Source organism: Halorubrum sodomense (assembly GCF_900111935.1).
Lineage (GTDB): Archaea > Halobacteriota > Halobacteria > Halobacteriales > Haloferacaceae > Halorubrum > Halorubrum sodomense.
Genome location: NZ_FOYN01000003.1, coordinates 305,800 through 362,648, shown reverse-complemented (window position 1 = coordinate 362,648; position 56,849 = coordinate 305,800). Strand labels below are relative to the sequence as shown.

52 protein-coding genes, 1 tRNA gene and 2 pseudogenes (1 of these 55 running past the window's edge) are annotated in these 56,849 nt (G+C 70.7%); 27 read left to right on the top strand and 28 right to left on the bottom strand.

Going from position 1 to position 56,849, the window contains the following annotated elements:
- Positions 1 to 1,127, bottom strand: the 5' portion of a protein-coding gene (locus tag BM286_RS11245; protein ID WP_092922171.1) for a geranylgeranyl reductase family protein. Its footprint begins 244 nt before the window's first position; only the first 1,127 of its 1,371 coding nucleotides appear in the window; its start codon is at positions 1,125 to 1,127; its stop codon lies beyond the left edge, outside the window.
- 158 nt (positions 1,128 to 1,285) lie between these two features.
- Between BM286_RS11245 and fer the strand changes: the two genes are divergently transcribed.
- A complete protein-coding gene (fer, locus tag BM286_RS15930; RefSeq protein WP_092922169.1) occupies positions 1,286 to 2,086 on the top strand; it encodes a ferredoxin Fer in 801 nt (266 codons plus the stop codon).
- 41 nt (positions 2,087 to 2,127) lie between these two features.
- On the opposite strand, the gene BM286_RS11235 is transcribed toward fer, so the two are convergent.
- The 5 genes from BM286_RS11235 to BM286_RS11215 all read right to left on the bottom strand — a co-directional run bounded on the left by BM286_RS11235 (position 2,128) and on the right by BM286_RS11215 (position 9,235).
- Positions 2,128 to 3,180, bottom strand: a complete 1,053-nt coding sequence (locus BM286_RS11235; RefSeq protein WP_092922167.1) for an ABC transporter permease — start codon at positions 3,178 to 3,180, stop codon at positions 2,128 to 2,130.
- The gene (locus BM286_RS11230) at positions 3,173 to 4,477 is read right to left on the bottom strand and encodes an ABC transporter permease (protein ID WP_092922165.1); all 1,305 of its coding nucleotides are present in this window, start codon (positions 4,475 to 4,477) and stop codon (positions 3,173 to 3,175) included. The genes BM286_RS11235 and BM286_RS11230 overlap by 8 nt, the downstream gene beginning before the upstream one ends.
- Positions 4,474 to 6,150, bottom strand: coding sequence for an ABC transporter ATP-binding protein (locus BM286_RS11225; RefSeq protein ID WP_092922163.1), 1,677 nt, complete (start codon positions 6,148 to 6,150; stop codon positions 4,474 to 4,476). The genes BM286_RS11230 and BM286_RS11225 overlap by 4 nt, the downstream gene beginning before the upstream one ends.
- 252 nt (positions 6,151 to 6,402) lie before the next feature.
- A complete protein-coding gene (locus tag BM286_RS11220) occupies positions 6,403 to 7,536 on the bottom strand; it encodes a BMP family lipoprotein (RefSeq protein ID WP_092922161.1) in 1,134 nt (377 codons plus the stop codon).
- A 211-nt stretch (positions 7,537 to 7,747) separates the two neighbouring features.
- Positions 7,748 to 9,235, bottom strand: coding sequence for a phosphohexomutase domain-containing protein (locus tag BM286_RS11215; RefSeq protein ID WP_092922159.1), 1,488 nt, complete (start codon positions 9,233 to 9,235; stop codon positions 7,748 to 7,750).
- A gap of 83 nt (positions 9,236 to 9,318) precedes the next feature.
- Between BM286_RS11215 and BM286_RS11210 the strand changes: the two genes are divergently transcribed.
- Positions 9,319 to 9,597, top strand: a complete 279-nt coding sequence (locus BM286_RS11210) for an acylphosphatase (protein WP_092922157.1) — start codon at positions 9,319 to 9,321, stop codon at positions 9,595 to 9,597.
- A gap of 10 nt (positions 9,598 to 9,607) precedes the next feature.
- Here the strand turns inward: BM286_RS11210 and BM286_RS11205 are convergent, their stop codons facing one another.
- Positions 9,608 to 10,093: a hypothetical protein gene (locus BM286_RS11205; protein ID WP_092922155.1), complete on the bottom strand. Its 486-nt coding sequence runs from the start codon at positions 10,091 to 10,093 to the stop codon at positions 9,608 to 9,610.
- A gap of 340 nt (positions 10,094 to 10,433) precedes the next feature.
- Entirely contained in the window at positions 10,434 to 10,814 is a 381-nt protein-coding gene (locus BM286_RS11200; RefSeq protein ID WP_092922152.1) for a winged helix-turn-helix transcriptional regulator, read from the bottom strand.
- A gap of 69 nt (positions 10,815 to 10,883) precedes the next feature.
- On the opposite strand from BM286_RS11200, the gene BM286_RS11195 reads away from it, so the two are divergent.
- On the top strand, positions 10,884 to 11,333 hold the full coding sequence (locus BM286_RS11195) for a DoxX family protein (RefSeq protein WP_092922149.1): 450 nt from the start codon (positions 10,884 to 10,886) through the stop codon (positions 11,331 to 11,333).
- Positions 11,334 to 11,506: 173 nt separating this feature from the next.
- Positions 11,507 to 11,989, top strand: coding sequence for a VOC family protein (locus BM286_RS11190; protein ID WP_092922146.1), 483 nt, complete (start codon positions 11,507 to 11,509; stop codon positions 11,987 to 11,989).
- Between the two features lie 37 nt (positions 11,990 to 12,026).
- Here the strand turns inward: BM286_RS11190 and BM286_RS11185 are convergent, their stop codons facing one another.
- Positions 12,027 to 12,485, bottom strand: coding sequence for an SRPBCC family protein (locus BM286_RS11185; protein ID WP_092922143.1), 459 nt, complete (start codon positions 12,483 to 12,485; stop codon positions 12,027 to 12,029).
- Between the two features lie 447 nt (positions 12,486 to 12,932).
- Here BM286_RS11185 and BM286_RS11180 point away from each other — a divergent pair, with 447 nt between their 5' ends.
- From BM286_RS11180 to BM286_RS11165, 4 genes are all read left to right on the top strand, one after another.
- Complete coding sequence (locus tag BM286_RS11180; protein ID WP_092922140.1) at positions 12,933 to 13,448, top strand: CNNM domain-containing protein; 516 nt, start codon at positions 12,933 to 12,935, stop codon at positions 13,446 to 13,448.
- Positions 13,449 to 13,575: 127 nt separating this feature from the next.
- On the top strand, positions 13,576 to 14,607 hold the full coding sequence (locus tag BM286_RS11175) for an ABC transporter ATP-binding protein (protein WP_092922137.1): 1,032 nt from the start codon (positions 13,576 to 13,578) through the stop codon (positions 14,605 to 14,607).
- On the top strand, positions 14,604 to 16,616 hold the full coding sequence (locus BM286_RS11170; RefSeq protein WP_092922134.1) for an ABC transporter permease family protein: 2,013 nt from the start codon (positions 14,604 to 14,606) through the stop codon (positions 16,614 to 16,616). The genes BM286_RS11175 and BM286_RS11170 overlap by 4 nt, the downstream gene beginning before the upstream one ends.
- A complete protein-coding gene (locus BM286_RS11165) occupies positions 16,609 to 17,655 on the top strand; it encodes an ABC transporter permease (protein ID WP_092922131.1) in 1,047 nt (348 codons plus the stop codon). The genes BM286_RS11170 and BM286_RS11165 overlap by 8 nt, the downstream gene beginning before the upstream one ends.
- A gap of 48 nt (positions 17,656 to 17,703) precedes the next feature.
- Here the strand turns inward: BM286_RS11165 and BM286_RS11160 are convergent, their stop codons facing one another.
- Together BM286_RS11160 and BM286_RS11155 are read right to left on the bottom strand one after the other, a co-directional pair.
- Positions 17,704 to 18,363, bottom strand: coding sequence for a trimeric intracellular cation channel family protein (locus BM286_RS11160; RefSeq protein WP_092922128.1), 660 nt, complete (start codon positions 18,361 to 18,363; stop codon positions 17,704 to 17,706).
- Entirely contained in the window at positions 18,360 to 19,187 is an 828-nt protein-coding gene (locus BM286_RS11155) for a DUF2797 domain-containing protein (RefSeq protein ID WP_174549006.1), read from the bottom strand. Before BM286_RS11155 ends, BM286_RS11160 begins: the two co-directional genes overlap by 4 nt.
- Positions 19,188 to 19,367: 180 nt before the next feature.
- On the opposite strand from BM286_RS11155, the gene BM286_RS11150 reads away from it, so the two are divergent.
- On the top strand, positions 19,368 to 19,817 hold the full coding sequence (locus tag BM286_RS11150; protein WP_092922125.1) for a hypothetical protein: 450 nt from the start codon (positions 19,368 to 19,370) through the stop codon (positions 19,815 to 19,817).
- Between the two features lie 26 nt (positions 19,818 to 19,843).
- Here the strand turns inward: BM286_RS11150 and menD are convergent, their stop codons facing one another.
- Entirely contained in the window at positions 19,844 to 21,772 is a 1,929-nt protein-coding gene (menD, locus tag BM286_RS11145) for a 2-succinyl-5-enolpyruvyl-6-hydroxy-3-cyclohexene-1-carboxylic-acid synthase (protein WP_092922122.1), read from the bottom strand.
- Between the two features lie 127 nt (positions 21,773 to 21,899).
- Entirely contained in the window at positions 21,900 to 22,292 is a 393-nt protein-coding gene (locus tag BM286_RS11140; RefSeq protein ID WP_092922119.1) for a DUF5830 family protein, read from the bottom strand.
- 124 nt (positions 22,293 to 22,416) lie between these two features.
- Here BM286_RS11140 and BM286_RS11135 point away from each other — a divergent pair, with 124 nt between their 5' ends.
- From BM286_RS11135 to BM286_RS11090, 10 genes are all read left to right on the top strand, one after another.
- Entirely contained in the window at positions 22,417 to 22,782 is a 366-nt protein-coding gene (locus BM286_RS11135; protein WP_092922116.1) for a hypothetical protein, read from the top strand.
- A gap of 86 nt (positions 22,783 to 22,868) precedes the next feature.
- On the top strand, positions 22,869 to 23,933 hold the full coding sequence (locus tag BM286_RS11130) for a VOC family protein (RefSeq protein ID WP_092922113.1): 1,065 nt from the start codon (positions 22,869 to 22,871) through the stop codon (positions 23,931 to 23,933).
- Positions 23,930 to 24,616: an alpha/beta hydrolase gene (locus BM286_RS11125; protein WP_092922110.1), complete on the top strand. Its 687-nt coding sequence runs from the start codon at positions 23,930 to 23,932 to the stop codon at positions 24,614 to 24,616. Before BM286_RS11130 ends, BM286_RS11125 begins: the two co-directional genes overlap by 4 nt.
- Positions 24,617 to 24,710: 94 nt before the next feature.
- Complete coding sequence (locus BM286_RS11120; RefSeq protein WP_092922107.1) at positions 24,711 to 25,253, top strand: DUF2249 domain-containing protein; 543 nt, start codon at positions 24,711 to 24,713, stop codon at positions 25,251 to 25,253.
- Between the two features lie 127 nt (positions 25,254 to 25,380).
- Positions 25,381 to 25,911, top strand: a complete 531-nt coding sequence (locus BM286_RS11115) for a halocyanin domain-containing protein (protein ID WP_092922104.1) — start codon at positions 25,381 to 25,383, stop codon at positions 25,909 to 25,911.
- Positions 25,912 to 26,177: 266 nt separating this feature from the next.
- Complete coding sequence (nosZ, locus tag BM286_RS11110) at positions 26,178 to 28,097, top strand: TAT-dependent nitrous-oxide reductase (protein WP_092922101.1); 1,920 nt, start codon at positions 26,178 to 26,180, stop codon at positions 28,095 to 28,097.
- Positions 28,098 to 28,101: 4 nt separating this feature from the next.
- The gene (locus BM286_RS11105) at positions 28,102 to 28,920 is read left to right on the top strand and encodes a hypothetical protein (RefSeq protein WP_092922098.1); all 819 of its coding nucleotides are present in this window, start codon (positions 28,102 to 28,104) and stop codon (positions 28,918 to 28,920) included.
- On the top strand, positions 28,910 to 30,418 hold the full coding sequence (gene nosD / locus BM286_RS11100) for a nitrous oxide reductase family maturation protein NosD (protein WP_092922095.1): 1,509 nt from the start codon (positions 28,910 to 28,912) through the stop codon (positions 30,416 to 30,418). The genes BM286_RS11105 and nosD overlap by 11 nt, the downstream gene beginning before the upstream one ends.
- Positions 30,415 to 31,230 (top strand): ABC transporter ATP-binding protein, encoded by an 816-nt coding sequence (locus BM286_RS11095; RefSeq protein WP_092922092.1) that lies wholly within the window; start codon positions 30,415 to 30,417, stop codon positions 31,228 to 31,230. The genes nosD and BM286_RS11095 overlap by 4 nt, the downstream gene beginning before the upstream one ends.
- Positions 31,227 to 32,219, top strand: a complete 993-nt coding sequence (locus BM286_RS11090; protein ID WP_092922089.1) for an ABC transporter permease — start codon at positions 31,227 to 31,229, stop codon at positions 32,217 to 32,219. The genes BM286_RS11095 and BM286_RS11090 overlap by 4 nt, the downstream gene beginning before the upstream one ends.
- A 41-nt stretch (positions 32,220 to 32,260) precedes the next feature.
- On the opposite strand, the gene BM286_RS11085 is transcribed toward BM286_RS11090, so the two are convergent.
- On the bottom strand, positions 32,261 to 33,001 hold the full coding sequence (locus tag BM286_RS11085) for a helix-turn-helix domain-containing protein (RefSeq protein ID WP_092922086.1): 741 nt from the start codon (positions 32,999 to 33,001) through the stop codon (positions 32,261 to 32,263).
- Here BM286_RS11085 and BM286_RS11080 point away from each other — a divergent pair.
- Together BM286_RS11080 and BM286_RS11075 are read left to right on the top strand one after the other, a co-directional pair.
- On the top strand, positions 33,000 to 33,428 hold the full coding sequence (locus BM286_RS11080) for a DUF2249 domain-containing protein (RefSeq protein ID WP_092922083.1): 429 nt from the start codon (positions 33,000 to 33,002) through the stop codon (positions 33,426 to 33,428). The genes BM286_RS11085 and BM286_RS11080 overlap by 2 nt on opposite strands.
- A 90-nt stretch (positions 33,429 to 33,518) precedes the next feature.
- Positions 33,519 to 34,628, top strand: a complete 1,110-nt coding sequence (locus tag BM286_RS11075) for a radical SAM protein (protein ID WP_092922080.1) — start codon at positions 33,519 to 33,521, stop codon at positions 34,626 to 34,628.
- 27 nt (positions 34,629 to 34,655) lie between these two features.
- Here the strand turns inward: BM286_RS11075 and BM286_RS11070 are convergent, their stop codons facing one another.
- From BM286_RS11070 to BM286_RS11050, 5 genes are all read right to left on the bottom strand, one after another.
- Entirely contained in the window at positions 34,656 to 36,020 is a 1,365-nt protein-coding gene (locus BM286_RS11070; RefSeq protein WP_092922077.1) for an MFS transporter, read from the bottom strand.
- A 126-nt stretch (positions 36,021 to 36,146) separates the two neighbouring features.
- Positions 36,147 to 39,038 (bottom strand): UvrD-helicase domain-containing protein, encoded by a 2,892-nt coding sequence (locus BM286_RS11065; RefSeq protein WP_092922074.1) that lies wholly within the window; start codon positions 39,036 to 39,038, stop codon positions 36,147 to 36,149.
- Positions 39,035 to 41,617: a PD-(D/E)XK nuclease family protein gene (locus BM286_RS11060; protein ID WP_092922071.1), complete on the bottom strand. Its 2,583-nt coding sequence runs from the start codon at positions 41,615 to 41,617 to the stop codon at positions 39,035 to 39,037. The genes BM286_RS11065 and BM286_RS11060 overlap by 4 nt, the downstream gene beginning before the upstream one ends.
- A 46-nt stretch (positions 41,618 to 41,663) precedes the next feature.
- Positions 41,664 to 42,905: a hypothetical protein gene (locus BM286_RS11055; protein WP_092922068.1), complete on the bottom strand. Its 1,242-nt coding sequence runs from the start codon at positions 42,903 to 42,905 to the stop codon at positions 41,664 to 41,666.
- A gap of 190 nt (positions 42,906 to 43,095) precedes the next feature.
- Positions 43,096 to 43,170: transfer RNA gene (locus tag BM286_RS11050), tRNA-Arg, on the bottom strand.
- A gap of 345 nt (positions 43,171 to 43,515) precedes the next feature.
- Between BM286_RS11050 and BM286_RS11045 the strand changes: the two genes are divergently transcribed.
- Together BM286_RS11045 and BM286_RS11040 are read left to right on the top strand one after the other, a co-directional pair.
- A complete protein-coding gene (locus tag BM286_RS11045; RefSeq protein ID WP_092922065.1) occupies positions 43,516 to 44,115 on the top strand; it encodes an RAD55 family ATPase in 600 nt (199 codons plus the stop codon).
- A gap of 82 nt (positions 44,116 to 44,197) precedes the next feature.
- Positions 44,198 to 44,620 (top strand): CoA-binding protein, encoded by a 423-nt coding sequence (locus BM286_RS11040; RefSeq protein WP_092922062.1) that lies wholly within the window; start codon positions 44,198 to 44,200, stop codon positions 44,618 to 44,620.
- A gap of 48 nt (positions 44,621 to 44,668) precedes the next feature.
- On the opposite strand, the gene BM286_RS11035 is transcribed toward BM286_RS11040, so the two are convergent.
- On the bottom strand, positions 44,669 to 45,649 hold the full coding sequence (locus BM286_RS11035) for a PLP-dependent cysteine synthase family protein (protein WP_092922059.1): 981 nt from the start codon (positions 45,647 to 45,649) through the stop codon (positions 44,669 to 44,671).
- Between the two features lie 187 nt (positions 45,650 to 45,836).
- Here BM286_RS11035 and thrS point away from each other — a divergent pair, with 187 nt between their 5' ends.
- Positions 45,837 to 47,813: a threonine--tRNA ligase gene (gene thrS / locus BM286_RS11030; protein ID WP_174549005.1), complete on the top strand. Its 1,977-nt coding sequence runs from the start codon at positions 45,837 to 45,839 to the stop codon at positions 47,811 to 47,813.
- Positions 47,814 to 47,855: 42 nt separating this feature from the next.
- Here the strand turns inward: thrS and BM286_RS11025 are convergent, their stop codons facing one another.
- Entirely contained in the window at positions 47,856 to 49,376 is a 1,521-nt protein-coding gene (locus BM286_RS11025) for a PAS domain-containing sensor histidine kinase (RefSeq protein ID WP_092922053.1), read from the bottom strand.
- Positions 49,377 to 49,551: 175 nt separating this feature from the next.
- Between BM286_RS11025 and BM286_RS11020 the strand changes: the two genes are divergently transcribed.
- Entirely contained in the window at positions 49,552 to 50,724 is a 1,173-nt protein-coding gene (locus BM286_RS11020; protein WP_092922050.1) for a pyridoxal-phosphate-dependent aminotransferase family protein, read from the top strand.
- Positions 50,725 to 50,879: 155 nt separating this feature from the next.
- Here the strand turns inward: BM286_RS11020 and BM286_RS11015 are convergent, their stop codons facing one another.
- The 6 genes and pseudogenes from BM286_RS11015 to BM286_RS10985 all read right to left on the bottom strand — a co-directional run bounded on the left by BM286_RS11015 (position 50,880) and on the right by BM286_RS10985 (position 54,792).
- The gene (locus tag BM286_RS11015) at positions 50,880 to 52,172 is read right to left on the bottom strand and encodes an MFS transporter (protein WP_092922047.1); all 1,293 of its coding nucleotides are present in this window, start codon (positions 52,170 to 52,172) and stop codon (positions 50,880 to 50,882) included.
- Between the two features lie 274 nt (positions 52,173 to 52,446).
- Positions 52,447 to 53,184 (bottom strand): annotated as a pseudogene (locus BM286_RS11005) (SDR family oxidoreductase).
- Between the two features lie 77 nt (positions 53,185 to 53,261).
- On the bottom strand, positions 53,262 to 53,648 hold the full coding sequence (locus BM286_RS11000) for a nuclear transport factor 2 family protein (protein ID WP_092922041.1): 387 nt from the start codon (positions 53,646 to 53,648) through the stop codon (positions 53,262 to 53,264).
- Positions 53,649 to 53,733: 85 nt separating this feature from the next.
- Complete coding sequence (locus tag BM286_RS10995; RefSeq protein ID WP_092922038.1) at positions 53,734 to 54,078, bottom strand: hypothetical protein; 345 nt, start codon at positions 54,076 to 54,078, stop codon at positions 53,734 to 53,736.
- 248 nt (positions 54,079 to 54,326) lie between these two features.
- Positions 54,327 to 54,563 (bottom strand): hypothetical protein, encoded by a 237-nt coding sequence (locus tag BM286_RS10990; protein ID WP_092922035.1) that lies wholly within the window; start codon positions 54,561 to 54,563, stop codon positions 54,327 to 54,329.
- Between the two features lie 46 nt (positions 54,564 to 54,609).
- Complete coding sequence (locus tag BM286_RS10985) at positions 54,610 to 54,792, bottom strand: hypothetical protein (protein WP_092922033.1); 183 nt, start codon at positions 54,790 to 54,792, stop codon at positions 54,610 to 54,612.
- Between the two features lie 257 nt (positions 54,793 to 55,049).
- Between BM286_RS10985 and BM286_RS10980 the strand changes: the two are divergent.
- Positions 55,050 to 55,987: pseudogene (locus BM286_RS10980) on the top strand (SDR family NAD(P)-dependent oxidoreductase).
- 37 nt (positions 55,988 to 56,024) lie between these two features.
- Here BM286_RS10980 and BM286_RS10975 read toward each other — a convergent pair.
- Positions 56,025 to 56,243 (bottom strand): YgaP family membrane protein, encoded by a 219-nt coding sequence (locus BM286_RS10975; RefSeq protein ID WP_092922030.1) that lies wholly within the window; start codon positions 56,241 to 56,243, stop codon positions 56,025 to 56,027.
- Between the two features lie 148 nt (positions 56,244 to 56,391).
- Between BM286_RS10975 and BM286_RS15650 the strand changes: the two genes are divergently transcribed.
- The gene (locus BM286_RS15650) at positions 56,392 to 56,532 is read left to right on the top strand and encodes a hypothetical protein (RefSeq protein WP_158293497.1); all 141 of its coding nucleotides are present in this window, start codon (positions 56,392 to 56,394) and stop codon (positions 56,530 to 56,532) included.
- Positions 56,533 to 56,849 lie beyond the last annotated feature (317 nt).

The following is a 56,849-nucleotide window of genomic DNA, read 5'->3' as shown; positions in this document are numbered from 1 at the left end:
GCGAGCTTCTCGCCCGGCAGCGACGCGAGCAGCCCCATCAGGTCGTCGACGTCGACCGCGGTCGAGAGGACGTTGTACACGTCGAGACCGGCGTAGCGCCCGCCGAAGTGGTCCATCACGCGGGTGTTGTACCGCCAGAGGTTCTCCTCTGTCACGTCGCCGTCGGAGACCGCCTTCACCGCCTGTTCGCCGGCGTACTTGCCCGCGTATGCGGCCCCCGCAATCCCGCCGCCCGTCGTCGGGTTCACGTGGCCGGCGGCGTCGCCGACCGCCATGTACCCCGGCGCGACCGCCGAGTCGTAGGGGCGACGCGTGGGGAGGGCGGCGCCGAGCTTGTCCGTGACCTCCGCGCCCTCGAACTCGGGCCGGTCCCGGAGGTCCTCCTTCAGCGACTCGACGAGCTGCATCGGCTCCTCGGTCATCTGGAAGCCGAGCCCGGCGTTGATCTCGGTGCTGGTCCGCGGGAAGTACCAGAGGTAGCCCGCGGCGCGGTCGGTCGCCTTGAACACCAAGGCGTCGTCCCACTCGACCGGCTCCGGCACCTCGACGATCTCGCGGTACGCCGAGCAGAACTGCGAGTACCGGACGTTCGTGTCGAAGGTGGTCCCCTCGAAGTCGGCCTTGTCCTGGAGCAGCGAGAGCGACCCGGCGCCGTCGATCACGACGTCCGCGGCGTAGGTCCGGGGGTCGCCCTTCCGCACCGCGTGAAGCCCCGTGACGCGGCCCGTCTCGTCTTGCGCCACGTCGTTGATGACGGTGTCGTAGTGGAAGTCGACGCCCGCGTCTTCGGCGCCGGCGATGATCTGTCGGCCGTACTCCCAGCGGTCGATGACGGCGAGTTCCCCGGGCACCGGGATCTCCAAGACCGTGTCCTCTTGGGGGATCTCGAACCGACCGTGGTCGACGCCGGTGTTCGTGAACGCGGGTTCGAGCCGGTCTTTCGGGATCGCCTCGGGGAAGGCGTCGGCCCCCTTCAGCGCGTCGCCGCAGGCGATGTGGCCGGCCTCCTGTTCGTCCTTCCGCTCGACGATGACGACGTCGAGCCCCTCGTTCGCGATCGTCGCGGCGGCGTAACAGCCGGCGGTCCCGGCGCCCGCCACGACGACGTCGTACTCGTCGATATCCATTACCGGACCGTGTCGTGCGCCCGGCAAAACTCTTTGCTCCCGTTTCGGTCGCGTCGGAGGCGACGGATTCCGGGGCGGACCGCGGTCCGACGGACGCGCCCGCGAGGCCTAACTGTTCAGGCTCACCGTTTAACGCCCCGGAGCCGCGTGGTACGGGTATGGGCCAACTCGATCAGACGGACGCCGATCGGATCCGGGCGTGGCTCCCGGAGGTCAGGTCGTCGGAGGCGACCGCGGCGCTGATGACCGCCGTCGCGTACGACCGGGGGATCGGCACGGCGGAACTCGCCTCGTGGTACGGTCGCTCCGAGGAGTGGGTCGAGGAGACGATAGCGACGCTCGACTCGTCGGGGTTCGTCTCGACCGTCGCCCGGCTCGAAGGGGTCGACATCGAGGCGGTCGCCGCCGAGTCGAACCTCGCGCCCGCGACGGTCCGTGACTGGTTCGACGGCCTCGCCGACGAACCGGTCCCGGAAGCGGCGGACGTGGTCCGGCGGTACGCCGAGGGGTCGGTCGAGCCGGTGCGTACCGGCACGCCGTCGACCGTCTACCACCTCGACCGCGACGTGATGGCCGAGCGCGGCTGGGCGGTCGACGACGACGACCTCTTCGAGAAGGCGGCCGAGGCCGACCTCGACCTGCCGGCGTACGGTCGGTTCCTCGTCGAGCCCGGCGAGTCGATCCTCGAGGCCGCGGAACGCGGCGGGCGCTCGTGGCCGTACGCCTGTCGCGGCGGCGCCTGCTCGAACTGCGCCGTGATCGTCGTCGAGGGCGACGTGGCGATGCCGGGCCAGTCGGTCCTCTCCGACGAGCAGATCCGCGAGGAGAACGCGCGCCTCTCCTGCGTCGGCGTCCCGATCACGGACGAGGTCAAGATCGTCACCGGCGTCGGCGACGCCGACGACTTCGCCGACCTGCGGCTGCCGTCGCCGGCCGACGACCCGAGCGCGTCGGACTGACCGCGGGGCGGCGTTCGCGGCGGCCGTTCCCCTCGCCGTCTCTACTCCTCGGTCTCGTAGTGTTCGCCCGCGGCCTCGGGGATCTGGGTCCGGCCGACCAGCGCGAGTACGACGATCACCATGACGTACGGGATGGTCTGGACCAGCGTGTCCGGAATCGCGTAGCCGAGCTGCTGGAGGCGGATCTGGGTCGCGTCGAGGCCGGCGAACAGCACGCCGGCGCCGAGCGTCCCGAGCGGGTTGTAGTTGCCGAACAGGTACGCGACGATGGCGATGAACCCCTTCCCCTGAACCATCGTCTCGCCGGAGCCGACGAACTGCCCGATCGACAGCGCCAGCGCCGAGCCGCCGACCCCGGAGAGGACGCCCGAAAGCAGGACGCCGGCGTACCGCACCTTCGAGACCGAGACGCCGACCGTGTCGAGCGCCTTCGGGTTCTCGCCGGCCGCCCGGAGGTGTTTCCCGAAGCCGGTCTGGTTCAACAGCCACCACGAGCCGACGGTCGCGACGATCACCATCGCGGTCGAGTACCGCCATCCGACGTTCGCGCCGAGGTTCGGCGTGTTGACGCCGCCGAAGAACACGGTCGACATGAACGGCGCGAGCCCTAACGCGATGAGCCAGACGGCCAGCCCGGCGATGATCTGGTCGGCCTTGAACTCGATGCAGACGACCGCGAACAGCGCCGACAGGAGCGTCGACGCGGCGATGCCGGCGAGGAACCCGACCGCGAGCGCCGGGACGCCGAGGACGGCGTTCCCGATGCCGACGACCGACGCGGCGTACACCGACACGAACGCCGAGATGATGAGCAGTCCCTCCAGCCCGATGTTGATGACGCCCGACTTTTCGGCGAAGATGCCGCCCAGCCCGGCGAGCACGATGGGCGCCGCGAGCCGCGCCGTCGACGTCGCGGTGCTCGTCGAGAAGACGATACCGGCGAGGTCGCCCGCGACCGAACCCGGGAACGCGAGCCCGAACGCGCCGAGCAGCGCGAGCAGCCCGGCGGTGCCGACGACCAGCGAGCGCACGTAGTCCGACTCGATCAGGTCGTCGAGGATCGGGATCGACGCGGCCGCGAGCGGGTTACGCATCGGTCTCACCCCGGTCACCGCCGGCGGTCTCGTCCGGCTCGGTCGTCCCCGGGACGCCGCCTGGGGGCCCGCCGACGCCGGTGTATCGCCCGATCATCCGGAAGAATTCCGGCATCGCGACGAACAGGATAATGAGCCCGCGCAACACCGCGACGAGCTCCGTGGGGACGTCCGTCCGGAAGCCGATCTCCAGGGCGCCGCCCTTCAGGACCCCGAAGAGGAACGCCGCCGGCAACACGCCGATCGGGTTGTTTCCGGCCAGGATCGAGACGGTGATGCCGTCGAAGCCGAGGTCGGGGACCGAGGCCATCCACCGCCCCTCGGACATCAGCACCCACACCGAGCCGCCGAGGCCGCCGAGGGCGCCGGACAGCGTCATCGCCCGCACGGTCGTCTGCTTCGCGTTCACGCCGCCGTACTCGGCGGCCGCCGCCTGGACGCCGCTCGTCCGGAGGTCGTACCCGAGCGACGTGTGCTCGACGAAGTAGTAGAGCGCCCCGATGAAGACGACACCGACGAGGAGCGCGATCAGCGCGAAGTCGCTGGACTGCGGGAACAGCCACGGGAGGAACTGGGCGTATTCGGGGACGTACCTGGTGGCGACCACTGAGGAGCCCTCGGCGCGGAACACCTCCAACACGAGCACGTACGCGACGTTCGCGGCGACGAAGTTGAGCATGATCGTCGTTATCACCTCGTTGGCGTCGGCGTACGCCTTGAGCGCCCCGGGTATCGCCCCCCAGAACCCGCCGGCTACGGCGCCGGCGGCGGCTCCGATGACGACCAGCACGACCCCAGCGATCCGACCGGCGGGGAGCAGGGGCGCGACCGCGAGGACCGAGAGCGCGGTCGCGAGCGCGCCGACGACGAGCTGCCCCTGCGTTCCGATGTTGAACAGGCCGGCGCGGAAGGCGACGGCGACCGACAGCCCCGTGAAGATCAGCAGCGTCGTCTCCGAAAGCGTCAGGCCGAACGAGAGGTTGAACGGGGTCCATTCGGGATTCAACAGGCCGGGGTCACCGACGGCGAACGGGTAGCCGAGCGCGCCGTTGAACAGCACGACGTACACCTCGACCGGGTCGTAACAGAACCCCAGTCCCGTGAGCGGCATCGTCCAGGCCGCGGTCGTACACTCGGCGATCCGGCCCGAGACGAGCACGATCGCGAAGCCGATGACGATCGAAAGCAGGATCGCGGCGACGCTTATCACGAGCCGCTCCGCGACGCTCCGGTCGACGAACGGCGCGACGAGGCGGGCGACGACGGACGGGCGCCCGTCCGCGTCCGATTCGCTCACGCGTCCACCCCCTCGTCGCCGGCGGTCGTGTCGTCGATCCCCTCGCCCGCCTTCTCGCCCTCGACCTCCTCGGTTGCCGCCCCCTCGCTTGCCGTCTCCTCGCCCCCCACCTCCTCGCTTGCCGCCTCGTGAAGCGCCGCCCCCTCGACGGAGTCGTCGTCGAGCGACTCGCCGGCCATCAGCAGACCGATCTCCTCCTCGGTCACGGTCGCGGGGTCGACGACCCCGGTGAACTCGCCCTCGTGCATCACCGCGAGCCGGTCGGAGAGCCCCTGTACCTCGTCGAGCTTCGATGACACCAGAAGCACGGCCTTCCCCTGCGAACGAAGGTCGAGCAGCCGATCGTGGAGGAACTCCGTCGATCCGATGTCGACGCCGCGGGTCGGGTGCGTCGCGACGACGAGGTCGGGGTCGCGCTCGAACTCGCGGCCGACGATGAACTTCTGCTGGTTACCGCCCGACAGCGACTCTGCCTCGGCGTCGGCGTCGGGCGGTCGCACGTCGTACTGCTCGATGACGGACTCGGCGTGGTCTCGGGACGCCCGCCAGTCGATCCGACCCCTCTCGGCGAACGGGGGGTCGTGTTGGCTTCCGAGAATGGCGTTTTCGGTGAGATCGTAGGACATCACGAGGCCCCGCTCCTGCCGGTCCTCGGGAATGAACGCCATCCCGCGGTCGATCCGGTCGCGGCGGGTCTTCCCCGCCATCGGCTCGCCGCGGTAGCGGACGTCTCCGGACGACGGTCTGCGGAGGCCCGTGATCGCCTCCACGAGCTGTAGCTGACCGTTTCCGTCGACGCCCGCGACGCCCATGATCTCGCCGGCGCGGAGCTCGAAGGAGAGGTCGGAGACCGCCTCCACGCCCCGGTCGTCGTCGACGCTGAGGTCGGTGACCTCCAACACCCGGTCGCCCGCCTCCTGGGGCGTCGTCGCGGGGTCCATCAGCACCTCCCGGCCGACCATCATCTTCGCGAGCTCCTCCCGCGTCACGTCCGACGTAGCGACGGTCCCGACGTTGACGCCGTCGCGCAGGACGCTTATCTCGTCGGCCGCGGAGAGCGCCTCGCCGAGCTTGTGCGAGATGAAGATGATCGTCTTGCCCTGGTCGGTGAGCTCCTCGAAGACGCCGTACAGCTCCTCGACCTCCTGCGGAGTCAACACCGCGGTCGGCTCGTCCATGATGAGCACGTCGGCGCCGCGGTACAGGGCCTTCAGGATCTCGACGCGCTGCTGTTCCCCGACCGAGATGTCCGCGATCGTCGCGTCCGGGTCGACGTCGAAGCCGTAGCGCTCGCTCAGTTCGACGACGGCCTCGCGAGCCGCCTCCCTGTCGACGCGCAGTCCGCCCCAGGTCGTCGGCTCGTTGCCCAAGACGACGTTCTCCCACACCGTCATCGGGTCGACGAGCATGAAGTGCTGGTGGATCATGCCGACGCCGGCGTCGATCGCGTCCCGCGGCGAGTCGAACGACTGCGGTTCGCCGTCGAGGCGGACGGTCCCGTCGGTCGGCCGGTAGAGGCCGTACAGCACGTTCATCAGCGTGGTCTTGCCGGCCCCGTTCTCCCCGAGCAGGGCGTGGACGCTCCCCCGCTCCACCGCGAGATCAACGTCGTCGTTCGCGACGACCCCGGGGAATCGCTTCGTGATACCGTCCAAGTGGACCGCCGGGTTCATTCACCCGTAACTCCGCGCCGGAGCCTAAAAACGCGCGGATTCCGAGCTGACGCACCCCGAGCGGTCGCCGAGCGACCGGCGGTCGAGAACGTCGCGTCCGCCGGGTCGGTCCGGACTCCGAGACCGGGGCAAGTCAGTCCGGACTCCGGGACCGGGGCAGGTCAGTCCGGACTCCGAGACCGGGGCGGGTCGGCTCGGACTCCGAGACCGGAAGCCGCCTCGGAGCGCGCTCGGGAGCCGGCGTTCCCGGGCTCAGTTGCTCGTCGTCTCCGGCACGTCGATGTTGCCGGCGATGATCTCGTCGCGCGCGTCCGCCACCGCGGTCTTGATGTCTTCCGGTACCTGACCGCCGATCTCCTGGCCGTAGACGCACTCGACGCCGTTCGATTCCAGGCCGAGCGCGATCGTGTTTCCGCCCTGATGGCTGCCGTCGATCACGTTCGAGATCGACTCGTACACCGCGGTGTCGACGCGCTTCACCATCGACGCGACGATCACGTCGGCGAACGACGGCTCAGAGACCGACTGGTCCTGGTCGACGCCGAACGCGAACCGACCCTCGGACTGGGCGGCCTGGAACACGCCGACGCCAGTCGCGCCCGCGGCGTGGTAGACGATGTCCGCGCCGCTCTGATACATCGACAGCGCCTGCTCCCGGCCGCCGGAGGGGTCGGCGTAGCTGCCGACGTAGCTCGTGATGACGTCGACGTCGTCGGACGCGTAGTCGACGCCCGCCTCGAAGCCGGCCTGGAACCGGCGGATGACGGGGCTGTCGACGCCGCCGACGAATCCGACGTTCGTCGAGTCGGGCGCCGTCGCCCCCGCGCCGGCGGAGAAGTCGGTCTCGGTCAGCCGGCCGGCGAGGACGCCCATCAGGAACGAGCCCTCGTGCTCGCGGAACAGGTAGTTCGCGACGTTCGGCTCGTCGACCGTCGTGTCGACGATCATGAAGTCCTGATCGGGGAACTGCGGCGCGGTCTCGGAGAGCGCGTCGCCCTGGTTGAACCCGATACAGGAGACGAGGTCGTAGTCCGGATCCGTCGAGCTCGCGTACAGCTGCTGGAACTGGCCGAACTCGCCGGCCCCGTCCGGCTCGGACTCGTCGTACGCGATGCCGAACTCCTCTTCGGCCTGGAGAATTCCCTGCTGTGCGGCGTCGTTGAACGAGTTGTCGCCGAGGCCGCCGTCGGAGTACACGATGCCGACCGTCGCCGGGGGCTCGTCCGACCCCTCGCCGCCGTCCGAACCCGAAGAGCCGTCGGACGCGTTCCCGCCGCCCGACCCGTCGCCGCTCCCGCTCGGGCCGCCGCTACACCCGGCGAGACCGATGAGGCCCGCTGCGCTTGCCGCCTTGATGAACCGCCGCCGCTCGAAGTCGGATGCCATCTCGTCTGTATCCCCGTCGGAACGCGGCATAAATTCGTCGTTCCCTCGGCACTGAGGAGACACGTTCGTGGAAAGAAGCGGCCGAATACCTGGGGAATCACCGGCGAATGTCGCGATTTTGATCCACAAATCCGGATTGATACCGGTCGTAAACGGAGCGGAGAACGACACGGATCAACACCGGGTCTCGCCGCTCGAACCGCCTGCCGCTCTACGCCGCCGCGACCGCGTCCTCGACGATCTCCTCGACCTCGGCCACGAGCGCGTCGACGTCGTCGCTCTCCGCGTACACGCGGACGTACGGCTCCGTGCCGGAGGGACGCACCAGCGCCCACGAGGCGTCGTCGAACTCCAGCCGGACGCCGTGGTCCGTGTCGACCGCCGCGTCGGGGAACGCCTCGGGGAGGGCCGTCTCCAGTCGGTCCATCGCCGTCGCCTTCGCGTCGTCGGGGCAGGCGACGCTCACCTTCCGGTACGGGCGTTCGGTGACCGGTTCTCGGAGCGCGTCCAGCCCCTCGTCAGCGACGAGACGGGCGATCACCGCCGCGGAGGTGACGCCGTCGATCCACCCGCCGAAGCCGACGTGGATGTGCTTCCACGGCTCGGCGGCGAAGACGACGCGGGTATCGTCGCCGGGGGCGCTCTCTCCGCGAACCGCGGCGATCCCCTCGTGAAGCGCGCCGAGTCGCACGCGCTCGACGCGGCCGCCGGCCTCGCGGACGCGCTCGTCGATGCGTCCGGAGGCGTTCGGCGTCGTCACGACGACCGGGTCCGCCGCGCCGCTCGTACGGGTGTATCGCTCCGCGAGCACCGCGAGCACCGTGTCCTCGTGGACGACCTCCCCGTCCGCGTCGACGATCACGATCCGGTCGGCGTCGCCGTCGTGGCCGATGGCGAACGCGAATCCCTCCGCGTCGCCGTCGCCTTCGGCGTCCGGCCTCGGGCGGCCGGGGTCGTCCACGCCCTCGTTGGCGTCGGCGACGAACGCGCGCAGGTCGGCCAGCGTCTCCGGGGTCGGCTTGCTCCCCCGGCCGGGGAAGTGGCCGTCGACGTTCCCGTTGAGCGTGACCACGCTGGCGCCGAGTTCGCGGAGGACGGTCGGCGTCGCGGGCGCGCTCATCCCGTTGCCGCAGTCGACCGCGACCCGGAGGCCGTCGAGGTCGGCGCCGAACCCCGCGGCGTACTCGCACACGTCGTCCAGGTAACCCTCCAGCGGGTCGGTCCGGGCGGCCCGGGTCCACTCGTCCCACGGGGCGACCGACTCCTCGGCGGCGACGCGCGATTCGACGGCGCGCTCCAGGTCGCGGTCGAACTCGGCGCCGTCCCGGAACAGCTTGATCCCGTTGTCCGTGGGGGGGTTGTGCGAGGCGGTGAGCATCACGCCGTAGCGGCCGCGCGAGGCGTGCGCGAGCGCCGGCGTCGGGAGTCGGCCGGCGCGGCGAACGGCGACGCCGCCGGCGGCCAAGCCGGCCTCCGTCGCGGCCGCGAGGGCCGGGCCCGTCACCCGACCGTCGCGGGCCAGGACGACGGTCGATTCGGGGCTCGACCCGGCGGCCGACTCGTCGGTCGATTCGGCGTCCGGCCCGGCGGTTCGCGATCGGATCTCGGCGCCCACCGCCCGCCCGACTGCGAGCGCGAGCGCCGGCGTGACGCGGTCCTCGACGCCGCCGCGGATCCCGGCGGTTCCGAACAGGTCCATGTCGCCCACCTCGGCGCCCGGGAGTTAGTAGGCGTCGGTTGCGGGCGGGTCGCTTAAACGGGTCGCGGTCCCAAGGTCGGCCGATGACCGACCGCGTTCGCGCGCACGTGTTCGTCTCGGGTCGCGTTCAAGGCGTCTACTACCGGGCGACGACCCGCGATACGGCCCGCGAGAAGGGCGTCGACGGCTGGGTGCGGAACCTCGACGACGGCCGGGTCGAGGCGGTCTTCGAGGGGTCCGAGGGCGACGTCCGCGACATGGTCGCGTGGTGCGAGACCGGAAGCGAGGCCGCCGAGGTCGAGGACGTGGACGTCGAGTACGGCGAGCCGGAGGGCGCAGAGGGGTTCGAGGTCAGGTGGTGAGGCGGTCGGCTCAGTCGTCGTCCGCGGCCGCCGTCGACCCGGTAGCGCCGCGGCCGGGCCCGTCTCGCACGCCGAGTTCCTCCAGCGCGCGCAGGACGACGACGGCTTCGACCACGTCGCGCTCCTCGGTGTAGGGGTCGTCGACCGCGTCGAGAGTCGCCTCGGCCTCGCTCGCGAGCCGCGCCTCCAGCTCGGTCTGGTCGGTCTCGTCCTTCGTCGCGGACAGCAGCGCCTCGTGGTCCTCGCGGAGGTCCAAGGAGACGTGGGCCGCGTTACATCGAGAGAGCGGATGGGTGTCCATCTCGACCGCGAGGTCGCTCACGAGGGCCCAGTCGTCGGCGCAGAAGCGGAGCGTCACCGTCCCGACCACGTCGCGCCACGCGATCGGCCCGCCGTTCTCCATCAGCCGGAGCGCCCGCGGCGGCACCGCGATCCGGGTGTGGGTGTCGTCCCGGCCGCACAGGCAACAGGGGGTGTTCTTCAGTCCGGCGTACACGCCGATCCGTACGCGCCCGAGAGGGGTGTGCGTTTCGCCGGCGGAACGCGATCGCGGCGGTACGGGTGATAAATAGACGATGCGGCGGCGCGTGCCTGCGAGCGGCCGCCGAAGGCGGTCGCGAGCCAGCACGCGCGAGGGACGCGGTGAGCGCTCGCAGAGCGCGAACCGCGAGGCTGGGGAGGCGTGAGGTGCCGTGCGGTGCGGTCGGGTGAGATTCAAAGGGCCAGCCGCGGGGCTTTAGAGGCGTTCGCGGTCGATCCGCGGTCAGCGACTCACGAGTGGGCCGAAACCGAACGACGATCCCCGTGAAAAATCGAAGATCCCCGCGATTCAGGTCTTACGCGTCGCACTCGGCCAGCCACTCGTGGGCCCAGTCGTCGATCTCCTCGAAGACGGGGGCGAGCGACTCGCCTTTATCAGTTAAACTGTAGTACGTCGCCACCGGCGAGTCCTCCTCCAACCGCCGATCCACGAAGCCGGTCTCCTGGAGGTCGTCGAGCACGCGCGAGAGGGTGCGGGCGTTCGCGTCCGTCTCCCGCTTCAGCTCGTTGAACCGCGCCTCGCCGTTCAACAGCTCGTGGAGGACGACGAGCCGCCACCGCGAACCGATCTGTTCGAGCGAGTCCACGACGGGACACGGCGTGTCGGGGGCGGCGTTCCGGGACTCTGCGTCGGTCGTCTCCGCCGGTTCGGAGCCGGCGAGTTCCTGCGATGACATCGGTGTTACCTGCTTACCCTATTGTCCGGGAAGCGATAAATAGGTTACGTGCGTATAGCAGGTTACACGATGTTAGCTGAAATCGCAGCGACACCGCTCCAGTTCGACACTCCCCTCGCGGGCGAACTCTTCCTGCTCGGCCGGATCGTCTTCGGCGCGACGCTCGCGTTCATGGGGCTCAACCACTTCATGGACCTCGAGACGATGGCGGGCTACGCCGAGTTCAAGGGCCTCCCCGCGCCGCAGTTCTCGGTGATCGCCTCCGGCGCCGTCCTCGTCTTGGGCGGCCTCGGCGTCGCGGCGGGCGCGTTCCCCGTCGTCGCCGCGGGCGGCCTCGCCCTCTTCCTCCTCGTCTCCGCCGTGACGATGCACGACTTCTGGTCGATGGACGACCCCGAGGAGAAGCAGAACGAGATGACGAGCTTCCTGAAGAACGTCTACGGCGCCGGCGCCGCGCTCGCGCTGCTCGCGGTCGGCGGCACCGCGTGGCCGTACGCGGTCGGCCTCGGCCTGTTCTAAGCCGCGATCGAACCGTTCGGCCGTTCTGAGCCGCGATCGAACCGTTTTCCGACTGACCGTTGTCGACGCGCGACCGACGCGCACAGGACGCATCCATTCTCGCGCCGCCGTCCGACTACCTCTCGAGCCGCCAGTACGACTAACTACCTTCCCGACAACCGTTCACGCAGATCATGACCGACGCGCCGCCGACGACCGGACTCCACCACGTCACGAACATCTGTACCGACATGGACGAGACGACCGCGTTCTACGAGGACGTCCTCGGCTGGCACACGGTCAAGCGGACCCAGAACTACGACGACCCCGGGACGCCGCACTACTACTTCTCGCCCACGCCGACGGGCGAACCGGGGGCCAACGTCACCTACTTCGAGTACCCGGACTCGCAGGGGACTCCGGGCCCGGGCGCGAGCCACCACTTCGCGTTCGGCGTCGAGGACGAGGAGACGCTCCGCGAGTGGCGAGACCACCTCGAATCCCACGACGTGGAGGTCTCGGAGGTGAAAGACCGAACCTACTTCAAGAGCGTCTACTTCACCGATCCGGACGGGCTCGTCTTCGAGCTGGCGACGCGGGGGCCCGGATTCACCCGCGACGAAGACGAGCCCGGCAGCGAGGTCATCGACCCGTTCGAGGAGGGCTACGAGGACTGAGGCGCCCGGGCGTCGCAACGGGAGGGCCTCGTCGCGGTCACTCCCCCTCGACGAGCGCCGCGAACCGGTCGAGCGCGCGCCGGCAGACCGGGACGTACGGGGCCGCGAGCAGGGGGACCTCGATCACCGCCCGACACCGCTCCGGCTCCCCCGAGTACCGGTCGACGCGGTGGCCGGTCGCGGGGACTCCGGCGACCCGCCAGTCCCACCGGAGCCGGGTCGCGCCCGTCACTCGGAAGGGGGCCCAGGCGCCGGCGACTCGGACGCGTCCCGTCGTCCCGGTCTCGACGTATCGGTCAGTGCTCTCGACGCCGCGGATCGACGGGCTCCAGTCGGGCCACCGCCGGGTGTCGCGGAGCGCCTTCGCGGTCGGCTCGGGCGGCGCGTCGACGTCGCGGCCGACCGCGAGCGTTGCCCCTTCGCGGACCACGGCGGCTCCGTCGTCGCGACCGGAATCTCCGGACACGCCGTGTCTTTCGGAGGCGGGACGCCTCATCGCTGCGGTCTCCCGCTCGAATACGGACGTTCGTCCGGTTTCGGAGGTCCGTATCGGTGCCAATTCGAAGTACGTCTATCGACCGAGTCGTCGCCGCATCGTTTCATATTAATACCTTATATGGTATGAGGACTCATTATCTCTTTCCACGAAGGGTTAATACGGGACTCCGAGGTAGCAGGAGTCAATATGGCAAGCGATCGCGACACCATGAAAGACGTCTCTCACACAGCGCCGAACGACACCTCGGCTGACGCCGTCTGGGAGCGAGGACGGGGGCCGGTCGAGGAAGCGGAAGAAGAGGAGTAACCCGACGGCTCGTCTCCCGAACACCGCCCGAGTCGCTGAGTGACGCCGGTTTACACGCCGACCGCGAGCGAGGCGCGAACGCATCGATACCCGGCGTCCGGCCGACACTCTCTTTGTCCTCGTTTTTAAATACGCCGTATGGTCGGAGTCACGATCGGAGTCGTCGGAGTCGCGACGGTCGCCGTGTTGCTGGCGGTCAGCGCGTTCTTCTCCAGTTCGGAGACCGCGATCTTCTCGCTGCCGGCGGCGTGGTTCGATCGACGGGCGGAGACGGGAGACCCGCGGGCGCTCGCGCTGAAGGAACTTCGCGACGATCCCCACAGGCTGCTGGTGACGCTGCTCGTCGGCAACAACGTCGTGAACATCGCGATCTCCAGTATCGTGACGCTCCTCGTCGCCAGCTATCTCCCCCCCGGCGCGGCGGTCGCGGTGACGACCGCGTGTACCAGCTTCCTCGTCCTCGTGTTCGGCGAGATCGTCCCCAAGGCGTTCGGGCTCGGAAACGCGGAGACGTGGTCGCTCCGGGTCGCGTCGCCGATCCGACTCGTCGAACGCGTTCTCTCGCCGGTCATAACGTTTTTCGACGGGATCACCCGTCGCATGAACGCGTACATCAGCGGCGACGCGAGCATCGAGAAGCCGTACACGGAGTGAATCGTGCCGACTCCCGACGGTTCGCAGCGCGCTCGCCTCGCGCGCCGCTCCCGTCTCGCCCGCCTGCGTTCTCGCCGCCGATAACCGCGGGCGTGGGTTTAACCCGGCCGCCGGCGGAATCGCACGCATGATCGAGGTGTCGGGGCTGCGGAAGACCTACGGCGACTTCGCGGCCGTCGTCGACAGCGATTTCGCCGTCGACGACGGCGAGGTGTTCGGGATCGTCGGCCCGAACGGAGCGGGGAAGACGACGACGCTCAAGGTGATCGCCGGCCTCGTCGAGCCCACCGACGGCGAGGTGACCGTCGCCGGGTTCGACGCCTCGGACCCCGAGATGCGCCGGCACCTCGGGTTCCTGCCGGAGGAGTCGCCGCTGTACGAGGAGATGACCGCGCTGTCGTACCTGCGCTTCTTCGCGGACCTCTACGACGTGCCCCGGGAGGTCGCCGACGAGCGGATCGAGGCCGCGCTCGACCGGCTCGAACTCGACCACCGCGAGCGCCGCCTCGGCGACGTCTCGAAGGGGATGAAACGGAAGGTCGCCATCGCGCGCTCGCTCGTCAACGACCCGGACGTGCTGGTGTACGACGAGCCGGCCTCCGGGCTCGACCCGGTGACGACGAACTCCGTGCTTGCGTTCACCCGCGAGCTCCGCGAGACGGGGAAGACGGTCGTCTTCTCCGCGCACAACCTCTACCACGTCGAGTCGGTCTGCGACCGCGTCGTGGTGATGAACGAGGGCCGGATCGTCGCCCGCGGGAGCGTCGACGGGATCCGCGAGCGACACGGCGAGACGACGTACCGCGTGTTCACCGACGTCGAGCCGACGGCGACGCCCGCCCTCGACGACCTCGACGCGACGACCGAGGAGGTGGGCGACCGCTTCCGAACGACCGTCCCGAGCATGGACGCGGTCGCTGCCGTCCGCGAGGCCGTCACCGACGCCGGCGGCGAGGTCGTCGACATCCGGAGCCGCGAGCCGAGCCTCGAAGACGTGTTCCTCGACATCGTCGGCCGGCCGATGCCCGGGCGGTACACCGGCGACTCCGGCGACCCCGGCGACTCCGGCGACTCCGGCGACCCCGGCGACTCCGCGGGCGACGGGGAGGCCGACGAGAACGGGGAGACGAGAGCGACGGCGACGGAGGCGACCGAGTGACCGATCGGCTGCGCCGCGTCGGCCGGCGGCTCGCGGTCGGCGTCCGTCGGGTTCTCCGAGTCGCGAGGTGGGAGTCCGCCCGCGCGTCGGGCGGCGTCGACCGCCGAACGCTCGCCGCCGGAGTCGCCCTGCTCGTCGTCGCCGGCGGCGTCGTCGGGGTCGGCGTGGCGACCGGCGTCGCCGGCCTCGACGTCGACGGCGACATCTACCGCGTCGGCGTCGACGACGGCTCGCCGTACGCGGACGCGATCGAGGACGCGCCGTCGCTGCGCCCGGTCCCGGGTGGGACGGCGTCGCTCGGCGACGCCGCCGACGCGGTCGTGGTGACGGTGGTACGACCCGGAGCCGGCGACGACGGCGCGATCGACTCCGGGGAGGTCGAGGAGGTGATCGTCCGCGCGAGCGACACGCGGAAGGGCGAAGCCGCGGCCGCGTCGGTCCGGGAGGCGGTCGAGGCGCACAACGAGCGACTGATGCGCGCCGAGCCGAACCGGACGGCGGCGTTCCCCGTCACCGTCACGCTCCGGTACGTCGGGCGAACGACCGGGATCGACGACGGCGCGACGCTCGGCGGGAGCGACGGCGGCTCGGCGGGCGGTTCGGACGGGGGGAGCGACGGCGGAGGCGAGACGGGAGGAGACGGTGGCGCGAGCGGCGACGGCGGCGGCGGTAGCGGGGCCGGAACGGACGCGAGTGATCCCGGTTCCACGGACGCCGGGACCGGGTCGAGCGGGGACGGCGGCTTCGCGGTGCCGTCGATCGGCGGCGGCGCCTTCGGCGCCGACACGGTGGGCTCGCCCGGGTCGATCACACCGCCGTTCCCGTTCACGTCGCTGCTCTTGGCGTTCGTTTTCCTCGTGCCGATGAACTTCCTGATCCAGGCGTACGGCTCCTCTATCCTCGACGAGCGCACGAACCGGCGGGGAGAACCCCTGCTCGTCACGCCGCTGTCGGCGGCGGAGATCGTCGCCGGCAAGACGCTGCCGTACGCCGCGGCCGCAGCGGTCGTCACGACCCTCATCGCGCTCCTCGTCGGCGGCGGAGCGCTCTCGGTGGTCGCCGTGGCGCCGATCGCGGCCGCGTTCCTCGGAGCCACGTTCGTCGGCGCGATGTTCGCGCGGTCGTTCAAGGAGCTCACCTTCGTCACGGTGGGCGTGAGCGTCCTGTTGACCACCTACGCGTTCGTGCCGGCGGTCTTCACGAACGTGACGCCCGTGGCGCTCGTCTCGCCGCTGACGCTCGTCGTCTTCGACCTCCAGGGCGAGGCGGTCTCGGCGGGCGAAGTCCTCTTCTCGACCGCCCCGATGGCGGTCGGCGCGGCGCTGCTGTTCGGTCTCGGGCTCGGCGTCTACCGCGAGGAGGACATGTTCTCGCAAAAGCCCGTGACGCGGAAGTTCCTCGACGCGCTCGCGGTGCGGTTGTCTCCCGTGCCCGCGGGGGGCGGGATCCTCTCGCGCGACCGCCGCCGGGCGCTCGGGTCGGTCGCGCTCCTCACCGCCTGTACGATCCCCTTCGTGTTCGTCGCGGAGCTGCTGGCCGTCGCGGTGCTCTTTGCGCTGCCGATCACGGTATCGATTCCGGTGCTTCTGGTGACCATCGCGTTCATCGAGGAGGTCGCGAAAAGCGTCGGGCTGTACGCCGGGTTCGAGCGCGGCGTCTTCGAGCGGAGCGACGGTGACGGCGGGGGGACGCTCCGCGTCGCGCTCGCGGTCGGCCTCGCCTCCGGAACCGGATTCTTCCTCGCGGAGAAGGTCACGGCGGTCGTTCAGGCGGTCGGGCTCACCGACCTGTTCCTCGGCCGCGCCGCCTTCGGGGACGTGACCGGGCTCTCCGGGCTGCCCCCGGTCGCGCTGGCGGCGCTCTTTTTCGCGCCGCTCGTCCTCCACGTCGTCACGACGGGCGCGGCCGGCGTCGGCGCGAGCCGCGGCCGGACCGCCTACGCGCTGGCGCTGACGGCGGCGACGCTCGGGCACGCCGCCTACAACGTCGGGGTGGTGAGCCTTGGATAGCCGCCTGACGATCGCCGGACGGGAGCTCGCGGGGCTTCGCGCCGAGAAGACGATCCTGCTGGCGATCGCGATCCAGCTGTTCATCGCGGCGTTCTCGTCGTTCCTCGTCGTCGGGCTCGTCTCGATGTACGACCCCGGCGCGCTCGACGGCGCCGAGATCGAGGTCGCGGCCGCGGGCGACGCGGTCGAGGGCTTAGAGCGGGCCGCCGCCGAGGTGCCCGGCGCCTCCGTCACGCCGTACGCCGACGCGGACGCCGCCCGGAGGGCGTTCGAGCGGAACGCGGCCGACGCGGTGGTGGTCGCCACGCACACGGAGCGCGGGCGGGTGTCGACCGTCGTCACCGCCCCGGACGCGACCGTCCAGACGACGGTGATCGTGGTGCAGCTGCGCGAGCTGTTGCGGACCTACGAGCTGAACGAGCGCGACCGGCGATCCGCGTTCCTCGAGGAGTCGCCGCTCCCGCTCCCCGAGCGGAGCGACACCAGCCCGTACTTCTCGTTCACCTACACCGTGTTGATCCCGGTTTTAGTCTTCCTCCCGGTGTTCATCTCCGGATCGCTCATCGTCGACTCGATCACCGAGGAGCTGGATCGGGGGACGATGGAGCTGCTCCGCGTCGCGCCCGTCACGCTCCCCGAAATCGTCGACGGGAAGGCGGCCGCGGCGATCGGGATCGCCCCCGGACAGGCGCTGTTATGGCTGCTCCTGTTGGAGGCAAACGGCACGTCGGTCGCGAACGTCGGCCCGATCTTGGCGCTGATGACCGCGCTGACGACGCTCGTCGTCGCCGTCGCGGTCGGCGTCTCGGCGGTCGCGCCCGACCGCCGCGCCGCCCAGCTGCTCTACTCGGTCGCGGTGCTCGTCCTGTTCGGCGGCGCGACCGCGATGGCCGGCGGCCCCGCGAACGCGGTCGCGCGACTGGCGATCGACAGCGCGGGTGCGACGACGGGGGTCCTCGTGGTCGCGTACGCCGTCATCTCGGGAGCCGCGTACCTCGGCGTCCGGCGCGTGGTCGCAGTCGAGGGGTTCGGTCGCTGAAGGGTTCGGTTCTGGCGGCGGATCGGTCGCCGGGCGTTCGCCTCGCTCCTATCGGCCGAACTCGTCGCCAAGTCGCTTCGCGGTCGGGAGCCGCCAACCGCGCGCGACGGCGACGAGCCGGAGCCCGACCGTCACCCCGGCGCACGTCGCGGCCGCGACCCCGGATGGACCACCGAGCGCACCGACCACCCAGTACGCGATCCCGCCGGCAACGGCGCAGCTCGCGTAGAAGTCCTCGAAGAGGATGAACGGGGACCGGTCGAGCAGGATGTCGGCGAGCGCGCCGCCGCCGACGGCGTTGATCGTCGCGACGGCCACGACGCCGAACGCGGACACCCCGGCGTCAGTCGCGACGATGGCGCCGGTCGTGGCGAACGCGGCGAGGCCGACGGCGTCGGCGACGAGCGTCACCGGGTGTTCGTCGGGGGAGGCGAGCCACGCGCTCAGACCCACGGCGAGCCCGACGCCGAACAGTCCGAGGAGTATCTCGACCGGCGAGCGCAGCGCCAGCGGGACGCGCGCGACGAGGAGGTCCCGGGTGACGCCGCCGGCGAACGCCATCGCCAGCCCGACGACCGCGACGCCGAAGAGGTCGAACTCCTCGCGGACCGCCTTGCTCGCGCCGACCAGCGCGAACGCGACGAGTCCGACGGTGTTCATCACGGCGAACGGGTCGCCGAAGAGCGCCGCGAGGACGCCCCCGTTCATCCGCCGAACGCCCCGAGGCTCGACTGGAGCTCCCGCTCCGGCACCGCGTCGGTCAGCTCGTAGCCGACGAGGTCGCGCGCGTCGACCGCGTACGTCGAGCCGCCGCGGTCGAGCACCAGCACTCGGCCTTTCCAGCCGCGGACGGTCCCCGCCGCCATCGTCTCCGCGACGGGGCGGTCGTCGAGGTCGAGCCCGTAGTCGAGGTCGAACCGCTCGATCGGGTCGAACCGGTCGAGGAGGGCCGCCCACGCCGCCTCGTCGACCGCGCGCCCGAACCCGTCGAGCTTCGTCGGGACGCGGACGCGGTCGACGAGGTCGTCGCCCGCGGCCAGCTCGGCCTCCACCTCACGGGCGATCCGGCCGTTCGGGAAGGTCCGAACGTGGGCCGCGCGGTCAGCGCCCTGCTCGCGGAGGCGGGTCCCCAGCCGCCACTCGCGGGTGACGCCCACCTTCAGCACGTCGGGCGCGAACGCGGCGAGGTACATCGCGTGGGTCTCGCCGCAGTCCATCTCGTCTTTCAGGCACGTCCCGGTACACCGGGCGCACACCCAGACGTGACTGTGGTCGTCGCAGTACGGCGCGTCGGCGGCGTCGCAGGCGACGTGGTCCCCCTCGTGGACCGTCCCCGCGCAGCGGCGCTCGCCGAGGCCGAAGGCCAGTTCGGTCCCCGGGCTCGCGTCCACGAAGTCGACGGTCCCCCCGCTCGCGACGTAGAGCCCGCCGCCGATCGGTCCGCTCGCCTCGGCGATCGGACCCGCGTCCCCGTCGGACTCCGACTCCGGCGAGCCGCTCGCGACGCCCGTCTCGTAGCCGACGACCTGCACGCCGCGGGGTAGGGGGAGGCGGGGCTTATAGCCGTCGTCGGCCGTCTCGTCTCGGCGCCTGGAGAGCGCCGTGATGTGCGCGCGGCGGCGATCGGCGGCGTGGAACGAGCCGGAATCGGGGCCGTCCGGTGCCCCCTCACGACCGAGATTTATAAGTAATACCGGCGTCGCGCATCTGGCATGCGCACGGCAGCCCTCCCCCCGATCGTCGCCGCGGTCGTCGCGCTCGCGGTCAGCGGAATGAGACGGCTCTCGCCGATCCTCCTCGAGTCGCCCCTCTCGATCCCGTCGGCAGAGGCGCTCTCGAGGTACCTCGTGAGCGCCCAGTTCACGGCATTCCTGCTGGTCTACGGCCTGCTGTTCGGCGCCGCGCTCGCGTCGGGACTCCGGGACGCGGAGGCCTCCCCGACGTCGACCGCGCTGGCGACGGGCGCGAGCGCGACCGGCTCATTCCTGCTCGGTTCGGTCGCAGTCCTGTGGTACCTCAGTCCGGACCGCGGCCCCGTCGTCACCGCCGTCTTCGCCCTCGGTGCGAGCCTCGGCGTCGGGATCCAGTTCGCGGTCGTCGCGTACGCGGGGGTCGCGCTCGGCGAGAGCCGCCGCGGGGGACCGAGTTCGGCCCTGCCCTGATCCCGGCGGGTCGGACGCTCGCGTGACTACGCCGAGTCCGCCTCTTCGCCGTGGACCGCGCGCTCGACCGCGGCCGCCAGTCGCTCGCGTGTGCGATGGCTGGCCTCGGCGTCGGTCCGGACCTCGATCAGGTGCGACCCGGCCGCCTCGTGCGCCCGCGAGACGGCGGCTGCGACGTCGGCGGCGACCGCCGCCGCGCGTTCCGCCGGGCTCTCGCCGCCGTCCGCGGCCGCGTCGGACTGGGCGGGCGGTCGCGCGTCGATCCGCGCGTATCCGAGGCCGTGGAGCTCCGAGAGGGGCTCGAAGTCGAGCCCGTGCGGCGTCACGAACGACTCGGTGAACGGCGGCTCGAACGCCTCGATCGGGAGCTCGTGGAAGATGCCGCCGCCGTCGTTGTTGACCGCGACGACCGTTGCGTCGACCTCGCAGCGGTCGATCGCGAGCAGCCCGTTCGAGTCGTGGTACAGCGCGATGTCGCCGACGACGAGCGTGAGGTCGTCCGTCGTCGCGCTCCCCGCGCCGAGCGCGCTGGAGACGATTCCGTCGACGCCCGAGACGCCGCGGTTGCCGAGCGCGGTGACGTTCGCGGTCGTCGGCCCGACGAACCGGTCGAGGTCGCGAACCGGCATGGAGTTGGAGACGAACAGCGTCGCCGGGTCGGGGAGCGCGCCCGCGACCGCGCGGAGCGCGTCGCCCTCGTGGAACCCCGCGTCGCCCTCGTGGAACCCCGTGTCGCCCTCGTCGTCGATCGGTTCGTCGTCGAGCGACTCCTCCTCGACCGCGTCGAGTTCGCGGTCGTGAACCGCCTCGGCGGTCCGGTCCGCCTCCTCCCACTGCGCGCGCCAGTCGGGGTCTCCGCTCCCCCCGGCGACGAGCCGCGAGAGGCGGGCGCAGAGCCGGTTCGGCTCGGCGACGACGAGCTCGGTCGCGGCGAACTCCGCCTCGCGCCAACGCCCGGCCGGGTCGACCTGGTACTGGTCGGCGCCCGTCGCCGCGAGGTACTTCCGGAGCCGCTTCGACGTGGGCGAGGCGCCGAGCCGAAGGACGAGGCCGGGGTCGCTCCAGCCCTCCGACCCGTCCCCCGCGAGGTCGGCCGAGAGGTACGCGTCGTAGCTCCCAACGACGGGTGCGACGCGGGTGTGGCCGCCGTATCTGACCCCCGAGAGCGGGTCCGCCAGCACGGGGAACCCGGTCGCGTGCGCGAGCGCCGTGACCGATTCCGGATCGATCCCCGGCGGGTCGGCGGGGCCGGCGACGATCAGCCCGCGGTCCGCCTCGCCCAGTTCGGCCGCGAGCGCGCGCAGGTCGTCGTCGCCCGGCTCGGGGGCGCCGGGCGTCACGTCGACGTAGGGGCCGTCGCGCCCGCGCTCGGCCGCCGCCGGGAGGTCGTCGGGCACGTCGCCCGGCACCGGCGTCGGCTCCAGCGGCTTCGCGAACGGGACGTTGAGGTGGACCGGTCCCCGGTCGGCGCCCTCGGCGGTCGCGACGGCGCGGGCGACGGTGGTCCGCAGCGAGCGGAGCGCCCGGTCGTTCGCGGCCGGCTCCGGGAGGTCCTTGTAGAACCGGACGGCGTCCCCGTACAGTTTCTCCTGGTCCGCGGTCTGGTTCGCGCCGGAGTCGCGGAGTTCAGGGGGGCGGTCGGCCGTGAGCGCGAGGAGCGGGACGCGCGCCTCGCTCGCCTCCATCACGGCCGGGTGGTAGTTGGCGGCGGCGGTGCCGGAGGTACAGATCAGCGGCGTCACGCGGCCGGTCCGGCGGGCGCGGCCGAGCGCGAAGTACGCGGCGGCGCGCTCGTCGAGCTGCGAGAACACGCGGAGCTCGTCGTGGCCCGCGGCGGCGACGGTCAGCGGCGTCGAGCGGCTGCCCGGCGAGGCGACGACGGCGTCGACGCCCGCGGCGACGAGCTCGTCGACGAGCGCGGTCGCCCACAGGACGTTCCGGTTCGGCGCGGTCATTACCGTCGCTTCGGGCGCCGACGTAAATACTCCGGCGAGTTCGGTCGACGGGCGGCGCGGTCGGCGGGCAGCGGGGTCGGCGGCCCTGGGGGTCGGTGCCCGACCCAGCGAGGGGTCGAGGCCGCCCTCACTCCGACTCCGATTCGGACTCCCGCCCCGTCACCTTCCGGACACACGAGGAGCCGAACGGACCGAGCTCGCCCGCGTCCAATCGGATGAAGTGCCCCGTCGAGATCGACACGCCGCACCGCCGACACTCGAACTCGCCCTCGCGGGCGACGACCTGATTGTCGTACTCGACGTGGGTCCCGTTGCGGCGGACGCGCAGTCGGGCGCCCTCGCGGTCGATGACGCCGCGCTTCTCGGCGGCGTCGAGGATGTCGCGGGTGAGCGCCGGGCTGGTCGTGATCGTCTCGATCCGGTCGACCGCCGCGGCGAGGTCGAGCTCCTCGCGTTCGAGGTGCGCCAGCAGCTCGACGCCGAGCTCCAGCTTCGCCTCGCGGGTCGGCGGCTCCGTCACGGCCGGCGAGACGGCGCGATCCGACTTAAGTCGGCTGGACCGCGGGCGGCGCTTGCGACCGGCGCACCGAATACAGAGCTCGCCGGACCGGCAGATTCACGTCGGTCGGCCGACACCTCGGGTCGTGGTCCGATCCCGCGACCGATCCCGTCGTCGCCCCGCGTACCGCCGCCGGCCGAACGAGTTCCGCTGGCTGTGGATCGCGGCGACCGCGACGTACGGCGTCGGCGACCTCGTCTCGACGATCGCCTTCCTCGAATACGTGCCGACGATTCGGGAGGCGAACCCGGTCGTCAGGTTCGCGCTGGAGTCGTTCGGGCTCTCGGGACTCGTGGCGCTGAAGATCGTCGTCTACCTCGTGATGCTCTGGATCAGCGTCGAGGGCGCGCGCGAGGGCGACGGCCTGCTGTACTACTTCCCGCCGGTGGTGCTCACCGTGACGGGCGCGTACCTCACCGCGAGCAACGTGCGGCTGCTGTGGGTCGCGTGAGTCGGTGCGCGCCGCCCCGCCGATGCTGGCCGCCGGCGATCGCCCCCACCGACACCGACTTTCCCGCACGGCCCCGATCCGATCCCATGCTCTCTGACACTCCCGGACTCCACCACGTCACGGGGATCGTCGGCGACGCCGGGAGCCACGCCGCCTTCTACGGCGAGACGCTCGGGCTCCGCCTGCTCCGCCGGACGGTGAACTACGAGGACCGCCTCCAGTACCACCTCTACTTCGGCGACGCGACCGGCTCGCCCGGCTCTGTGTTCACCGCCTTCCCCGACCCGAACGCCGACCCCGGACGGACCGGGAAGCCGGGCTACGACGCCGTCGCCTTCGCGGTGCCGCCGGCGTCGCTCGGCTACTGGCGCGACCGGCTCGCGGACCGCGGCGTCGAGGCCGCGCCGCTCCACGCGGACGAGCGCTTCGGCGACCGCGGGCTGACGCTCGCGGACCCGTCCGGAACGCGGGTCGAACTGGTCGCGACGCCGGACGCGGACGGGAACGGAGCCGACGGCGACGGGACCGACGACAGCTTCGACCCCTGGACCGAGGGGTCCGTCCCGACCGCGCACGCGATCCGCGGACTTCACGGGGTGACCGCGCTCCCCGCAGACCCGTACGGGACCGCGAGCGTGCTGGAGACGCTCGGCTTCGAGTACGAGGCCGAATCGGGCGACCGGGTTCGGTACCGCGCGCCGGGCGACCGCGCGACCGTCGTCGACCTGCTCGACCGCGACGCCGCGTACCTCCGGGAAGGGCCGGGGACGCTCCACCACGCCGCGGTGCGCGTCGCGGACCGCGAGGCGCTGCTGGAGTGGCACGGGCTGTTCCGCGACCGCGGATACGACGTGTCGCGCGTGAAGGACCGTCACTTCTTCCACTCGCTGTACGTCCGCGGCCCCGGCGGGCTCCTCGTCGAACTCGCGACCGAGGCGCCGACCGCCGACGGGCCGCCCGGTCCGGGGCTGGCCGATCCGAACGCGACCGGGCACGCGACCGACCTCTACCTCCCGCCCCGGTTCGGGGACGACCGCGAGCTGATCGAGTCGCAGCTGCCGCGATTCGACGGGCCGGGGTCGGAGTCGGCGGACTCGGAGGCGACGGCGTCCGCCGACTCTCGGGCGGACGACGCGGAGTCCTCGCGATGAGCCGCCGAATTCCCGGCGTCTCCGGTCCGCACGCGGACGCGACGCTCGTCACCGGCGGCGCTCCCGCCGCGGCCGCCGAGGTCGCGGTCGTGCTGGTCCACGGCCGCGGCGGCACGGCGGAGGGACTGGTCCGCCTCGCCGACGAGTTCTACCGCTCCGGCGCGACCCTCCTCGCCCCCGGCGCGGTCCGGTCGACGTGGGTCCCGGCGCCGCACGACGCGTCGCTGTCGGCCAACGAGCCCGCGCTCACCTCCGCGGTCGACTGCGTCGCGAGCGCGGTCGAGGTCGCGCGCGGCGCCGGAGTTCCGCCCGAGCGCGTCGTCCTCGTCGGGATCTCGCAGGGCGGCGCGGTCGCCGCGGAGTTCCTCCGGCGTCGGCCGCGCCGGTACGGCGGCGCGTTCGTCGTCTCGGCCGCGTTGCCGGGCGAGGACCTCGACTCGCGCGAGGTCGGGAGTCCGGGGAGCGAAGCGGACGGGCCCCTGGACGGGACGCCGGTCGCGCTCGACAGTAGCGAGGCCGACCCGCACGTGCCCCCCGAGCGCGTCCGGGCGACGGCTCGGGCCTTCGAGCGCGCCGGCGCCGCGGTCGAGTGTCGGATCGATCCGGGGGACGGTCACGGCCTCTCGGACGCGACGATGGACCGGATCGGCGAGCGGATCGAGGGACTGCTCGGCGGCGACTGACGCCCGGCTCGCACCGGCGTCCCCGCTCGGCCGTCTCGCTCCCGAACGTGTTCGCGCCGCTCGACATGCGGCTGCGGCGTCGAAGGCGAGACGCATGTCCGAACTCGACGTCAGAGAGATCCCGCCGAACGAGCGACACGACCGGATCCACGACGCGTTCGCCGCCCTGGAGCCGGGCGAGTCGCTCACGATAGTCAACGACCACGACCCGAAGCCGCTCTACTACGAGCTGTCGGCGGAGGTCCCCGCGTTCGACGACGAGGCGTACGCGGTCGAGCGCGAGGGGCCGGAGCGGTTCGTCGCCGAACTGCCGAAGGCTGAGTCCGGTGGCGAACCGGAGACGGTCCGGATCGACGACCTCGACGGCGAGCCGCACGCGTCCGTGTTCCCGGGCGAGGAGCCGAAGACCGTCCGCCTCTCGCTGGCGGCGGGCGAGGGCGTCGCGGAACACGATCACCCGGACAGAACGGTGCTGTTCCACGCGCTGGAGGGCGCCTTCGACGTCGCGCTCGACGGCGAGACCCACTCCGTCGAGGCCGGCGAACTACTCCGGTTCGACGGCGAGCGGAGCGTGGAGCCGACCGCGCGCGAGGACGGGACCGCGCTGATCGTGTTGGCCCCGCGAAGTGAGTCGTAGCCGTCCGGGCGACGGGAACCGACCGACGGCGTTTCGCGGCTCCGGGGACCGAACATGTTCGCTCGAATTCCCGGACGACGGGCCGGGTCGCAGGACGTTACAACGGATGCCACCAACGACCGAACACATGACGGACGACACGACACTCGATCGACGACGGTTCGTACAGGCGACGACCGCCGCGGGTGCGACCCTCCTGCTCGCCGGCTGTTCCGGCGGGGGCGGCGGCGGAAGCGGCGGAAGCGGTGACGGCGGAAGCGGGGGCGGTGACGGCGGAAGCGGCGGAGGCTCCGGCGGCGACACGCAGTACCTCAGCGAGGAGCCGGACTACGGCGGCTGGTTCGACGACGCGAACAACTACGAACAGACCGTCGACGCCACCGGCCGGGACGAGGTCACCGTCCGGGTCGGCGCGGGAGACGGTCTCTCGTTCGGCCCGGCCGCGGTGGCGGTGAGCACCGGAACGACCGTGGTCTGGGAGTGGACCGGCCAGGGCGGCGGTCACAACGTCTCCGCCGAGTCGGGGGACTTCGAGAGCGAGACCTCCCAGGAGCAGGGGCACACCTTCGAGTACACGTTCGAGGAGACGGGGATACAGAAGTACGTCTGTACGCCCCACGAGGCGGTCGGCATGAAGGGCGCCGTCGTCGTTCGGTGACGGCGCGACGCGACTGAGCCGCGCTTCGGTCGCGGCCGAAACGCGCGTCGGTCCGCGACGCGACGCGGCGCGATCGCTTTTTCCGGTCGGGGGTTCGGACGTATGCCGACCGTGCCCGGCCCGCGTTCCCACGTCCTCGAAACGCCGGGGGCGACCGCCGAACGTGTTCGCGCGCTTCCTACCGCCCAGCAAGCCGCTCGGCGACCTATATATCGGAGGCCGAAACGTCCGCGTGTCGCGAGGGAATCGCCGCTCGCGGATTCACTATGTCGAACGAAACACAGCGGTCCACGGACGCGGGAGAATCGGGCGACGAGACGACCGGCTCGACGGACGGGTTCGACTCGATGCTCCCCGGCGTCCGTCGCCGCGACTTCGTGAAGGCCGGCGCCGCCGCCGGCGGACTCAGCGGGCTTGCCGGCTGTACCAGCCTGCTGAGCGAGGACGACGTCGGTGGGACGGCCTCGGCGAGCGGGGTCGACAACACCGTGCCGCCGGGCGAACACGACGAGTACTACGGGATTCTCAGCGGCGGACAGGACGGTAACGTCCGCGTGTACGGACTCCCGTCGATGCGGGAGATCATCCGGATCCCGGTGTTCAACCGGGACGCCTCGCGCGGCTACGGCTTCGACGACGAGAGCAAGCAGATGCTCGAAGACGCCGGCGGCTACACGTGGGGCGACACCCACCACCCCCGGATCAGCCAGACCGACGGGGACTACGACGGGCGGTTCGCGTACGTCAACGACAAGGCGAACGGGCGCATGGCCCGGATCGACCTGACGTACTTCGAGACGGACGCGATCGTCAACATCCCGAACCAGCAGGGGACGCACGGCGCCTGTGCGCAGCTGCCGGACACCGACCTCATTTTCGGCGTCGGCGAGTTCCGGACCCCGATCCCCAACGACGGGACCGGCGACCTCGAGGACCCGGACTCGTACGGCTCCGTTCTCGCCGCGATCAACCCCGAGTCGATGAACGTCGAGTGGGAGGTCCTCATCGACGGCAACATGGACAACGGCGACGGGAGCAAGGAGGGCCGGTACTTCTTCACGAGCGCCTACAACACGGAGGAGGCAGCGACCGAGTCGGGGATGACCCGCGCCGACCGCGACGACGTGAAGGCCTTCGACATCCCGCGGATCGAGGCGGCCGTCGAGGCGGGGAACTACGAGATGCTGAACGGGGTCCCGGTCGTCGACGGGCGGAAGGACAGCCCGCTCAACCGGGGCGACGAACCGATCGTTCACTACATTCCGACGCCGAAGAGCCCGCACGGGGTCAGCGTCACCCCGGACAACAGCTACGCCATCGTCAGCGGGAAGCTCGACCCGACCGCGACGGTCATCGACATCGAGGCGATCGCCGAGGTCGACGACCCGGCCGACGCGATCGTCGGGCAGCCGAAACTCGGTCTCGGTCCGCTCCACACGGCCTACGACGGCCGGGGGCACGCGTACACGACGCTGTTCATCGACTCGCAGGTCGTCAAGTGGGACATCGAGGAGGCGGTCAACGCCGAGCCCCGCTCCGAGAGTCCGGTGATCGAGAAGATCGACGTCCACTACAACCCCGGTCACCTCATCGCCGCGGAGTCGTACACCGAGGACCCGGCGGGCGACTGGCTCGTCTCACTGAACAAGCTCTCGAAGGACCGGTTCCTCCCCGTCGGTCCGCAACACCCCGAGAACGACCAGCTGATCTACATCGGTGACGACGAGAACGGGATGGAGCTGGTGAAGGACTCGCCCGCGCAGGCCGAGCCGCACGACGCGTCGATCTGTCACAGGTCGAAGATCAATCCCAAGGCGGTCTACGACCCCGAGGACCTCGAACTCAGCCACACGGCCGAGGGCGAGGAGACGATGGAGCGGGTCTCCGACGACCGCGTCGAGATCGAGATGTACTCGACCCGGAACCACTACGGGTTCCAGAAGATGGTCGTCCAGGAGGGCGACGAGGTCGAGATGCAGGTGACGAACGTCGAGACCACGAGCGACATGCTCCACTCGGTGGCGATCCCGGACCACGACGTCCACATGCGGGTCGCGCCCCAGGAGACGCGGAAGGCGACGTTCACCGCGGACGAGCCCGGCGTCTACTGGATCTACTGCGCGCACTTCTGCAGCGCGTTACACCTGGAGATGCGCTCGCGGCTCATCGTCAAACCGGAGGAATAACGCCATGGCCTCGTCGCTCACGCGGCTGACCGAGATCCGACGCGCGCTCCCGCTGGCAGCGGCCGCGCTGCTCGTCGGCGCGCTGCTGGTTCCGGTGTGGACGATCACGCTCACGGCGCCGCAGTACCCCGGTCAAGAGCTGCTCATCGAGCTGTACGCCTACCCGCGTCTGGGCGGCGACTTCGCCGAGGTACAGGGGCTCAACAAGTACGCGGGGTTCCACTACCCCGACCCGGTGTTCATCGAACCGAACTACGACGTCAGCGAGGCGGCGATCGACGTCCCCGAGTGGCTGCTCGGGCCGGTCGTGTTCGTCGGCCTCGCACTCACGGGCGCCTTCGTCGCGTTCGCCCCGACGGTCCGCAAGCTGAAGGCCGGGCTCACCGCCCAGCTCGTCGGCACGATCACCGTCTTCGTCGGGATGTTCGCGTTCATCCAGTACCGGCTCTACCAGGCCGGCCACTCGTTGGACCCGGACGCGCCGCTTCGCGGGATCGACCCGTTCACCCCGCCCCTCCTGGGCCCCTACGAGGTGGCCAACATCAGCGGCTTCGCGTGGTTCGGTCCCGGCGGGTACATGACCGTCCTCGCGGTCCTGCTGCTCGCGACCGCGTACCTCGCGCGGGACATCGAGGCGACCGTGGACGAGCTCCCGGCGCTGGCCCGCGGGCTCCCCGGCGCGATCCGCGAGCGCCGGTCGGGAGGCGGCGACGGCGCCCCCGACGACCGCGCGAACCGGGACCGGGGCGCGAGCGACGGCACCGACACGACCCGAGAGACCGACCGAGACCGCGACGTCGGCGGGGGCGACCATGTCGGGTGATCGCCTCGAGGTCGGCTTCCTCGCGGCGGCCTGCGTCGCGGCGCTGATCGCGGTCGGACTCGCGGTCGCGTTCCCGGTCGCCGGGGCGGGCATCGGCGGCGGCGCCACGGACGCGGGTGCCGCGGCCGCCGCGACGACCGCGTCCGGGGCGCCCGGTCTCACCGTCGCGACCGACTTCGCCGCGAGCGGCGTGACCGCGCCCGAACGCGACGGGACCGCCGCCGTCGACGGCGAGTCGTTCGCCTCCGCGCAGGCGGCGATCGACGCCGCCGAGCCCGGCGACACGGTCGTCCTCGACGGGCGGTTCGACGAGCGCGTGAACGCGAGCGTCGACGACCTGCGGATCGTCGCGGGCGAGGACGGCGCGGTGATCGACGGCGGCGGCGAGGGGCGCGTGCTCACGGTCGCCGGCGACAACGTCACCGTCTCCGGCGTGTGGATCCGCGGCTCCGGCAGCGACCTCGGCACCGAGGACGCCGGGGTCTTCGTCGCTGGCGACCGCGCCCGGATCGAGTCGGTCCGGATCACCGACACGGCGTACGGGATCTGGATCGACAGCGCCGACCGGGCCGTCATCGAGAACGTGCGGATCGACGGCCGGAGGGACGTGTACCCGGTCACCGACCGCGGGAACGGGATCCATCTGTTCGAGACGAACGGGACCGTCATCCGCGACAGCGAGATCGCCCACACCCGCGACGGGATCTACTTCTCGTGGGCGACGAACGTGCTCGCCGAGGGCAACACGATCCGCCACACCCGGTACGGCGTCCACTACATGTACTCGGACGACAACCGCCTCGTCGACAACGTCGCCGCCGACAACGGCGTCGGCTACGCGCTGATGGTGAGCGAGGGCCTGACCGTTCGCAACAACACCGCCCTGCGCAGCAACGGCACCAGCGGGCACGGGATCTTGGCGAAGGACATCGAGGACTCGACGATCGCCGGGAACCACCTCGTCGCGAACCGGAACGGACTGTACCTCTACAACGCGCAGGGGAACCGGCTCGTCGGCAACCTGATCTACCGCAACGAGATCGGGATCCACAGCGCCGCCGAGAGCAACAACGCGGTGGTGGCGGGCAACAGCTTCGTCCGCAACGACCGGGCCGCCAAGACGGCGCGGAACTCGCTCGTCGAGTGGAACGGCACCGACCGCGGCAACTACTGGTCCGGCGCGCGGGTCGTCGACCGGGACGGCGACGGCGTGAGCGAGATCCGACACCGACCGATCGGCGTCGTCGAGAACCTCGTGGCCGACCACCCGCAGGCCGCGGCGTTCGCGAACAGCCCGGCGTTCGAGGCGGTGCGGATGGCCGAGAGCTCCTTCCCGGTGATCGAGACGCCCGGCGTGGTCGACCGCCACCCGCTCGTCGAGCCGAACCACGACTGGCGGGCCTACGAGCCGACCGGGTCCGGAACGAGCGGGAGCGACACCGGCGGCGAGGCGACCCGCGCCGCGAACCGAACCGCGGACACGGAGGACACACCATGAGAATCGACGCGACCGACGTGCGGAAGACGTACGGGGACGTGACCGCCCTCGACGGGCTCTCGCTGTCGGTCCCGAGCGGCTCGACGTTCGGGATCATCGGTACCAACGGCGCGGGCAAGTCGACGCTGTTCCGGCTGCTCGTCGGTCACGACCGGCCGGACGCCGGGACGGTGAGCGTCGGCGGCACCGACGTGACCGAGGACGGGCGACGGGTCCGCCGGCGCGTCGGCTACCTCCCCGAACACGTCGGCTTCCCGGACGGGCTCACCGGCCGGGAGGCGTTGGGGGTACACCGGGCGATCCGCGGCCTCCCGAAGGACGAGCGGATCGCCGAGGCGATCGAGCGCGTCGGGCTGACCGCGGACGAGGCCGATCGCCGCGTCTCGGGCTACTCGAACGGCATGCAGCGCCGGCTCGGGCTGGCGACGGTGCTGCTCCCGGATCCGGACGTGCTCGTCCTCGACGAGCCGACGGCCGGGCTCGACCCCCGCGGCGTCGACGAGTTCCACGCCATCGTCGAGGATATCACCGCGGAGACCGACGCGACGGTGGTGTTCTGCTCGCACGTCCTCCCCGAGGTCGAGCGGCTCTGCGACCGCGCGGCCGTCCTCCACGACGGGCGGGTGCGCGCGGCGGGCCCGGTCGACGAACTCGCCGCCGGGGCGGACGCGGGAGACCCCGAGACGGGCCACGGCGAAACGGCTTCCCGTTCCGGGCGCGGTCGCGGCGATCTCCGGGCCGCGTTCCGCCGGGCGATCGGAGACGACGCCGCGCGCGGCGCGCGGACCGACACCGAGGAGGTGGCGCCGTGAGCGATCCGTGCGAGCGGTCCGCCGAGGAGCGGGGGGAAGCGGAGACTCGTCCCGACGGCGGCCACCCTGACGCGACGGCCGCGGTCGGCGCGCTCGACGGCGAGAGCGAGGTCGACGCGACCGAGTCGGAGTCGACGGCGACCGTCGACGCGGCCGAGACCGCGACGAGCGGCGGCGCCCGCGAGGCGCTCCGACACGTGTTCGTCGTCGCCGTCACGGAGTACCGGCTGGCGGTCCGGAGCCGGTGGGCGCTCGCGCTGACCGGGCTGTTCGTCGTCTTCGGCGGGACGGTCCTGACGTTCAGCGGCTCCGCCGTCGGGCCCGCGGGCGCCGAGCGCGTCGTCGCGTCGCTGACGAGCCTCGCGGCCTACCTCGTCCCGCTCGCGGCGCTCGCGCTCGGCTACGACGCGATCGTCGGCCGCGAGGACGAGGGGTGGCTCGCGGTCGTGTTCTCGCTGCCGGTCCGCCGGAGCGAGGTCGTCGCCGGCACGTACCTCGGCCGGCTGGCGGTGCTGGCGGGCGCGACGCTGCTCGGGTTCGGCTTCAGCGGCGCCCTGATAGTCCGCGAGTTCGGGACGGGTTCGCTCTCCGCGTTCCTCGGGTTCCTCGGCGGGACGCTCGCCGTCGGGGCCGCGTTCCTCGCGGTCGCGCTGCTGCTGTCGACCGTCGCCCGCGAGAAGACCCACGCGCTCGGCGCGGCGCTGCTCGCGTGGGTGTGGTTCGTGCTGGTCCACGACCTGCTCGCGCTCGGGATCGTCGCGGCCGCCGAGCCGTCGGACGCCGCGCTCTCGGCGCTGGTGCTGTCGAACCCGGTGAGCGCGTTCCGCGTGTTCGTGTTGAGCGGGCTCGGCACCACCGCCGGCGGCGGGTTCACGGCCGTCCTCGCCGGCAGCGGCCTCTCGACCGTCTCCCTCGCGGCCGCGCTCGGCGCGTGGTGCGTGGTCCCCGTCGCGGTTGCCGCGAGGCTGGTCCGTCGCCGTCGGCTCTGAGGGGGGTCGGTCGCGTCCGACGGTGATCGACTCCGACCGCGTTACTGGATCCGCTCGATACCGTCGTCCTCGGGCGACTCGAAGTCGACCGGGCGGCGCGGGAGGTCGTCGACGAACTCGCGGACGACGGTGCGCTCGACGCGTTGGAGCACCTCGCTACAGGTCGACTTGGCGATGCCGACGTGCTCGGCCACCTCGGTGAGCGTACACTCGCGGGGGACGTCGTAGTAGCCGCGGTCGACCGCCTCGAAGAGGACCTCGCGCTGGCGCTCGGTGAGGGACCCTCCCGGGTTCACGCGCTGTTGGACGTACTCGACCTCGAACTCCGCGCCGACGTCGCGGAGGGCGTCGCCGAACTTCGCGACGCGCTCGTGGTCGCCCGTGACGTCGACGCGGGCGATCCCGTCGCGGATCTCGACCGGCATCTCGATGGGGACTCCGGCCCGCTGGGCGACGGCCTGAAGCAGCGGGACGAGCGCCTCGACCTGGACGGTGACCATCCCGTCGTCCTCGGCCATCACCGACGAGTGGGTGATCGTCTCGTGGTCGTCGATCGCGTCGAGGATCGGGTCCGTCTCGTCCGCGGTGATCCGGACCAGCGCGAATCCGGCGCCGTCGGTGGGCGTCGCAGTCATCACCTGGAACCGCGCGTCGGGGAACTCCCGCGAGACGTCTCCGACCCACGGCCCGTCGGGAATCGTCACGCGGAGGCGTGCCTGTGCCATGCGCGCGAGTTCGGCGCCGGCGTGGAAGTACCTTCGGCTCCGCGCCCGTCGGAACATGTTCGTCACAAACGACCCGGGGATCAGGTTCGTCCCTCAGGATATGAGCCGAGAACCCGGCGATCCGGCGGCGGTCGAACGGGCGGTGACCGAGCGGACCGACGCGCCGACGGACGGGGAGACCGTCTCCCTCGACGTGCGGAACCTCGGGCCGCCGAAGCCGCTGCGCGAGACGCTCGAACGCGTCGAGGCGCTCGGCGACGGCGACGTCTTGGTCCAGTACAACGACCGGACGCCGCAGTTCCTCTTCCCGCGGCTGGCGGACCGCGGCTACGCCTACGCCGCGGTCGAGACCGACGCGACCGACGCGGTCGTCACGGCGGTCTGGCCGGCCGACGACGGCGACGGTGTGTCGACGGACGAAGGGACCCCGGCCGGCGACCCCGGCGCGACCGATCCGTCGCCCGGGAGCGCGTCGAACCCCTGATCGACCCTGACGACTCCGCGCACCGAGAGGGCGGGTGAACACGTTCGGGAACGACCCCAAACGGCTCGGGGTCGTATCGGTACGCGAGCGATGTTCGACGACCTCGACACGGACCGGCGGCCGCTGGTCCTCGTCTGGGAGGTCACGCAGGCCTGCGGGCTCGCCTGTCGCCACTGCCGGGCCGACGCGCGCCCGCAGCGCCATCCCGACGAGCTGACGACCGCGGAGGGGAAGCGACTGCTGGAGGACGCCGCCGCGTTCGGCGACGGGCAGCTGGTCGTCCTCTCGGGGGGCGACCCGCTCGCGCGCGACGACCTCACCGAACTCGTCGCGCACGGCGACGACCTCGGCCTGCGGATGACGATCACGCCGAGCGGAACGCGGTCGCTGACCCCAGAGCGCGTCCGCGAGCTTGGGGAGGCCGGGATCGCGCGGATGGCGCTCAGCCTCGACGGCTCGACCCGCGAGCGCCACGACGCGTTCCGCGGCGAGGAGAGCTTCGAGGACACCGTCGCGGCCGCCCGCGCCGCCCGCGACGCGGGAATCCCGCTTCAGGTCAACACGACCGTCTGCGCGGACACGGTCGACGACCTCCCCGCGGTCCGCGACCGCGTCCGCGAGCTCGGCGCCGTCCTCTGGAGCGTCTTCTTCCTCGTCCCGGTGGGTCGCGGCCGCGTCCTCGACCCCGTCTCGCCCGAGCGCGCCGAGGAGGCGATGGCGTGGCTCCACGAGGTGTCCGACGGGGAGCGGTTCGGCGTCAAGACGACGGAGGCGCCGTTCTACCGCCGCGTCGGAATCGAACGCGCGAGCGACGGCGAGACGGACGGCGCCGCGGGTCGCCGCGGCGGGATCACGGCCGGGCGCGGCTTCGCGTTCGTGAGCCACACGGGCGAGGTGTACCCGTCCGGGTTCCTCCCCGAGTCGGCCGGGAACGTCCGCGAGCGATCGGTCGTCGACGTCTACCGGAACGCCGGGCTCTTCGAGTCGCTCCGGGACCCCGACGGCTTCTCGGGGAAGTGCGGCGCCTGCGAGTTCCGCCACGTCTGCGGCGGGAGCCGCTCGCGGGCGTACGCCGCCACCGGCGACCCGACCGGCAGCGACCCGCTGTGCCCGTACGTCCCCGAGGGGTACGACGGGCCGCTCCCGGAGCGGCAGCGGGGCGCGGGCGACGGCGGCGACCCGCCCGAGCCGGCGGACTGAGTGCGAGCGGCACGGTCGCGTTCGAACTCAGGCGTACGCCTCGAACTCCCGGCCGAACGCGAGGAAGTAGCCGGTCCCGACGAGGCCGATGACGGCCGCGACGGTGAACGCGACCTCCGGGCTGACGAAGTCCCACAGGTACCCGCCGACCGCGGCGCTCGGGATCACGATCGTGTTCCGGAGCAGGTAGTACGTCCCCGTGACGCGGCCGCCGGCGCCGCGCTCCGCCGGCCCGACGATCAGCGCCTTGTGCGACGGCAGCCCCGCGAACCGGAGGCCGGAGAACGCGAAGACGGCGACCATCACCGCGGACAGCGGCAGCGCCGAGCCCGCCAGCGCCGGCGCGTAGATCAGGACGACGGGGAAGACGGCGTACACGGCGAAGCCGACCGCGACGACCGGCTTGAGCCCGACCCGCTCCGCGAGCTTCGACGCGGGGACCATGATAAGCAACGCGACGAGCATCTCGACGCCGAGGAGGTAGCCGAAGAACGCCTGCGACGAGAGGCTCACGTCGTACGCGAACCCGCCGAGCGCGACGGTCGCGTCGAGGCCGACCTCGAACAACCGGGTGACCACCAGCACGAAGAACACGTACACCATCCCGTTCGCGAACCGCACGAGCGTGTCGCCGACGAGCAGCGGGCGGAGGGGTTCGGGCATCTCGCGGAGGTCCCGACGAATCCGGTCGAGCCCCGCGAACGAGTCGCCGAAACTGTCGCCGCTCGCGTCGTAGAGGACGTGCTGGACGAGCGTGCCGAGGACGCCGAATACCACCGCGACACCGAGGACGAACCGGAAGCTGACGGTGAACTCCGGACGCAGGCCGATGAGGACGGCGGCAAGCACCGGGCCGACGAGGAACGCCGTCCGCCGGAACGTCTCCGTGCTGGCGAATCCCGCGGCCAGCCGCGAGGGGTCGGTCGCCTGCTTGACCACCGCGAACGTCGCGCCGAGGCCGAACGACTTCCACGCCTGTGCGAGGGTCAGGCCGACGAAGATCCACGCCCACGGCTCGACGGTCACGCCCGCGACGGCGACCGAACCGATCCCCGGCGCGACCACCCAGACGGCGAAGCCGAGGGTCGACAGCAGTCCGAAGACGGTCAGCGCGTACCGCGACCCGATCCGGTCGGAGACCGCGCCGCCCGGGTACGGGTACAGCGCCGAGATGACGTTGCCGAACGTGCCGAACAGGCCGACGACGAACCCCGACGCGCCGAGCGCGACCATGTACTCCGGGAGGAACCGGTTCGTCATCTGGAACCCCAGGCTGAACGCGAACATCGCGGCCGACAGGACGAGCACGTCCCGCTCCAACGCGAAGAACCGCCGGAACGCGTCCAGCGCTCCGGACGACGTCGCGCCGGTCGCGGGGGCGTCTTCGCTCACGCGTCGCGTCCCCGCGGTTCGAGACGGTCTGTGTCGCCGGCCCCGACCGGAGTCGGCGGGCCGAGCGAAGCGAGCATACCTGATCTCCGGTTCGAGCCGGCAAAAATCCACCTCCGTCGGTCGGGGTCAGTCACCGTCCGACCCGGTCGCTCGCACGAGCGAGCGCAGCTCCTCGAGCGAGAGCGGTTCGATCCGCTCGCGCGTCCCGTCCGTCGTGTAGAACAGACTCGTCGAGACCTCCTTCCCCGCGAACCACTCGTCGAGGACGTGGTAGTAGACGCTGAGCTGCGTTTCGTACTCCGACTGGGCGCGCCGCGTCGAGTCCGTCTTGTAGTCGACGACTTCGATCCGATCCGGCGTCTCGTGGACGAGGTCCGCGATCCCCGAGACGGTGACCCGACGGTCGTCGACCTCGATCGGAAGCGTGACCGGTTCCTCGACGTACAGCTCGCCCGACAGCCCGTCGACGAACTCGACGACCCGTCGCTCGTGGTCGTTCGACGGCGTCACGTCGTCGCCGAGCGCGTACGCCTCCGCGAAGTCGTGGACGCGCGAGCCGAACTCCGTCCCCCGCGTCTCCGGTTCGGATTCGTGATCTGGGCCGGCCTCCCGGCGCTCTCCGGCCGCCTCGAACACCGTCTCGTCCATCAGCGAGTGCGGCGTGTGGCCGACCGGCCCGTCTGGCGCCGTCACCGCGAACGGCAGCTCCGCGTCGGCGGGGTCGCCGCGGTCGACCGGCTCGACGCGCGGCTCGATCGCTTCGACCTCGACCGGGAGCCCGTCGAGGAACGCGTTCGGGTCCTCACCGGCCGCGAACACGACGTGGCTCTCCGCGCGCGTCACCGCGACGTACAGCAGGCGGCGCTCCTCGTCGTACTCGCGCGGCAGACAGCGCCTGATGACGTCGTGCCGCCAGTTGTCGTACACGTGTGGGTGAGCGCCCTCCTCCGAGTACAGCTTCCGCTGTCGGAGTCCCACCGGGTCCCGGTACTCGATGACGCTGGATCCGCCGGTCCGCGGCGGGAAGCGCCCCTCGTTCATGTTCGCCATGACGACGATCGGATACTCCAGTCCCTTCGCCGTGTGAATCGTTTGAACGGTCACCGCGTCGTCGCCCGCGGTCGCGCGGACGTCGACCGTGCTGCCGGTCTCGACGCCCCGCTCGATGAACCGGATCAGCTCGCCGCGCGTGACCGTCGTCGAGTCGTGGACCGACTGGATCGCATGGAGGAGGACGTCCGCGACGTCGCCCGTGAATCCGTACCGGTCGAGGACGCGGCGCGCCACCGCGCCGACCGACTCCAACTCGCGGAGCGAATCGCGGAACTCCGCCGTGTCGGTCGGGTACGACTCCGTCTCCAGCACGTGATCGATCTCGTCGAACGCGTACCCGACCCGCTCGAGCACCACGGCCCAGCCGCGGTCGGCGTCCGATTCGAGGATCCGGAGCCACGCGAGCAGCAGCTTCGCCGGATCGGTCCGGAACAGCTCGATCCCGCCGTCGTACGCCATCGGGAACTCGTACTCGGCGGCGACGTCGAGCAGCTCTCGGCCGTAGTCCCGCGTGCGCGTGAACACCGCGATATCCCCGTGCTCCGGCGGGCGCGGCTCGCCGTCCTCGCCCTCGACCGCGTAGTCGTCGTTACCGACTATCTCCTGGACCTTCGAGAGGACGGCCTCGTGTTCGTCCTCGTGGCGGATCCCCTCGACGACGGTGTTGTCGAAGGCGGCGTTCGCGGAGAGTTCGACGACGTCGTCGAGGGGGGCCTCGACCGTCTCGCCGCTCGACGCCGGCGTCGCGATCGCCCGCTCGGAGAGGTCGATGATCGACTCCGTCGACCGGTAGTTCTCGCGCAGTTCGATCCGGGTCGGATCGGCCGTCTCGAACGGGACTCGGTCGGCGTCGTCGTTGAGGTCCGCGGCGAACCGCTCCAGCCGCGCTTCGAACTCCAAGATGTTGTCAACGTCCGCGTACTGGAACGAGTAGATGCTCTGCTTCCAGTCGCCGACCGCACAGAAGTTGTCCGTCCCGGACAACAGCAGCGCGAGCTTGAACTGGACCTCGCTCGTGTCCTGGAACTCGTCGACCATGACGTACTCGAACGCCGCCGCCTCGCGGGCGCGCTCGTCCTCGCAGAGGAGGACGAACGCGAACAGCTGGAGGAAGCTGAAGGATAGGTAGTTGCGACGCAGCGCGAACCGCAGGTACTCGACGTAGACGTCGTGGACGAACGCCTTGAGCCCGTCGCGCTCCTCGTAGAAGACCTGCCGCGCCACGTCGTCGTCGAGCCGCTTCGTCCCACGGCCGCCCCGGAGCGTCGACTTCGACGGCGCGTCCGCGCGGTACGCCTTGTCCCGACCGAACCGACTCAGGTCCTCGCGCAGCTTCGACTGTTTCCGGCCGTCGTTCCGGGGTTGATTCGCCTCGTCGAACCGCGCTTCGAACGCCTCGAACTCCCCGTCGAGGTGGGACTCGCCGTCCCGGTACCACCCGTCCGTCGTCGGGAAGATCCCCTTCGACGCGAGCTCCTCGATCAGGTCGAGCAGCTCGCCGGGGGCGGAGAGCGCCCGATAGAAGTCGGCGTGTTCCGGGTGGTCGTCGCGGAAGCCGCCGAGGAACTCGCGGAACCGCTCGCCTTCGATCAGGTCGTCCTCGACGATCCGCGTCGAGCCCGTGATCCGCTCGTCGAGGCCGAGGTGCGTCGGGGCGGCGTGCCCGTGTTCTCGAAGGATCTCGTGGCAGTGCGAGTGGAACGTCCGGATGGGCGCGTCGGCCAGCTCCCGCAGCCCGTACGCGCTGTGGTCGACGATCCGCTCTTTCATCTCCGTCGCTGCGCTCCGCGTGAACGTCGCCAGGAGTACGTCCGCCGGTTCGACGTCGGGGCGGTCGACGATCGTCCCGTAGCGACGGGTGATCGCGAACGTCTTCCCCGTGCCCGGGCCGGCGTCGACGAGGTACGAGCCCTCCGTGCGCTCGATGAGCTCCCGCTGGGCGTCGTTCGGCGTCGGCCCGCTCATCGGTCGCCCTCTAACAGCAGGTCGCGGTTGTCCACGCGCCGGTAGTTCGGCTCGCCCGCGAGCCCGTCGACCGGGAACCGCTCCTCGCCCGCCCGCCGGGCGTTGAGCTCGTCGAGGCGCTCGTCGACGAACGACTCGAACGCGTCCAGGTCCTCGCGGAAGAACGCCCGCTTGCGGACCCCGTTGAGCTCCCGGACCGCCTGGTCCGCGCCCTTCTCGGCGTCGACCTCCGCGGACGTCGCCGCGTCGACCGCGGCGGTGAACCGGTCGGCGAACTCGGAGTCGCGCAGGTCGTCTCGGTCCGTCGTCTCGGGGAACGTCAGCGACGCCGCGATCTCCCGGTAGGCGGCGTAGCCGAGGTCCTCGAACGTCTCTCCGCAGTCGTTGTACCCGTCGAGCAGCGTCTCGTAGGCCTCCCGGGAGCCGACGTACTCGTCGAAGGAGTTCGGGTGGTAGGTGACGGTCGTGAGCGCGTCGTCGAGGTCGACGTCGCCCGCGACGGCGTCGGCCATCGGTTCGAGGAAGTGGAAGAACGTGAACTCCAGCCGCTCGTCCGGACGGACCGTCCGGTAGTAGGTCAGGTACAGCGCGGCCTGGAAGTCGGGCGCGTCCGCCGGCGGGTCGAGCGCCGCGCTCTTGACGACCTGCGTCTGTCGCTTCTTGCGCCCGCTCTTATAATCGAGCAGGTCGGTCGGCGACCGCACGAGGTCGATCTTCCCCTTCACGCCGAGGGCGTCGTCCTCGAACCAGCGCTCGGTGAGCGGGGAATCGACGGGCTCGTCGAAGTAGTCGGCGAAGAAGTTGGTCCCCCACCCCGACGCCGGCGTGAGGAAGTCGTCGGACGCCGGCCCCTCCTCGTCGAGGTACTCCGTTATCAGGTCCAGACCGATGCGGTACGTCCGGCGGCGGAGCGGCTCGTCGGCCGCCGAGAAGAACGCCTCGGCTTCCGCGATCATGGCGTCAACGAGGTCGTCGGCGTCGGCCGCCGCGACGACGTCGGGGTGGTTCACGTAGAACTCAGCGAAGTCGTGGAAGAGGGTCCCCTCGACGAACCGCTCCCGGTCGGGGGTTTCGAGGAGCCGCCCGAAGCAGTAGTCTCGAGGGCTGTTGACGTAGCTGTTGAGCGTCGACTGGCTGACCGTCTCGACGGTCTCGGCGTCGACCCCCGTCGACTCGCGCTCGAACCCCGCGCCCGTCGACCGCGGACGCCGCCGGTGTTCGATCGAGTCGAGGTCGCTGAACCGCTCGAACTCCTCGTCGAGGAGGTCGCCGAGATACAGGCAGGGGGTGATCGGCTCCCCGCCGGCCGCGTCCTGGACGAGGTAGTACTGCCGGTCGCCGCTCTGGAGCAGGCGCTGGAAGCTCCCGACGTAGCGGTCGAACTGCGCCTCGGTGTCCACCCACGGCCGCTGGGGGGCCGAGTGCGTCCACTCCTCGCCCATGCCGAGGTGGAAGACGACGGGACGGTCGACGTACGCGGAGGACTTCGCGTCGGCGAGGAGGACGCCCTCGTTGTCCCTGTCGACCGGGACCTCGTACGTCTGGAGGTAGTAGGCGAGGCGGTCGACGGCGCCGTCCGTCACGGGGTCGTCGGCGAGCCCCAGCCGTTCTAACTCCTCGTCGAAGCGCGTCAGTTCGACGCCGGCCTCGGACGCGTACGCGTCGAGCGCCTCGGCGAACGTCCGGTCCTCGACGCCGTCGCGGAACGCGCGCAGCCACGCCACGCCCGGTCCGTCGACCGCCTCTAGGCGCCGCTCGCGGTCGGCGATCGGCGCGTCGATCCCCAGCTGCGAGAGGACCGGGGCGGCGTCGCCGACGGTCGTCTCTGATCCCCGGAAACAGAGCCGGAGGAGCCGGACGAACGCCCGGTGGTGCGGGTCGTCGGCGAACCCCGGGCCGCCGTAGAAGGGGACGTCCGCCGCCTCGAACGCGGACTCGACGAGCGAGGAGTACTTCCCGCCGCCGTCGAGGACGACGGCGACGTGCTCGGCGTTGCGCGCCGAGACCGTGTCGAGGAGCGCGGCGACGACGTCGGTCGCCGACTCGAAGACGTGGAAGGGCGGGTAGTCGAACGCCTCGTCGGTGAAGGGATCGACGCGGTCGAACTCCTCCGGGAGGACGCTCCGCTCCAGTTCGGTCAGCTGATCGTGGCCGACGACGGCGACGGACCGATCCCCGTCGACCGTGTACTCGCTGAGGCGCTTCGACGTCGTGCGGAGGCTCCGCATCACCTCCACGACCTCGCGGGTCGCGTCGTCGACGTAGGCGTCGTACTCCAAGATCGCGTCGAGGCGGCCCGTGTGTTCCCAACACTGGAGGACGTTCCCGACGGCGTACGCGACCGCCTTCCAGTCGTGGTCCGTCTCGGTGACCAGCTCGAGGAACGCGCGGCGGTCCTCCGCCTGTTCGCGCCGGCCGGCTGCGAGGCGGCGCGGCGTGGTCGCGAACGTTCCGAAGTGGGGGCGGTCGAGGCGGCGGTTTATCGCGCTCGCCAGCGCGGCGTCGGGAGTCACGACGAGGTCGTAGTCGGCGACCTCCGCGTAGAGTGACTCCGCGGGTTTCGCTCTCCGAATAGGCACGACTACCGCGACCCGGACGAGTCACAAAAAGATAGCGGGGACGACATCAGACCAACTCGCGTAACGCCCACACGTCGCTTGCCGGGTCCAGATTCGACGGTTCCGCGCCCCGTGAAGTGAGGATTCCGGCGTGATACAGCACGGCTTTCAGCTGGAACACGGTGGGTGAGTGGTAGACCTTCCCGTCGGTGAGGGGCTCGCGCTGTAGCTCCCCGTCGGCGTTCAGGACGCGGCTCCGGACGTCGTCGTCCCCGCGGACGAACAGTTCGACCGTGAACGACGGGTGTAGCGCGTGGAGGTACTCGACGACGTCCGGGAGACTCGGCTCGCCGATCCCGTCCTCGTGTATGTGCTGGAGCTCCTCGACGAGGAGCTGCGTCGCCGGATAGTCGTAGACGACGCGTCTGGTGAGCATGCCCCACTTCGGCGCCAGGTCGCAGAAGCGCTCCCGAGAGCGCTTCCAGTCGTCGAACGCTCGCAGTGCGTCCGCGACCGACCCGTACTCCCGCAGCGCGAACCGGACGACCTCCCGGCCGAGGGGAGTCAGTCGAGTCGGGGCGGGTCGGTCGTCGATGAGGTTCAGAAAGGCCGCCCCGGTTCTGGCGTCGTCGGTGGCGCGCACGACGTGCTCCGCGAGGATCTCTTCCGTGTCCCGGTCGTGGGAGACGGCGAGCGGATACGCGAGGTAGTTCTTCGGGTGGTTGAGGCCGAACGACTTGCCGGCGACGCCCTGGGCACCGGCCTGGAATCGGATGGCCGTCGTCTCCGTCGTCGTTCGGTTCCCGACGACGCGCGGGGTCTCGACCGGATCGACGGTGCCGTCGGGAGTGACGCCGAGGATACCGACGTTCAACTCACGAGCGAGCGTCCGGGCGGACTGGGAGACGGCGTTCGCCGGCGCGGCAACGTACGCGGCGTTCGCTTCGTGGAGCCGGTCGTACGCCTGGACGATTCCGCGCTCGACGTCGGCGTCGCTCCGATTCGTGTGGCCCTTCGCTTCGACGACCATCAGCGGTGGGTCGTCGCCGAGGCGGTCCACGGCCAGTAACTCGTCGCTCAGCAGCCGCACACCGACGAGATCCGGGTATCCAGAGCCGACGCGGACGTGGTTGAAGGGCGCCAGCTCGTCCGTGACATTCGGATCGACGGACTCGTTGGCGAGCCACTGGTCGGAGGAGAACTGGGTATCGACGACTGCGTACCCGTCGTCGGCGTCGTCGGGGAACAGGCGGCGCTTCGCGTGCGCCAACACACGCGGTTCCGAGAGCGGTGACGCCGCGCTTGCCATGAGGCTACGATGTCATCACCGGCTCAAGAAGGTGGGGGTAACGGTGCGGCCCGGAGAAAACGAGCAGTCAGCCACGTGGCAATCAGCATTCGGAGTACGACCTCCTACGATCGAGCCGCAGAGCTCGCCGCGGTCTCGTTCAGAACATTCGGGCCGGATGTAGCCCCTCGCTCCGTCCGTCGAGGAATCATGGGCGCTACAGGATTTGAACCCGTGGCAACTTGGTCCGAAGCCAAGCACTCTGTCCAAACTGAGCTAAGCGCCCTCGGTTCCCGTTACTCCTAAGCGGGTGTTAAGTCCCGCGATTCGAAATCCCCGCCCCGCAGTCCGTCGGTTCCGCGCCGGCGACGACGATCGATCGATTCGAGGACGTGACACGTCCACGTGACACGTCCCCGCGATCCGGCGGCGTGCGGTCTCGGGTCGGCGCCCGAATCCGGCGGCTGATCGGGTCCACCGCCGCGCCGAGGCGCGCCGTCGCCTCGCAAGGGCCGATCAAAAAGAATATTATTCGGAGCGGGCATGTTTCGGTAGTAGATGAGTTCTGGTCGTACGGCCTTCCAGCCGAACGAGTGGTTCGCGCCGGTGTCGTCGCCTTCGAGGTGCGTCCATGTATGAGCTGACGCCACACTTCGACGCCGAGGTCGAACCCGGGACCAACATTCTGTTGACCGGGCCGCCGCTCAGCGGGAAGCGATCAATCATGATGGACACGCTCGCCGCGGGGACGGACCGCGACGAGGGCGCCATCGTCGTCACCACGAAGGACGGTGCCGACCGGGTGCTCCGCGACTACGAGAAGCGGACGCCATACGAGGGGAAACCCGTCGCGGTCGTCGACTGCGTCACCCGCCAGCAGGGCGGCGACGCGCGCGAGTCTGACCGGATCAAGTACGCCTCCTCCCCGGTGGACATGACGGGGATCGGGATCAAGCTCTCCGAGTTCCTCCAGGCGTTCGGGGACCGCGGTATCGAGCGGAACCGCGTGATGGTCCACTCGCTGTCGACGCTGCTGATGTACGCCGACCTCCAGACCGTGTTCCGGTTCCTCCACGTGTTCACCGGCCGGGTCCAGAGCGTCGACGGCCTCGGGCTGTTCAGCATCGACTCGACGGCCCACGAGGACCAGGCGATGAACACGCTCAAACAGCTGTTCGACGGGATCGTCACCGTCCACGAGGACGCGGAGCCCGAGATCCGTCTCCCCTGATCGCGGTCAGTGAAACCCCTCCACCTCCTCGCCGCGACGATCGGGGGATCCGTTTAATCGCCTCGCGATCGAAGCGGGAACCATGCCAATCACCGACGACGCGGGGCTCGACCGACTGCTCGACGCCGAGACGATAGCGGTCGTCGGCTGTTCGACGACCCCCGGAAAGGCCGCGCACGACGTGCCGGCCTACCTCCAGAAGCGGGGTTACCGGGTGATTCCGGTGAACCCGTTCGCCGACGAGATCCTCGGTGAACCGGCGTACGACGCGATCGGCGACGTCGAAGGCCCGATCGACCTCGTGGACGTGTTCCGGCCGAGCGACGAGGTCCCGGAGATACTCGACGCCGTCCGCGAGCGGCACGCGGCGCGCGGCGACGCTGGTGCGGCCTGGCTCCAACTGGGAATCAGCCACGACGAGGCGGCCGCGGCCGCCGAGGCCGACGGGATCGACGTGGTCCAGGACCGCTGTATCAAGGTCGAACACGGTCGGCTACGCGGATAGCGCCGATCGGGTTGAGGCCGGCGCCGCCGCGGGCGATCGGCGCGCCGCCTACCCTTCCCACTCCTCGAAGCTCCGGTAGACGCCCTTCGAGAGGTAGCGCTCGGAGGAGTCGGGGAAGACGGTGACGACGGCGTCGTGCGGAGCGTCGATCTCGCCGTCGCGCACGTCGCGGGCGACCCGCTTCGCCGCGATGGCGTTCGCGGCCGACGAGGAGGCGACGAGGTGGCCCTCCTCGGCCGCGAGCCGCCCCATCTCCTCGTGGACGTCGCGGTCGTCGATCGCCGCGATCTCGTGGACGAGGTCGGGATCGAACAGCTCGTTCCGCTCGACGTCGTGCGTGCCGATCCCCTCGGTCTTGTACGCCTCGTGCTCGACGTCTTCGCCGAGGAACTCGCGGTACGCCGAGCCGGCGGGCTCGACCGCGACGACGTGGGTGTCCGGGTCCTGCTCGCGGAAGTAGCGGGCCATCCCCATCAGCGTCCCGGCGGTGCCGCAGCCGGCGACGACCGCGCCCACCTCGCCGTCGAGCGCCTCGTCGATCTCGGGCGCCGTCGTCTCGTAGTGCGCCTCGGCGTTGAGCGGGTTCGAGAACTGCTGGGGGACGACCGCGTCGTCGAGCTCCTCGGCGATCCCGTGCGCGCGGTCGATCGCGAGCCCCATCCCGTCCTCGCTCGGCGTGTTCACGACCTCCGCGCCGAGCGCGCGCATGAGCTGCTGTTTCTCGACCGAGAAGCGCTCGGGGACGACGAAGATCGCGTTCAGCCCCAGCTGCTCGGCCGCGACGGCGATCCCGATCCCGGTGTTGCCCGCGGTCGGCTCGACCACGGTGCCGCCCTCGCCGACGTCGCCGCGCTCCAGCATGCGTTCGAGCATGTACTTCCCGATCCGGTCTTTGATGCTCGCGCCGGGGTTGAACGACTCCAGCTTGGCGTACACCGGCACCGCGTCCGGCGCGTCGTGGACGGCGACGAGCGGCGTCTCCCCGATCGTCTCCGACACCGACGACAGGGGCTCCCGATGATCGGTCATAGGCCGGCAAACGTTGCCGCCGGATTTGTGTGTTGCCATCGCTCCGTCCGGATCCGGGGATCCGAAGCGGCGGCGCGGCTTGCCGGGAAGTGGGATCGCGCGGACGATCGCGGCGGACCGCCGCGACCGTCGCGAACCGCCGCGACTGTCCGACCGTGTGACTCCGCGCCGCGGATCGAACACACTTATGCCGGTCGTCCGGCTGCGACACTGTATGAGCGAGACCGATGCGGAGGCCGAGGTGACGGTCGTCCTGCCGGACGGATCAGCGCTGACCGTTCCGGCGGGGTCGACAGTCGAGGACGTCGCCTTCGAGATCGGCCCCGGGCTCGGTCGCGACACCGTCGCGGGGAAGATCGACGGCGAACTCGTCGAGAAGCACGCCGAGGTCGGCGACGGGGACCGGATCGAGATCGTCACCGACCAGTCGGACGAGTACCTCACGGTGTTGCGTCACTCCGCGGCCCACGTGTTCGCGCAGGCGCTCCAGCGGCTCCACCCCGAGGCGACGCTGACGATCGGCCCGCCGACCGACGACGGCTTCTACTACGACGTCACGGACGTCGACGTCGACGAGGACGACCTGGCCGCCATCGAGGACGAGATGGCGGCGATCATCGCGGCCGACTACGACATCGAGCGCGAGGTCCGGTCGCGCGAGGAGGCGAAAGAGATCTACGCCGACAACGAGTACAAACGCCAGATCCTCGACGAGGAGGCCGACGGCGAGGAGGTCACCTTCTACGTCCAAGACGGCTGGGAGGACCTCTGTCAGGGCCCGCACGTCGAGTCGACCGGCGAGATCGGCGCCGCGACCCTGCTGGAGGTGTCGGCCGCCTACTGGCGCGGCGACGAGGAGAACGAGGCGCTGACGCGGGTGTACGGCACCGCCTTCGCGAGCGAGTCCGACCTCGAGGAGTACCTCGAACTGCGCGAGCAGGCCCAGGAGCGCGACCACCGAAAGATCGGCCAGGAGATGAACCTCTTTTCGATCCCCACCGTGACCGGGCCGGGCCTCCCGCTGTACCACCCGCCGGGGAAGACCGTGCTGCGCGAGCTGTCGGAGTTCGCGAACGAGCTCAACCGCGAGAACGGCTACGAGGAGGTCGAGACCCCGCACGTGTTCCGGACGGAGCTGTGGAAGCGGTCGGGCCACTACGAGAACTACGAGGACGACATGTTCCTCCTCGATGTCAACGACGAGGAGTACGGGCTGAAGCCGATGAACTGCCCGGGCCACGCGACGATCTTCGACCAGCAGTCGTGGTCGTACCGCGACCTCCCGCAGCGCTACTTCGAGAACGGGAAGGTGTACCGGAAAGAGCAGCGCGGCGAGCTCTCCGGCCTGTCGCGCGTCTGGTCGTTCACCATCGACGACGGCCACCTGTTCGTCCGTCCCGACCAGATCCGGCAAGAGATCGAGTCGGTGATCGAGATGATATTCGAGGTCGTCGAGACGCTCGACTTAGAGGTCGAGGTCGCCCTCGCGACCCGTCCCGACAAGTCCGTCGGCGGCGACGAGATCTGGGAGTCCGCCGAGGAGCAGCTCCGCGACGTGCTCGAGTCGGGCGGCTACGACTACGACGTCGAGCCCGGCGACGGCGCCTTCTACGGCCCGAAGATCGACTTCGGCTTCGAGGACGCGCTGGGCCGCGTCTGGGACGGGCCCACCGTCCAACTGGACTTCAACATGCCCGACCGGTTCGACCTCACCTACACGGGCGAGGACAACGAGGACCACCAGCCCGTGATGATCCACCGGGCGCTGTACGGCAGCTACGAGCGCTTCTTCATGGTCCTCATCGAGCACTTCGACGGCAACTTCCCGCTGTGGCTCGCGCCGGAGCAGGTCCGGATCCTCCCCGTCTCCGACGAGACGCTCGGCTACGCCCACCGCGTGAAAAACGAGCTCGAAGACGCGGGCTTCCGCGTCGAGGTCGAGGACCGCGACTGGACCGTCGGCCGGAAGATCCGCGCGGGCCACGACGACCGCCTCCCGTACATGGTGATCGTGGGGGACGACGAGCAGGAGGCGGGCACGGTCTCGGTGCGCGACCGCTTCGAGAACCAGCGCGGCGACGTGGACCTCGACGAGTTCGTCGACCACCTCGTCGAGGAACGCGACGAGAAGCGGACGGAACCGGACTTCGTCGACGCCGAGTGAACTCCCGCGTCGCGACCGGGTCGCTGGTGACGCGGGGCGGGGTCAGGCCGACTCGACGCCGGTGATCTCGAACCGGGCGCCGCCCTCCTCCGACTCGACCGCGCGCACGTCCCAGCCGTGCGCCTCGGCGATCTCCGCGACGATGTTCAGGCCGAACCCCGTTCCGTCCGTCGCCGTCGTGAACCCGGTCTCGAACACCCGCTCGCGGTCGTCTTCGGGGATTCCCGGTCCGTCGTCACTCACGTAGAACCCGTCGCCGTCGGCGAGCGGCCCGACGGTGACGGTCACGTCGTCGCCGCCGTGTTCGACGGCGTTTCGGAACAGGTTCTCCAACAGCTGTCGGAGCCGCGCCTCGTCGGCCAGAACCTCGAGTTCCTCGACGGTCGCCCCGAGCGTGCCGCCTCGCTTGTCGGTCGTCTCCCAGGCGGCGGTCGCGAGGGCGACGAGGTCGACCGGCTCCGGGTCGTCGACGGCGTTCCCCTCGTGCGCCAGCGCGAGCAGGTCCTCGATGAGCGTCTCCATCCGCGAGAGCGACCGCCGGATCGGCTCGACGTGCTCGCTGTCGGACTCCTCCGCGAGGAGGTCGACCCGGCCCCTCGCGGCCGTGATCGGGTTCCGGAGGTCGTGGCTCACGACGCTCACGAACTCGTCGAGCCGGTCGCGCTCGCGTTCGAGCCGCTCGGCCGCGCGCTGCCGCTCCAGTTCGTAGCTCACCCAGCGCGTCAGCAGCTCGACGAACGTCCGCTGGGTGTCCGTGAACGGCTCGCCCCGCGGGGTCGTGGCGGCGAAACAGAGCGTCCCGTACCGATCGCCGTCGACCTCGACCTTCCCGCCGATGTACGTCTTGAGCCCGAAGTTCTCGTGAGCGGGGTCCCCTGCCCACCCCTCTTCGGTCGCGTTGACCACCGTCAACAGCGTGTCGCGCTCGATGGTCCGCTTACAGTACGCCTCGTCGAGCGGGCAGGTCTCGCCCGGCTGTAACAGGGGGTGTTCGGCGTGCGACACCTCCACGTGTTGCGTCGCGTCTTCGATCCGAGTGAGAAAGCCGTTCGGCACGTCGAGGTACTCGCAGCCGAGCGCCAGGATGGCCTCGACCTTCTGCTCGAACGTGCGGTCGTGGTCGGACGAGACCGCGTAGAGCCGTTGGATGGCGCGGAGACTCTCCTCCTGCCGCTGCTCCAGCTCGCGGCGGTCGGTGACGTCGCGGAGATAGACGGAGAGGCCGCTGTCGGACGGGAAGACGCGCGCCTCGAACCAGGTGTCTAACGGCTCGTAGTACGAGTCGAACGAGACGGGCTCCTGGGTCGTCATGGCCCGGTGGTACTCGTCGTGGAACTCCGTGTCGGCGGATCCGGGGATCGAGTCCCAGAGGTGGCACCCCTCGACCGATCCCGTCGGGCCGACCGCGTCGTCGCTCATCGCGGCTCGGAGGATCCGACGCCCTTCCTCGTTCGCGTACGTGACCGTCCAGCCCGAGTCGAGGGCGAAAAACCCGTCTGCCATCCGATCGAGGACCGTTTGGAGGTCCTGATCGGAGGTCGATCCACGCGCCGGGTCGGACATGCGAGCGGGTACGCGGCGCGGCGGTTTAGGTGCCCCGGATTCGCGGAGGGGAACCGGCTCGCAGACGGCGCTCCCTGCCGACGCGCGACGGGCCTCGCTCGACGAGCGGGGCCGTTTCGCGCCGAACGTCCCCGGTTCCGTCGGACTTTTCACGCCGCTCGTCCCGATCCGACGTATGTCGAACGCCCGCACCGAACGCGACGCCGACGAGCGAGCGCCCGAGGTCGGGGAGCTGACGCCGCCGGACCGCACGCTGATGGGCCCCGGTCCGAGCGACGTCCACCCGCGCGTCCTGAAGGCGATGAGCACGCCGCTGGTCGGCCACCTCGACCCCTCGTTCGTCGAGATCATGGACGAGGTCCAGGAGCTGCTGCGGTACACCTTCCGGACGGACAACCGGTGGACGATCCCGGTCTCGGGGACCGGGTCGGCGTCGATGGAGGCCGCCATCGGCAACCTGGTCGAGCCGGGCGACACGATGCTCGTCCCGACGAACGGCTACTTCGGCGGGCGGATGAAGTCGATGGCCGAGCGCGCGGGCGGCGAGGTCGTCGAGGTGTCGGCGCCGTGGGGCGACCCCCTCGACCCCGTCGACGTCGAGCGCGCGTTCGACGCGCACCAGCCGGACGTGTTCGGGTTCGTCCACGCGGAGACGTCGACGGGCGTCCTCCAGCCGAACGTCCCCGAGCTGACCGACATCGCGCACGACCACGACGCGTTCGTGATCGCCGACTGCGTCACCTCGCTCGGCGGCGTCGAGATGCGCGTCGACGAGTGGGACGTCGACGTGGCCTACTCCGGTCCGCAGAAGTGCCTCTCGTGTCCGCCCGGCGCGAGCCCGCTCACCCTCAACGACCGCGCGATGGACAAGGTGCTGGACCGCGAGGAGCGCCCTCGGTCGTGGTACCTCGACCTCTCGCTGCTCGAGGGGTACTGGGGCGACGACCGCTCGTACCACCACACCGCGCCGATCACGAACGTGTACGCGCTCCGCGAGGCGCTCCGCCTCGTCGCCGAGGAGGGGATCGAGTCGCGATGGGCCCGCCACAGATCGGTCGCCGGTGACCTGAAGGCTGGTCTTCAGAACCTGGGCCTCGAGATGAACGCCCCCGACGAGTACTGGCTCCCGAGCCTGAACGCGGTACAGGTACCTGACGGCGTCGACGACGGGGCCGTCATCGACGGCCTCCTCGACGAGTACGACCTGGAGATCGCCTCGGGCCTCGGCGACCTGGAGGGCGACATCTGGCGGATCGGCTGTATGGGCTACTCCGCCCGGCCGAAGAACGTCGAGTACGTCCTCGCCGCGCTGGAGGACGCGCTCGCGGCGCAGGGGCACGAGGCCTGAAGCGGGGGCGAGGGCGCACCGGGATCGCCACCCCGGCGAGCGAACGGGACCGCTCCGTCAAGGCGACGGCGAGGAGACGCGCGACCCTCCGATCGAGGCGTTCCACTTCGTCGGAGGTGAACAGTTGCGGTGCTCTGGTCGAGTCGCGAGGCGTCCTACCACGCCGTCAGCGCAGCGCGCCCGTGTTCGTTGGCGAGGATCGCGAGGAACGTGAGGACGCCGGTGATCGCGAACGCGCCGCCGACGTAGAAGACGGAGCCCATGCTCACCTCGACCATCAGCCAGCCGGCGATGAGGGGGCCGGCCACGGATCCGGGGCGCCACACCAGTTCGCGGATGCCGAAGCTGGATGCGACGCTGCCGTCGTCGGTCCCCTCGTCCGCGAACAGCGCCATGCTCGCCGGCTCGCGGAAGGAGTCGGCGACGCCGAGCAGCCCCGAGAAGGCGACCAGCGGGAGGTACGCGGGCGGCAACTCACCGAGGATCGGGAGCGTCACGCCGGCGCCGACCGCGGTTCCGATGGCGGCCGAAAACGGGATCCCCATCGCGATCGCCCCGTAAGCGCCGCCGCCGGCGAAGACGAACAGCGACCGCCCGTAGGCGTCCGAGAGCCGGCCGGTGAACAGCTGCCCGACCATGTTCGTCGCCTTCTCGGCGGTGACGGTGACGCCGATGGCGATACCGGTGACGCCGAGGCCGCCGGCGGCCATCTCCGTGCTGACGTAGATCGGAACCCACGTCCGAACCATCGTCACGGCGAAGGCGTACTGGGCGCGGAAGCCCGTCATCGTGAGGATCCGGCGGCTGACGGCGAGATCCGAGAACGGGAACCCCTCGATGCGCGTGTCGTCCTCGTCGAGGACGGCCCAGGTGACACTCCACGCCGCGACCATCAGCACCGTGATGATCGTGAAAATCGGACCGAAACCGACCGCGTCGTAGATCCCCCCGGCCGACAGCGAGCCGACGATGGAGGCCGCGAAGGAGGCGGCGTTCGCCTTCCCGATCTTTTCGGCGCGGGAGCCCACGTCGGCGATCTGTCCGACCAGCGACAGCGTCATCAGCCCCGCGCCGGTGACCGCGAACCCCTGAAGGGCGCGGACGAGGATGAACGAACCGGAGGAGTCGACGAGCGGGAACAGCGCGTACACGCCGGCGCCGACCGCCAGCACGGCCAGGAGGACGGTGCGCTTGTCGTATCGGTCGCCGGCCCACGCCAGCGGAACGACCGCGACCGTCTGCGCGAGCGTGAATCCCGTGGTGTACATCCCGATGACGAACCCGGCCGAGACGGTGACGCCCAGCACCGTCGTCGCCTGCGGGTCGAGCGTGTTGATGTACGTCCCCAACAGGGTGATGAGCGTAATGAACCCGAATCCCTCCGCGAATCGGGTGAGGTAGAGCGCCCAGAACTGCGAGCGACTCGCCCCGTCGGTCGCGTTGCTCACACCGGATCGCCGCCCACCGCCTCAAAAGGGGTTACGATTCGAAACCCTTCGGGCGTCGAGAGACCGAGGAACCGCCGTCGCATTTATTATCGCCTCGGAGAGACGCGCTCGTGCGGGCGAATCAGCCTGCGATCGCTGTCCCGAGTGCGACCTCTCCGACTCCCGTGCCGACGATATCTGTCCGGAGTGCGGGGCGCGAATCGGCGGCCACGACGCCTCGACCGACCGCTGAACCGACGCCTCGACCGACCCCGGTGCCCTCGCACCGCCTCGCTCACATCGTGTCGGCGTACTTGTCCCGCCGGTAGAGGTCGATCTCCTGTGCCGACGAGCCGGGCCGCGACGCGGCGAAGGCGATGGCCTCGGCGACCTCCTCGGGTTCGGTGGCGCTGCCCGGCTCGAACCGCTCCTCGAACGCCTCGCCGTCCTCGCTGCCGAACTCGGTCCGGACCTCCGAGGGGTTGACGACCGAGACCGCCACGCCGTCGTCGCCGGCCTGCGCCGCGACGCTGTGGGCGAATCCGCGGATCCACCACTTGGTGGCGGCGTACACCGGGTTGAACGGTCGGGGGAACTCCCCGGCGAAGCTGCCGACCGCGACGAGCGTCCCCCCGCTCTCCTTGAGGTGCGGGAGCGCCTCGCGCGTGAGGAAGAACGCCCCGTCGACGTTCGTCTCCTACATCGCGAAGTACTCCTCGTCGGTCATCGACGCCACGTCGCTCCCGCGGGCGAGCCCCGCGTTGACGACGGCGACGTCGAGGCCGCCGAACGACTCGACCGCGGTCTCGACCGCCGCCGCCGAGGTGGCCGTCTCGCGCACGTCGCCGTCGGCGACGACCGCCTCGACGCCGTATTCCGAGCGCACGTCCTCCGCGACCGACTCCAGCGCCTCGCGCCGCCGCGCGACGAGGACGAGGTTCGCCCCGCGCTCCGCGAGCGCGTGCGCCGTCGCTTCGCCGATTCCAGAGCTCGCTCCGGTTATCACCGCCGCCGCCTCGTCGAGGTCCGTCATGGACGCCCGATCGGCAGCGGGGGTGATAAAATATCACCGTCGCGCGCTCCCGCACAGAGCGGTCCGCAGCCCCGCGGTCAGAACTCGTCGGCGGTGCTCACGTGGAGGCCGACGAAGCGCCACCCCTCGTCCCGTCGGGCGAGCGTCCCGCTCCACCGGGTGTCGAACTCGCGGCGTCGCCCCGTCTCCGCGTCCGTCCACGCCATCGCGACCGCGTCGCTGAACCACGCGTGGTCGCCGCGCTCCGTGACGCGGAGGTCGCGGCTGGTCACGCGCCAGTCCGTCGTGGTCTCGGTCTGCGTCCGGAGTCCCTCGCGGATCCGGTCGCTCCCGATGAGCCGTTCCGAGACGCCGAACTTGACGTACGGGTCGTCGCCGTCGCGCTCGTCGGCGACGTACGGCGCAAGCGGGTCGCCCGCACGGAGCGCGTCGTAGTACGAGCGGACGGTCTCGCGTGCGTTCATACGGGACGCCACGCGCTGTGCGGAGAAGTGTTCGGGGGTCGCGGGCGGTCCGCGCTCTCGGATCCCGCCGACCGCGACCGCGACGCTAGCCGTCGCCCCGAGAGGTCAGTTCCCGTGACCGGTCCGCGCCGAGGCCGCGGAGGACGTGTGCGAGTTCGTAGTCGGCGGCCGCGACGACCGCGTCGAGGTCGTCGTATCGGTCCGTCCCGAGGCCGCGACAGCCGACCGTCTTGTCCACTCTGACGGTCCCGTCACCGAGCACGTCCGGGCGGACGGTCAGCTTCGCCGCGGTACAAGGGCTCTCACCGCTCGGGAGCCGATACTCGACCGTGCCCGTCATGTCGGCGCTGCGCGTCCACTCTCCCGGCGCCGGCGGGAGTCGATCCCGGAGTACGTCCGGGTCCGCCGCCTCCGCGGTCTCTAACTCCATATTTACCGGTAGGCTAGGGCGTCTTTAGACGTTGCGCCGGGGCGGCGTCGAGTCGACCCGAACCCCCGGCTGCCAGCACGTCGGGCATGACGGCGAGTCAGCGGACCGACAGCGCGACGCCCCGGCGGGTCGGACTGGCGGCGCCCCAGAGGCCTTATCGATCGCCGTCTCACGGGACGACATCGGTCGCGTCACAGGATGCGTCGGTCGTCCGCGCTACGTTTCGAACGCGGTCGCGCGGCGTCGGCCTACGCGTCCAGCTCGTCGAGCTTCTGGCGGATCTCTTCGAGCTTGAAGTACGACGCGACCGCGAGGATGGTCGTGGGCCAGAGCCCGACGAACTGTCCGCGCTGTTTGTCTCCGCGGACGTAGTAGAAGTACAGGGCGAGCGCGACGGAGCCGATCGACGCGATCACGGCGGTTCCCAGTCCGTTCGCGTCGATATCGTCTACGACCTCGGTCGGAACGTCGTCTGAATCAACCATATATTCAGGTGGTTCTATAACCGTAAAGAGGTTTCCCCGGACCGGCTCAGCCGTTCGGACTCGACCCCTCCTGAGTCGGCCCTTCCGACGCGCTCCCCGGGTCGGAGTCGCGTTCCCGCGGCCCGGTCCGTCGGGTCTTCTTCCAAGTCGAGTAGACCTCCGCGAACGCCAAGGCGCTGAGCAGCACCCCGGCGCAGATCATCATCGTGTCCGCGTCGATGGACGCCATGTGTTACCGTACATCCTCGACAGGTAAATGCTCCACCGGCGATGCGCGTGGCTGACGCCCGGTCGGCGACGAGCCGCCGCCGACCGGTGCGCGGCCGCCGACAGAGGGAGAGGGCACGGCGGAGCTCCCGCTGCCGGTGGCAATCAGCTCCTTCCCCTCAGGCCTCTTCACCAGCTACTTCGCGAAGTGAGGCGAGGAGAGAGACGCGCTCGATCGATCGTGGTCGCGCTCAAGTGCTTCCGGAACAAAATGACCGCATGACCGGTGACCCGGAGCGCATCGCGGGCGTCGAAGATGTTGACTGTACGGGCCGGCAGGCATTCGTGACCGGCTCGACGAGCGGGATCGGTCGTACCGCGGCGCTCGCCTTGGGACGGCTCGGCACCGACGTGATCGTCCACGGCCGCGACCGAGAGGCGGGGCGAGCGGTCGTTGACGAGCTCGCCGCGGCGGCGCTGACGGGCGGTTCGTCCGGGCCGACTTCGCCGACCTCGGTTCCGTGCGCGAACTGGCCGCGACCGTGCGCAACGGGACCGACGGTCTCGACGTCCTGATCAACAACGCCGGCGGGTTCTTCCGCGACGAGAGGACGACCGAGCTCGGCGTCGAGTACACCTTTCACGTGAACCACCTCGCGCCGTACCTGTTGACCGCCGAGCTTCTCGACCACCTGCGCCCCGATGCCCGGGTCGTCACCACGGCATCGGCCGCGCACCGGGGGACGGTGCTGGACCTCACGCGGGTCCGGGCGGTCGATGGCTACTCCGCCACGTGGGCGTACGGCCACTCCAAGCTCGCGAACGTCCTGTTCGCGAGGGAGCTCGCCGCCCGGCTCGACGCGGCCGGCCGAGACGTCACCTCCAACAGCGTCCATCCGGGTGCGATCCCGGGCAGCGGGTTCAGCCGGTTCCTCCCGGGACCGGTACCGCGTCTCCTGGGCACGCTCGACCGGCTCCCGTTCGTGACCAGCGTCGCGGAGGGGGCCGCCGAGCTCCTCGTCCCGGCGCTGTCGCCGGAGACGGCGGACGTCTCGGGGCGGTACTTCGCCGACCGGCGCCCGGCGACGCCGTCGCGAGCCGCCCGCGACGAGACCGCGGTGCGCCGGCTCTGGGAGGTGAGCGCCGAGCTGCTCGGCGTCGGGCCCCCGCTGGCAGCGGCGGAGCCCGGCCAAGACGCGTCGCAGAGGGCTCCCTGACGAGTTCGAGGTGCCCCCCACGCTCTGGTCCCCCGTCTCAGTCCATCGGACAGCGGTCGATGCCGAGGGCGCGGTACAGCAGGCACCGCCGCGTGGCGCCCTCAACGACGAGCACGGCGCCGGCAACGGCGAGCCCGACGGCGGAGACGACGGGCACGCTGACGTCCGTCGTCGCGACGAGGACGGCGAGAAGCGCGACGGCGACGCCGCCGCCGATCCGGGCCATCGCGTCGATCCGGCCGACGTTTCGTTTCACATCGGATCGTCGGTGCCGCGCCGGCAAAAGCGTTGAGCCGGACGCCCGGGTCGGCGCCGGTGCCGACCGCCAGAACCCGACCGCGAGCGCCGCGTCCCGGGCGCGACCGAGAGTTTAATCGTCCGGAATTCGTATGTTGTGTCGTACCATGTGCCACGGATACCACGCAGACGAATGGTCCGGAGACGACGAGGAAGCGGAGTCCGAAGAGGTCGTCGAGCACCCGTCGCTCTCCGAACCGGAAGAGGCCACCGACGTGGAGATCCTGACTGACGGCGGCGACGAGTGACCGGCCGCAGGCGGTGCGGTTCAGACCGCGGTCGGTCCGGCGCAGGCGAGACGCGGTCCGCCCGACGGGTCGCGTCGCTCACCATTTCGAAGAAGCGGGCCGGGCGCGATCGTGAACTACGAAAAAACGATCGCTCGCTTCGCTCGCGCTGCGACTTCTCTACTTCAAATCGCTTCCGTCCGGTTCCCTCACCGCATCGCTGTCGCTCTGCGGTTCAGTGTACGGGCCGGGCGCGATTCCAACAAAAGCGGTCGCTGGCCGTTTCACTGTGCCGTTTTCCGTACATGGGTTGCGTTGTCATAGTCGTGTTGATCATG

Coding starts and splice junctions, on each gene's coding strand:
- BM286_RS11115 (WP_092922104.1), top strand. CDS start 25,381: ATGACGGACGACACGACACTCGATCGACGACGGTTCGTACAGGCGACG.
- BM286_RS11225 (WP_092922163.1), bottom strand. CDS start 6,150: ATGAACCCGGCGGTCCACTTGGACGGTATCACGAAGCGATTCCCCGGG.
- BM286_RS11065 (WP_092922074.1), bottom strand. CDS start 39,038: ATGAGCGGGCCGACGCCGAACGACGCCCAGCGGGAGCTCATCGAGCGC.
- BM286_RS10985 (WP_092922033.1), bottom strand. CDS start 54,792: ATGGCGTCCATCGACGCGGACACGATGATGATCTGCGCCGGGGTGCTG.
- BM286_RS11200 (WP_092922152.1), bottom strand. CDS start 10,814: ATGTCATCGCAGGAACTCGCCGGCTCCGAACCGGCGGAGACGACCGAC.
- BM286_RS11215 (WP_092922159.1), bottom strand. CDS start 9,235: ATGGACCTGTTCGGAACCGCCGGGATCCGCGGCGGCGTCGAGGACCGC.
- BM286_RS11075 (WP_092922080.1), top strand. CDS start 33,519: ATGTTCGACGACCTCGACACGGACCGGCGGCCGCTGGTCCTCGTCTGG.
- fer (WP_092922169.1), top strand. CDS start 1,286: ATGGGCCAACTCGATCAGACGGACGCCGATCGGATCCGGGCGTGGCTC.
- BM286_RS15650 (WP_158293497.1), top strand. CDS start 56,392: ATGTGCCACGGATACCACGCAGACGAATGGTCCGGAGACGACGAGGAA.
- BM286_RS11150 (WP_092922125.1), top strand. CDS start 19,368: ATGCGCACGGCAGCCCTCCCCCCGATCGTCGCCGCGGTCGTCGCGCTC.
- BM286_RS11105 (WP_092922098.1), top strand. CDS start 28,102: ATGGCCTCGTCGCTCACGCGGCTGACCGAGATCCGACGCGCGCTCCCG.
- BM286_RS11160 (WP_092922128.1), bottom strand. CDS start 18,363: ATGAACGGGGGCGTCCTCGCGGCGCTCTTCGGCGACCCGTTCGCCGTG.
- BM286_RS11220 (WP_092922161.1), bottom strand. CDS start 7,536: ATGGCATCCGACTTCGAGCGGCGGCGGTTCATCAAGGCGGCAAGCGCA.
- BM286_RS10995 (WP_092922038.1), bottom strand. CDS start 54,078: ATGGAGTTAGAGACCGCGGAGGCGGCGGACCCGGACGTACTCCGGGAT.
- nosD (WP_092922095.1), top strand. CDS start 28,910: ATGTCGGGTGATCGCCTCGAGGTCGGCTTCCTCGCGGCGGCCTGCGTC.
- BM286_RS11025 (WP_092922053.1), bottom strand. CDS start 49,376: ATGTCCGACCCGGCGCGTGGATCGACCTCCGATCAGGACCTCCAAACG.
- menD (WP_092922122.1), bottom strand. CDS start 21,772: ATGACCGCGCCGAACCGGAACGTCCTGTGGGCGACCGCGCTCGTCGAC.
- BM286_RS11210 (WP_092922157.1), top strand. CDS start 9,319: ATGACCGACCGCGTTCGCGCGCACGTGTTCGTCTCGGGTCGCGTTCAA.
- nosZ (WP_092922101.1), top strand. CDS start 26,178: ATGTCGAACGAAACACAGCGGTCCACGGACGCGGGAGAATCGGGCGAC.
- BM286_RS11195 (WP_092922149.1), top strand. CDS start 10,884: ATGTTAGCTGAAATCGCAGCGACACCGCTCCAGTTCGACACTCCCCTC.
- BM286_RS11120 (WP_092922107.1), top strand. CDS start 24,711: ATGTCCGAACTCGACGTCAGAGAGATCCCGCCGAACGAGCGACACGAC.
- BM286_RS11185 (WP_092922143.1), bottom strand. CDS start 12,485: ATGAGGCGTCCCGCCTCCGAAAGACACGGCGTGTCCGGAGATTCCGGT.
- BM286_RS11055 (WP_092922068.1), bottom strand. CDS start 42,905: ATGGCAAGCGCGGCGTCACCGCTCTCGGAACCGCGTGTGTTGGCGCAC.
- BM286_RS11235 (WP_092922167.1), bottom strand. CDS start 3,180: ATGCGTAACCCGCTCGCGGCCGCGTCGATCCCGATCCTCGACGACCTG.
- BM286_RS11180 (WP_092922140.1), top strand. CDS start 12,933: ATGGTCGGAGTCACGATCGGAGTCGTCGGAGTCGCGACGGTCGCCGTG.
- BM286_RS11190 (WP_092922146.1), top strand. CDS start 11,507: ATGACCGACGCGCCGCCGACGACCGGACTCCACCACGTCACGAACATC.
- BM286_RS11040 (WP_092922062.1), top strand. CDS start 44,198: ATGCCAATCACCGACGACGCGGGGCTCGACCGACTGCTCGACGCCGAG.
- BM286_RS11085 (WP_092922086.1), bottom strand. CDS start 33,001: ATGTTCCGACGGGCGCGGAGCCGAAGGTACTTCCACGCCGGCGCCGAA.
- thrS (WP_174549005.1), top strand. CDS start 45,837: ATGCCGGTCGTCCGGCTGCGACACTGTATGAGCGAGACCGATGCGGAG.
- BM286_RS11035 (WP_092922059.1), bottom strand. CDS start 45,649: ATGACCGATCATCGGGAGCCCCTGTCGTCGGTGTCGGAGACGATCGGG.
- BM286_RS11175 (WP_092922137.1), top strand. CDS start 13,576: ATGATCGAGGTGTCGGGGCTGCGGAAGACCTACGGCGACTTCGCGGCC.
- BM286_RS11045 (WP_092922065.1), top strand. CDS start 43,516: ATGTATGAGCTGACGCCACACTTCGACGCCGAGGTCGAACCCGGGACC.
- BM286_RS10990 (WP_092922035.1), bottom strand. CDS start 54,563: ATGGTTGATTCAGACGACGTTCCGACCGAGGTCGTAGACGATATCGAC.
- BM286_RS11000 (WP_092922041.1), bottom strand. CDS start 53,648: ATGAACGCACGCGAGACCGTCCGCTCGTACTACGACGCGCTCCGTGCG.
- BM286_RS11095 (WP_092922092.1), top strand. CDS start 30,415: ATGAGAATCGACGCGACCGACGTGCGGAAGACGTACGGGGACGTGACC.
- BM286_RS11130 (WP_092922113.1), top strand. CDS start 22,869: ATGCTCTCTGACACTCCCGGACTCCACCACGTCACGGGGATCGTCGGC.
- BM286_RS11020 (WP_092922050.1), top strand. CDS start 49,552: ATGTCGAACGCCCGCACCGAACGCGACGCCGACGAGCGAGCGCCCGAG.
- BM286_RS11125 (WP_092922110.1), top strand. CDS start 23,930: ATGAGCCGCCGAATTCCCGGCGTCTCCGGTCCGCACGCGGACGCGACG.
- BM286_RS11080 (WP_092922083.1), top strand. CDS start 33,000: ATGTTCGTCACAAACGACCCGGGGATCAGGTTCGTCCCTCAGGATATG.